General features: G+C 69.6%; 41 protein-coding genes and 2 pseudogenes. 20 read left to right on the forward strand and 23 right to left on the reverse strand.

All coding sequences use genetic code 11. The features are described from left to right. The first annotated feature begins 732 nt into the window (after positions 1–732). Both ACWD4G_RS40735 and ACWD4G_RS40740 read left to right on the forward strand, forming a co-directional pair. Positions 733–1,338, forward strand: coding sequence for a SigE family RNA polymerase sigma factor (locus ACWD4G_RS40735; protein ID WP_451302892.1), 606 nt, complete (start codon positions 733–735; stop codon positions 1,336–1,338). Between the two features lie 158 nt (positions 1,339–1,496). Then, a complete protein-coding gene (locus tag ACWD4G_RS40740) occupies positions 1,497–2,828 on the forward strand; it encodes a hypothetical protein (RefSeq protein WP_451302894.1) in 1,332 nt (443 codons plus the stop codon). Between the two features lie 131 nt (positions 2,829–2,959). Here the strand turns inward: ACWD4G_RS40740 and ACWD4G_RS40745 are convergent, their stop codons facing one another. Next, positions 2,960–3,772: an SURF1 family protein gene (locus ACWD4G_RS40745; protein WP_451302896.1), complete on the reverse strand. Its 813-nt coding sequence runs from the start codon at positions 3,770–3,772 to the stop codon at positions 2,960–2,962. A gap of 111 nt (positions 3,773–3,883) precedes the next feature. Here ACWD4G_RS40745 and ACWD4G_RS40750 point away from each other — a divergent pair, with 111 nt between their 5' ends. Next, complete coding sequence (locus ACWD4G_RS40750) at positions 3,884–5,704, forward strand: S9 family peptidase (RefSeq protein WP_451302898.1); 1,821 nt, start codon at positions 3,884–3,886, stop codon at positions 5,702–5,704. A 325-nt stretch (positions 5,705–6,029) separates the two neighbouring features. Here ACWD4G_RS40750 and ACWD4G_RS40755 read toward each other — a convergent pair whose 3' ends face one another. After that, positions 6,030–6,617: a sigma-70 family RNA polymerase sigma factor gene (locus ACWD4G_RS40755; RefSeq protein WP_451302900.1), complete on the reverse strand. Its 588-nt coding sequence runs from the start codon at positions 6,615–6,617 to the stop codon at positions 6,030–6,032. Positions 6,618–7,043: 426 nt separating this feature from the next. Continuing rightward, positions 7,044–7,739, reverse strand: a complete 696-nt coding sequence (locus ACWD4G_RS40760) for a hypothetical protein (protein ID WP_451302902.1) — start codon at positions 7,737–7,739, stop codon at positions 7,044–7,046. Between the two features lie 472 nt (positions 7,740–8,211). Here ACWD4G_RS40760 and ACWD4G_RS40765 point away from each other — a divergent pair, with 472 nt between their 5' ends. After that, a complete protein-coding gene (locus ACWD4G_RS40765; RefSeq protein WP_451302975.1) occupies positions 8,212–10,254 on the forward strand; it encodes an NAD-binding protein in 2,043 nt (680 codons plus the stop codon). Between the two features lie 86 nt (positions 10,255–10,340). On the opposite strand, the gene ACWD4G_RS40770 is transcribed toward ACWD4G_RS40765, so the two are convergent. Then, positions 10,341–11,549, reverse strand: coding sequence for a GTP-binding protein (locus tag ACWD4G_RS40770; protein WP_451302904.1), 1,209 nt, complete (start codon positions 11,547–11,549; stop codon positions 10,341–10,343). A 4-nt stretch (positions 11,550–11,553) separates the two neighbouring features. Next, entirely contained in the window at positions 11,554–11,724 is a 171-nt protein-coding gene (rpmF, locus tag ACWD4G_RS40775) for a 50S ribosomal protein L32 (protein WP_451302906.1), read from the reverse strand. A 198-nt stretch (positions 11,725–11,922) separates the two neighbouring features. On the opposite strand from rpmF, the gene ACWD4G_RS40780 reads away from it, so the two are divergent. The 3 genes from ACWD4G_RS40780 to ACWD4G_RS40790 all read left to right on the forward strand — a co-directional run bounded on the left by ACWD4G_RS40780 (position 11,923) and on the right by ACWD4G_RS40790 (position 14,293). Then, positions 11,923–12,954: a permease gene (locus tag ACWD4G_RS40780; RefSeq protein ID WP_451302908.1), complete on the forward strand. Its 1,032-nt coding sequence runs from the start codon at positions 11,923–11,925 to the stop codon at positions 12,952–12,954. Next, positions 12,951–13,721, forward strand: a complete 771-nt coding sequence (locus ACWD4G_RS40785; RefSeq protein WP_451302910.1) for a TIGR03943 family putative permease subunit — start codon at positions 12,951–12,953, stop codon at positions 13,719–13,721. The genes ACWD4G_RS40780 and ACWD4G_RS40785 overlap by 4 nt, the downstream gene beginning before the upstream one ends. 89 nt (positions 13,722–13,810) lie before the next feature. Beyond that, positions 13,811–14,293 carry a hypothetical protein gene (locus tag ACWD4G_RS40790; RefSeq protein ID WP_451302912.1) on the forward strand — a complete coding sequence of 161 codons (483 nt, stop codon included), beginning with the start codon at positions 13,811–13,813 and terminating at the stop codon, positions 14,291–14,293. A gap of 336 nt (positions 14,294–14,629) precedes the next feature. Here the strand turns inward: ACWD4G_RS40790 and ACWD4G_RS40795 are convergent, their stop codons facing one another. After that, complete coding sequence (locus ACWD4G_RS40795) at positions 14,630–18,751, reverse strand: nSTAND1 domain-containing NTPase (protein WP_451302914.1); 4,122 nt, start codon at positions 18,749–18,751, stop codon at positions 14,630–14,632. Between the two features lie 651 nt (positions 18,752–19,402). On the opposite strand from ACWD4G_RS40795, the gene ACWD4G_RS40800 reads away from it, so the two are divergent. Both ACWD4G_RS40800 and ACWD4G_RS40805 read left to right on the forward strand, forming a co-directional pair. Beyond that, positions 19,403–19,867, forward strand: a complete 465-nt coding sequence (locus tag ACWD4G_RS40800; protein WP_451302916.1) for a helix-turn-helix domain-containing protein — start codon at positions 19,403–19,405, stop codon at positions 19,865–19,867. A gap of 208 nt (positions 19,868–20,075) precedes the next feature. Then, positions 20,076–20,603, forward strand: a complete 528-nt coding sequence (locus tag ACWD4G_RS40805) for a regulator component (protein ID WP_451302918.1) — start codon at positions 20,076–20,078, stop codon at positions 20,601–20,603. A 49-nt stretch (positions 20,604–20,652) separates the two neighbouring features. Here the strand turns inward: ACWD4G_RS40805 and ACWD4G_RS40810 are convergent, their stop codons facing one another. Beyond that, positions 20,653–20,850, reverse strand: a complete 198-nt coding sequence (locus tag ACWD4G_RS40810; protein WP_451302920.1) for a hypothetical protein — start codon at positions 20,848–20,850, stop codon at positions 20,653–20,655. Positions 20,851–20,996: 146 nt separating this feature from the next. On the opposite strand from ACWD4G_RS40810, the gene ACWD4G_RS40815 reads away from it, so the two are divergent. Beyond that, on the forward strand, positions 20,997–21,887 hold the full coding sequence (locus ACWD4G_RS40815) for an MAB_1171c family putative transporter (RefSeq protein WP_451302922.1): 891 nt from the start codon (positions 20,997–20,999) through the stop codon (positions 21,885–21,887). Positions 21,888–22,015: 128 nt separating this feature from the next. Next, complete coding sequence (locus ACWD4G_RS40820) at positions 22,016–23,182, forward strand: cytochrome P450 family protein (protein ID WP_451302924.1); 1,167 nt, start codon at positions 22,016–22,018, stop codon at positions 23,180–23,182. Between the two features lie 202 nt (positions 23,183–23,384). Here the strand turns inward: ACWD4G_RS40820 and aspS are convergent, their stop codons facing one another. From aspS to ACWD4G_RS40855, 7 genes are all read right to left on the reverse strand, one after another. Further along, entirely contained in the window at positions 23,385–24,695 is a 1,311-nt protein-coding gene (aspS, locus tag ACWD4G_RS40825; protein WP_451302926.1) for an aspartate--tRNA(Asn) ligase, read from the reverse strand. 453 nt (positions 24,696–25,148) lie between these two features. Further along, the gene (locus tag ACWD4G_RS40830; RefSeq protein WP_451302928.1) at positions 25,149–25,778 is read right to left on the reverse strand and encodes a hypothetical protein; all 630 of its coding nucleotides are present in this window, start codon (positions 25,776–25,778) and stop codon (positions 25,149–25,151) included. A gap of 151 nt (positions 25,779–25,929) precedes the next feature. Then, a complete protein-coding gene (locus ACWD4G_RS40835; protein WP_451302977.1) occupies positions 25,930–26,640 on the reverse strand; it encodes a nucleotidyltransferase domain-containing protein in 711 nt (236 codons plus the stop codon). Positions 26,641–27,660: 1,020 nt separating this feature from the next. Next, complete coding sequence (locus ACWD4G_RS40840) at positions 27,661–28,935, reverse strand: TIGR02679 family protein (RefSeq protein ID WP_451302930.1); 1,275 nt, start codon at positions 28,933–28,935, stop codon at positions 27,661–27,663. Further along, positions 28,932–33,179, reverse strand: coding sequence for a TIGR02680 family protein (locus tag ACWD4G_RS40845; protein ID WP_451302932.1), 4,248 nt, complete (start codon positions 33,177–33,179; stop codon positions 28,932–28,934). The genes ACWD4G_RS40840 and ACWD4G_RS40845 overlap by 4 nt, the downstream gene beginning before the upstream one ends. Then, on the reverse strand, positions 33,176–34,507 hold the full coding sequence (locus ACWD4G_RS40850) for a TIGR02678 family protein (protein ID WP_451302934.1): 1,332 nt from the start codon (positions 34,505–34,507) through the stop codon (positions 33,176–33,178). Before ACWD4G_RS40850 ends, ACWD4G_RS40845 begins: the two co-directional genes overlap by 4 nt. Next, entirely contained in the window at positions 34,504–36,117 is a 1,614-nt protein-coding gene (locus ACWD4G_RS40855) for a TIGR02677 family protein (RefSeq protein ID WP_451302936.1), read from the reverse strand. Before ACWD4G_RS40855 ends, ACWD4G_RS40850 begins: the two co-directional genes overlap by 4 nt. 167 nt (positions 36,118–36,284) lie before the next feature. On the opposite strand from ACWD4G_RS40855, the gene ACWD4G_RS40860 reads away from it, so the two are divergent. Both ACWD4G_RS40860 and ACWD4G_RS40865 read left to right on the forward strand, forming a co-directional pair. Next, a complete protein-coding gene (locus ACWD4G_RS40860) occupies positions 36,285–36,929 on the forward strand; it encodes a DUF433 domain-containing protein (protein WP_451302938.1) in 645 nt (214 codons plus the stop codon). Next, positions 36,926–37,396 carry a DUF5615 family PIN-like protein gene (locus ACWD4G_RS40865; protein WP_451302940.1) on the forward strand — a complete coding sequence of 157 codons (471 nt, stop codon included), beginning with the start codon at positions 36,926–36,928 and terminating at the stop codon, positions 37,394–37,396. Before ACWD4G_RS40860 ends, ACWD4G_RS40865 begins: the two co-directional genes overlap by 4 nt. 62 nt (positions 37,397–37,458) lie before the next feature. Here ACWD4G_RS40865 and ACWD4G_RS40870 read toward each other — a convergent pair whose 3' ends face one another. The 7 genes and pseudogenes from ACWD4G_RS40870 to ACWD4G_RS40900 all read right to left on the reverse strand — a co-directional run. Next, positions 37,459–37,740 (reverse strand): DUF397 domain-containing protein, encoded by a 282-nt coding sequence (locus tag ACWD4G_RS40870; protein ID WP_451302942.1) that lies wholly within the window; start codon positions 37,738–37,740, stop codon positions 37,459–37,461. Next, complete coding sequence (locus ACWD4G_RS40875) at positions 37,665–40,007, reverse strand: tetratricopeptide repeat protein (RefSeq protein WP_451302944.1); 2,343 nt, start codon at positions 40,005–40,007, stop codon at positions 37,665–37,667. Before ACWD4G_RS40875 ends, ACWD4G_RS40870 begins: the two co-directional genes overlap by 76 nt. Further along, positions 40,004–40,423 (reverse strand): hypothetical protein, encoded by a 420-nt coding sequence (locus ACWD4G_RS40880; RefSeq protein ID WP_451302946.1) that lies wholly within the window; start codon positions 40,421–40,423, stop codon positions 40,004–40,006. Before ACWD4G_RS40880 ends, ACWD4G_RS40875 begins: the two co-directional genes overlap by 4 nt. A 149-nt stretch (positions 40,424–40,572) precedes the next feature. Beyond that, positions 40,573–40,803 carry a DUF397 domain-containing protein gene (locus tag ACWD4G_RS40885; protein WP_451302948.1) on the reverse strand — a complete coding sequence of 77 codons (231 nt, stop codon included), beginning with the start codon at positions 40,801–40,803 and terminating at the stop codon, positions 40,573–40,575. Further along, positions 40,800–43,157, reverse strand: coding sequence for a tetratricopeptide repeat protein (locus ACWD4G_RS40890; protein WP_451302949.1), 2,358 nt, complete (start codon positions 43,155–43,157; stop codon positions 40,800–40,802). The genes ACWD4G_RS40885 and ACWD4G_RS40890 overlap by 4 nt, the downstream gene beginning before the upstream one ends. Further along, the gene (locus ACWD4G_RS40895; protein WP_451302951.1) at positions 43,154–43,396 is read right to left on the reverse strand and encodes a hypothetical protein; all 243 of its coding nucleotides are present in this window, start codon (positions 43,394–43,396) and stop codon (positions 43,154–43,156) included. The genes ACWD4G_RS40890 and ACWD4G_RS40895 overlap by 4 nt, the downstream gene beginning before the upstream one ends. A 101-nt stretch (positions 43,397–43,497) precedes the next feature. Continuing rightward, positions 43,498–43,793: pseudogene (locus tag ACWD4G_RS40900) on the reverse strand (transposase); the annotation flags it as partial. A gap of 401 nt (positions 43,794–44,194) precedes the next feature. On the opposite strand from ACWD4G_RS40900, the pseudogene ACWD4G_RS40905 reads away from it, so the two are divergent. The 4 genes and pseudogenes from ACWD4G_RS40905 to ACWD4G_RS40920 all read left to right on the forward strand — a co-directional run. Further along, positions 44,195–44,452, forward strand: a pseudogene (locus ACWD4G_RS40905) (hypothetical protein); the annotation flags it as partial. Positions 44,453–45,069: 617 nt separating this feature from the next. Further along, entirely contained in the window at positions 45,070–46,725 is a 1,656-nt protein-coding gene (locus ACWD4G_RS40910) for a protein kinase domain-containing protein (RefSeq protein ID WP_451302953.1), read from the forward strand. Positions 46,726–46,855: 130 nt separating this feature from the next. Then, a complete protein-coding gene (drmD, locus tag ACWD4G_RS40915; protein WP_451302955.1) occupies positions 46,856–50,104 on the forward strand; it encodes a DISARM system SNF2-like helicase DrmD in 3,249 nt (1,082 codons plus the stop codon). A gap of 110 nt (positions 50,105–50,214) precedes the next feature. Further along, positions 50,215–54,456 (forward strand): Eco57I restriction-modification methylase domain-containing protein, encoded by a 4,242-nt coding sequence (locus tag ACWD4G_RS40920; protein WP_451302957.1) that lies wholly within the window; start codon positions 50,215–50,217, stop codon positions 54,454–54,456. Between the two features lie 14 nt (positions 54,457–54,470). On the opposite strand, the gene ACWD4G_RS40925 is transcribed toward ACWD4G_RS40920, so the two are convergent. Further along, a complete protein-coding gene (locus ACWD4G_RS40925; protein ID WP_451302959.1) occupies positions 54,471–55,484 on the reverse strand; it encodes a hypothetical protein in 1,014 nt (337 codons plus the stop codon). A gap of 89 nt (positions 55,485–55,573) precedes the next feature. On the opposite strand from ACWD4G_RS40925, the gene ACWD4G_RS40930 reads away from it, so the two are divergent. Continuing rightward, entirely contained in the window at positions 55,574–56,425 is an 852-nt protein-coding gene (locus ACWD4G_RS40930) for a tyrosine-type recombinase/integrase (protein ID WP_451302961.1), read from the forward strand. Between the two features lie 92 nt (positions 56,426–56,517). Here ACWD4G_RS40930 and ACWD4G_RS40935 read toward each other — a convergent pair whose 3' ends face one another. Then, positions 56,518–56,790 (reverse strand): GntR family transcriptional regulator, encoded by a 273-nt coding sequence (locus ACWD4G_RS40935; RefSeq protein ID WP_451302963.1) that lies wholly within the window; start codon positions 56,788–56,790, stop codon positions 56,518–56,520. Positions 56,791–56,960: 170 nt separating this feature from the next. Here ACWD4G_RS40935 and ACWD4G_RS40940 point away from each other — a divergent pair, with 170 nt between their 5' ends. Together ACWD4G_RS40940 and ACWD4G_RS40945 are read left to right on the forward strand one after the other, a co-directional pair. Continuing rightward, positions 56,961–57,275: a hypothetical protein gene (locus tag ACWD4G_RS40940; protein WP_451302965.1), complete on the forward strand. Its 315-nt coding sequence runs from the start codon at positions 56,961–56,963 to the stop codon at positions 57,273–57,275. Then, a complete protein-coding gene (locus ACWD4G_RS40945) occupies positions 57,272–57,529 on the forward strand; it encodes a hypothetical protein (RefSeq protein WP_451302967.1) in 258 nt (85 codons plus the stop codon). Before ACWD4G_RS40940 ends, ACWD4G_RS40945 begins: the two co-directional genes overlap by 4 nt. Positions 57,530–57,671: the final 142 nt, after the last annotated feature.

Here is a 57,671-nt window from a genome sequence, read left to right on the forward strand (position 1 = left end):
CGTACAGCCGGCTCAGCAAAGTTCACGCCATCCAACCCCCGAGCAGTACGTCCGCCTGCGACGGACTGACACACCGGCCCGGCCCCGACCCACCCACCACCCGTAGGCGAACCACCCCCACCCGCAGGCGCCCTCGGACCGCAACCCACCCCAGGGGCAGTCTCCGTTGGCTCTCGGTGCACTCTTCGCGTGTGTGAGTGTCGGCTTTTGGTTCGCTGTGTGCCGTTGTCGGTGGTGGCGTGTAAGTTCTTCGGGTCGGCGGTTCACCGGACGAAGCCTTTCCGGCCGTTCCACCACGCGCTCTCCGGGTTGATTCAGGCCTCCCGGAGAATTCGAGGATTTCCCTCCCCGTCCGCCGCAACCGCGCGGCGGACGGGGAGCGTCTTTCACGGGCGCCCTTCGGCGGGGCTGGGCGCCGCACACTCGGGGCATAGGGGAAGAGCTGGTACGCATGAGGGCGTTCGACGCGCTGTCCGGTGTTCGGTCGGTCGTGCAGACGGGTGTGCCAAGCGCCCCGACCGCCACGCCCGCCGTACCCACCGGTGGGGTGTGTGCCGTACGAACACACGGGGTGGTTGGCGTACAAACACGTGCTCGGTCTGACGCAAAAGTGATGCCCGTCCCGTACAACCCCCACGGGGGGACACGGGTCCAACAGGCGTGGCAGAGGTACTCGACTTCACCGCGGTACAGACGAGGGGCACCGCCCTGCGTCCACCCCGACGTCCCCGCATGCCCGGTCCGCCCGGCGGCATGCCGGTGATCGCGCCCATGCCCGCGGCGCGGCCCACCCGCATACCCAGTCAGCGCGACGGCGCGGAGGACACCTCGACGGTGCCCGCCTCCGGTACGACGGTCGACCATCTCACCGAGACGTACCGCGCCCACTACCGCTCCCTCCTCGGCCTCGCGGCCCTCCTCCTCGATGACACCGCCTCCTGCGAGGACGTCGTCCAGGAGGCGTTCATCCGCGTCCACTCGGCGCGCAAGCGCGTCCGCGACCCGGAGAAGACCCTCGCCTATCTGCGCCAGACGGTCGTGAACCTCTCGCGCTCCGCCCTGCGCCGCCGCATCCTCGGCCTGAAGCTGCTGTCCAAGCCGATGCCCGACATGGCGAGCGCGGAGGAGGGCGCGTACGACCAGTTGGAGCGCGACTCCCTCATCAAGGCGATGAAGGGACTCCAGCGTCGGCAGCGCGAGGTCCTGGTGCTGCGCTACTTCGCGGACATGACCGAGGCCCAGGTGGCCGAGACGCTCGGCATATCGCTGGGCTCGGTCAAGGCGTACGGCTCCCGAGGCATCGCGGCGCTGCGCGTCGCCATGGAGGCGCCGGCATGAGGGGGAAGGCCAGGGACGACGGACCCGACAGGCGCGACGAGCACGATGAGCTCGGCGCCCGTCGGCGGGCCTCCTGGGGACGCCGGGACGACGAGCGCGTCGGGGGGCGCGGCCCCGACAAGCACGAAGAATCGCCATCGCATGCTGGGAACGGAACTGTGAATCACGGCCCCGAAGAACAAGGCCCCACCAAGGGCCAGACCAAGGGCCAGGATCTCGAAGGCCGCACTCCGGACGAGCCGGGCCAGGACGCCCCGCGGTCGGAGGGGATGAGCACCGCCTACGGCCGGGGGGCGCCCGCTCAGGGACCGGACGGCGGCGGGCCGGACGGCGGCGGGCTGAACGGCCATGGGTCGGGCGGCCACGGGCCGGGCGGCCACGGGCTGAACGGTCATGGGTTGGACGATCACGGGTCGGGCGGCCACGCGCCGAGCGGTTCGGTGCCGACAGGCGATGCGTCGCCGGCCCTCGGCGGGAGCGACGCCGACGAACTGGTGCTGCGGAATCTGCTGCACCAGGCGGTCGCGGAGATCGAACCGCGCGACGGGACGCTGGAGCATCTGCGGCGCGCGGTACCGGCCCGGCGGGCGCGCAAGCGTCAGGCCGTGGTCGGCATGGCGGCGGCCGCGCTGTTCATCGGCACCGCGATCCCGGCCCTCGTCCATGTCTCCAACTCCACCGGCTCCGAGATCAACCCCTCAGCCGTCGGCAACGGCTCGCAGACCCAGGGCGGTTCGGGAGACGCCAAGCCGGAGTCCGGTCAGAGCGGTTCCTCGGGCGGCTCCTCCGGCGGTGCCGCGGAGTCCGGCAAGGGCGGCACCAAGGACAAGGACGACGAGGGCAAGGGCCAGAGCAGCGGTTCCGGGAGCGGCGGCACCGAGACGACGCCCGCGACCGAGAGCATCCCGGCCTGTACGTCCGCCCAGCTCAGCGGCAGCGGAAGCACGGGTTCCCCCGACTCCGTGGGCGCCGTCTACGGCACCTTCCGCGTGTCCAACGTCTCCGGCGACAGCTGTCTGGTCGCCGGCGCGGGCGGTGTGCTCACGACGCCGCAGGGCGCCGCGGACCCGGCCAAGATCACCACGGCGGACCATGTCGCGGGCGACGTGGCCACCGGGCTGCCCGACCCGTCGCTGTCGCCCGCCGAACTGGTGCTGGCGCCGGGGGCGTCGTACGAGGTGCAGTTCGCGTGGGTGCCGTCGGAGACCTGCCCCACCGTCAGCGACCCGACGGGTGGCACCACGGGCGGTGAGGAGCCGACTCCGGACCCGACGCCCACGGAGGAGGAGGGAACGACCTCCGGCACCACCACGACCGAGGGCAGCACCACCAACTCGGCGACCACCCAACTCCTCACGGAGGACGGCGTCGCCGACGGCAGCGTGCTGGTCTCCCACACCGTCGAGGGCGGGGTGGCGACGGTCACGGCGACGGTGAGCAACGCGTGTGCGGGGACGGTGTATCGGACGGGGTTGCTGGCGACGTCTTGACCCCGCTGGAACCCGCTGGCCCCCGGTTCGCCCAGTAGCTCGGGGCCTGGGGAGGTTCGGCGGGCGCGGGTTCGTTGTTGGCTTGTCGCGCCCACGCGGCGGAGCCGCAAATCGACACAGCCCCGCGCCCCTTATCGGGGCTTCGCCCCTTCAAGGGGCTGTGGCCCAGTCGCCGCCTCGTCCGTGTCGAGGACCAAGCCCAGCTCCTCGTCCCGGACGAACTCCACCTCTCGGCGGAGGAGGCGGAACCACATGAAGACGACGAAGCCGGCGAAGACGAACCACTCGCCGGTGTAGCCGAGGTTCTGGAAGGCCTTGAGGTCGAGGCCGGTGCCCTGGGGCGCGGTGGCGGGCACCGCCTTCATCCCGGAGTCCGCCTTGTCGAGGGTGATCCACGCGTCGTACAGCTTGTCCGGCACCAGATTCACCAGCGCCGCCGCACTGATCGCCCCGGTCTGCCCGGCCGGGAGACCACCCTGAACCTCCACCCCGTTCGTCCCGGGTGTCTCGGAGGCCTGCAGCGCGCCGGTCACCGTGACCTCGCCGGTCGGCGCGGCCGGCGCCCTGTCGGGGTCGGCGGTGCCGGGCAGCCAGCCCCGCACCACCGGCAGGGAGCGGCCGTCGTCGGTGCGCAGCAGCGTCAGTACGTAGAAGCCGTTCCGGTCGTCCAGCTTCCGGTTCGGCACGAGGAGCTGTTCGCCGTACCGGCCGCTCACCGTGGCCGACTCGCCGGAGGTCTCCTTGTCGACCGGCAGCAGCGCGTTCAGCGGCCGGGCCGGGGCGCGGTCGGCCGGATCGATCCGCTCGGTCGCCGCGCGATGGTCCGCGATCCGGTCCTCGAACCGGCTCAGCTGCCACGACCCCATGAACACACAGAAGGGGATGGCGAGCAGCACGAAGACGTTGATCCCCCACCAACGGGGCGTCAGCAGAAACCGGTACACGCCTTCCACCGTACGGTGCCCGAGTCGGCGGCCCGGCCGCGGGGTCGGAAGTTATCCACAGGCTGGGGGCCTCGGGAGCGGATTGTCGGGCGGGCGGGGCAGTATGGGGCCATGACTGAGAGCAACGGGTCCACCCCGCAGGAGCAGAGCGGGCAGATGCCCGACTGGGAGAAGAGGTTCCGGGCGCCGAGGGTGTCCCTGCCCGACTGGGCGGAGGACGCGCCGCACCGCTCGCTGTTCGTCTCCAACGCGACGGGGACGTACGAGCTGTACGCGTGGGACCGGGGGACCGGTGAGCAGCGCCAGGTGACGGACCGGGCCAACGGTACGACGGACGGTGTGCTCTCGCCGGACGGCGAGTGGATCTGGTGGTTCGACGACAAGGACGGCGACGAGTTCGGTGTGTGGCGCCGCCAGCCCTTCCACGGCGGCCCCGACGAGGAGGCGACACCGGGCCTCGACCCGTCGTACCCGGCGGGCCTGGCGATTGCCCGGACCGGTGGTGTGGCGATCGTCGGCCGCTCGACGGACGAGGACGGCTCGACGATCCATGTGTCCCGGCCGGGCGCACCTCCGGCCGAGATCTACCGCCACCGTGAGTCGGCCGGGGTGGGCGACCTCTCGCACGACGGCACACTGATCGCGATCGAGCACACCGAGCACGGCGACGCGATGCACTCGGCGCTGCGCGTGGTCCGAGAGGACGGTACGGCGGTCGCCGAACTGGACGACACCAAGGGCGGCACGGTCGAGCTGGGCCTGGAGGTCATGGGCTTCGCCCCGGTCGACGGGGACACCCGGCTGCTCATCGGGCATCAGCGCAGCGGCCGTTGGGAGCCGATGGTCTGGGACGTGGCCTCCGGGGAGGAAACCGATCTGGGCCTGGCCGCCCAGCTGGAGGGCGACCTGAGCGCCGAGTGGTATCCGGACGGCTCCGCCCTGCTGGTCGCCCACAGCTTCGAGGCCCGCAGCGAGCTGTGGCGCTATGAGCTGGCCACCCGCCGTCTGGAGCGCGTGGAGACGCCGAGAGGCACGGTCTCGGGGGCGACGGCCCGCCCCGACGGCAGCGTGGAGTACCTGTGGTCGTCGGCCGCCGAGCCGCCGGTCGTCCGCTCCACGACCGGCGAGGTGGTTTTGGACCCTCCGGGGATGAAGAGCCCGGGTTCGGTCCCGGTGGAGGACGTATGGGTGGAGAGCCCCGGCGGCCGGGTCCACGCCCTGGTCCAGCGCCCGCCGGGCGTCGTGGGCCCGTACCCCACCGTGTTCGACATCCACGGCGGCCCGACCTGGCACGACAGCGACGCCTTCGCGGCGGGCCCGGCGGCCTGGCTTGACCACGGTTACGCGGTGATCCGCATCAACTACCGGGGCTCGACGGGCTACGGGCGGGCCTGGACGGACGCGCTCAAGCACCGCGTCGGCCTGATCGAGTTGGAGGACATCGCGGCGGTACGGGAGTGGGCGGTGAGCACCGGTTTCGCCGACCCGGCCCGACTGATCCTCACCGGCGGTTCCTGGGGCGGCTACCTCACCCTCCTGGGCCTCGGCGTCGAGCCGGACGCCTGGACCCTCGGTATCGCCGCCGTCCCGGTGGCCGACTACGTCACGGCGTACCACGACGAGATGGAAGCGCTCAAGGCGATGGACCGCACCCTCCTCGGCGGCACCCCGGAGGAGGTCCCCGAACGCTTCGAGGCGTCGTCCCCCCTGACGTACGTGGACGCGGTGAAGTCCCCGGTGTACATCTCCGCCGGAGTCAACGACCCTCGCTGCCCCATCCGCCAGATCGACAACTACGTCGACCGCCTCGCCGCCCGCTCAGCCACCCACGAGGTCTACCGCTACGACGCCGGCCACGGCTCCCTGGTGGTGGACGAACGCATCAAACAACTCCGACTGGAACTGTCGTTCGCACAGCGACACCTGGGTTAGGGGGCCGACTCCTGGGGGCGGCTACGCGGCTGCGCCAACTACGGACCCGCCGCGCCCGCTGGCACAGCTCCCCGCGCCCCTTGTCCCAAGGGCGAACCCCGATTTTTTTTGAGGGCGAAGCCCGAAAAAAGGGGCGCGGGGCTGTGTCGATTTGCGGCTCCGCCGCGTGGGCGCGACAAGCCCCAACGATCCCGCACCCGCCAACCGTCCTTGATCTCCGAGCTATTGGGCGGGGGGCCAGGGGCGCAGCCCCAGACGGGGGTCGAAGGGGGCACCGCCCCTGGGGATGGGACGGGTAGGGGCGGCGGGGGCGAGAAACCCTGAATCAGACCGCCACCAACCCAGACGCCTCCCGACCCCCCAACCCCCCTTCACTGGCCACCACCATCTCCATCAACGCCGCCCGAGCCCGAGCCACCCGAGACCGCACAGTCCCCACAGGACACGCGAACACCCGAGCCGCATCCTCATACGACACCCCCCACACCTGCGTCAGCACAAACGCCTCCCGCCGCTCCTCCGGCAACACCCCCAACAGATCCACCAACGCGATCCCGTCATCGAACCCCGGCACCCCCCGAGGCTGCGCCCGCTCCACGGCCACCCTCCAGTCGGCCACATCCGCCGCCCTCGGCCGCACCGCCGCATACCGAAAACTGTCACTCACCGCCCGCCGCGCGATGGACAGTAACCACGTACGCGCGGAACAACGGCCCTCGAACCGATGCAGACTCCCGAGCGCCCGCAGAAACGTGTCCTGGGCCAGATCGTCGACGGCCTGCGGATCGGCGCAGAGATGGGCGACGAACCGCCGCACATCACGGTGGAGCGCGCCGACGAACCGTTCGACGGCCTCGCTGTCACCGCCGCGTGCGGCGAGCGCCCAGGCGGTGATGGAGTCATCGACCGACACGGACGGCGCTACCGAGGGCGTCGGCGCTACCGAGGCCGAGGGCGAAGGCGCGGCGGACGGTGAGGGCGCGGCGGACGGCGAAGGCGAGGTCGGCGCCGACGTTGTAGGGGTGATCACCTGGTGTCCTTCTGGGTCATCCGGGAGCCGAACCACCGACGGACCGAGCGTGCGCACGGAGCCGTGGCCGCACAGGCACTGCGTACGCAGACCTGCGGCAACACGGACCGGGCCGGATCGGGCCGGTCGACGGTCCGGTGGGAAAGGGCGGCCGTACGGCTGCCGCGCGAGCGTGAGTGCGTAAGTGCGTGAGTACGGGAACGCGAGCGCGGAGACGGCGTACGACCGAAGCCCGAGGCTGAGGCGGAGGAGCGGTCACACGGCTACGCGCGCTCGCGGAGTTCCGCCGCCTCGGGGCACCGGCTGTCGTCAGTCGAAGATGACAGCGGTTCCTGTGGGTGGCCCTCGAAGGGTGATTGCGTGGACTAGGAGAAGCCGCCGCAGTGAGCAGCGGTCGGAACGGCGTCGGCGTACGCGCGGCCGGGGCCGGCGGGGCGGGGCGGGCAGGGCGAACATCAGCCGGAGCGGTGCGGCCAGCCAACCGGCCGTGGCCCGCAGCAGACCGAAGAGCGCCCGTTCCCCATGGGCCAGCCACAGCCCGCACAGCAGCGCGGCCAGCAGATGCGCGGCGATCATGCCGGACGAGGAGGAGGCCAGCGAGGCGAACGCGGGCGAACCGCCCAGGAGATCGGGGACGACGTGGTCGGCGTGCCCCACATGACTCATGTGCCCGATCGCCCCGGAAGCGCCCGCGGACCCCGAAGCGCCCACGGACGAAGCGCCCATCGACCCCAACGCGCCCGGCACACCCGTCGGCTGGGCCCAGGAGAACCCCGCGTGCAGTGCCGTCTGGGCGGCGACCACGACGGAGACGATGAGCGGCAGACCGCGTTCACGGCCGGCCAGGGACCAGCCGACGGCTCCGGTGAGGACGGCCCCGGTCGCCAGGGCCCACCACGGGACATGGTCGCCGGACATGAGCACGTGCCCCAGCGCGGCGAGCAGCACACAGACAGCCGCGAACATCGCGGCCCGTACGGTGCGTGAACACCACCCTGCGATCATGGCGCCCCATCCTCGCGTCCGGACACCGGCCGACTCCCCGTCCCTCCGTCCCTCATGAGTACGGATGTCCACCCCTCGTCGCACTCACACCGTCAACTGTGATCCGGATCACGAAGGAACCGGCCATCTTCGTGAGGCAGTCTTCTGACTCGTGGGGAGCCCATCGCAGCACAACGACCAGAACAGCCGGGACGACCGGAGCGGCCGGAACAACGAGAACAGCCGGAACGACCGGGACGACCGGAGCAATCAGAACGGCCAGACCGGCGAGGCCAGTTCGAGCGCTCCGGAGAGCCCGGCCCGTCCCGCCGGTCCCGCCCGTCCCGCCGGTCCCACCGGCCCGGTCACTCCCGGGGCACGTCTCGGCCTGGGCGGCCCCCGCAGATCGGGCGACGCGACGGCCGACCCCGGCCCGCGCCCCGGCTCCGGCTCTGCCCCCGGCACCGGCAGTGGCCCCCGTTCCGGCGCCCACATGGTCGTCTGCGGTGACGACGGGCTGGCGCACCGCCTCTCCGCCGAACTGCGGCATGTGTACGGAGAGCAGGTGACCCTGGTCGTACCGCCCACGGTGACGGTCGCCCAGCGGCCGGTGGTGGGCCGGGCCAGGGCCGCCGCGGCCCTCTTCGACCGGGTCTCCGCAGTCGTCAACCGGGCTGCGGGCAACGGTGATGCGACGCCCGGGGACAGGACGGCGGCCGGGGACAGGGCGACGCCCGGGGACAGGAGGAGCGGCGGAGCCGGCGGCGACCGGGGCGCACGCGCCCAAGCGGGTGAGCGACTCCTGGAAGCCGGTGAGGCCACCGAGGACGTGCTCGCCGAGGCCGGTGTGGAGCGTGCCGCCGCGCTGGCGCTGGTCTATGACGACGACGAGACCAACATCCGCGCCGCCCTCACCGCCCGCCGGCTCAACCCCCGACTGCGGCTGGTCCTCCGCCTCTACAACCGCCGCCTGGGCCAGCACATCGAGGAACTCCTCGACCAGGCCTCGGCGTTGGCCACCGGCGGCACCGGCGAGGGGATCGGCGGAGTCGGTATCGACGGCGGAGTGGACGGACTCGGCGCCTCCACCACCGTCCTCTCCGACGCCGACACCGCCGCCCCCGCGCTGGCCGCCACCGCGGTCGCGGGTACCTCCAAGGTCGTACAGACGGACGGCCTGATGCTGAGGGCCGTGGAACGGCTGCCCGGACAGACCGACCGGAGCACGGGCGGCCCCGGCCTGTGCACCCTCGCGCTGCTGTCGGCGACCACCAACGACCCGGCCGGAGCGGACGGTTCGGAGAGCAGCGGGGAACGCGGCCCCCGACTCCTCCCGGACGAACGGGCGGTGGCCGAGGCCGCCGGACGCGGAACCGTCGTCCTGGACACCGTGCGCTACGCGGGCCCCGCCGACCCACCGAGCCGGGGAAGAAGCAGGAACTCCCTCGGCCCACTGGGCCCCTTCGGCGCCCTGGGCCTGCTCGGCTCCTTCCGATCACTGTTCTCCCGGCGGCTGCGCTGGTCGCTCGCGGGCCTGCTGGCCTGTGTGTTCGCCCTCGCCGTGGCCCAGATGGTGGTCACCGGCGAACATCCGCTGCGGGCGACCTACGTCACCCTCCTCGACCTCTTCGCCATCAACGACCCGGCGACCGAGGGCAGCGAACCGAGGAAGGTCCTCCAACTCCTCTCCGGGCTCATGGGGTTGCTGTTGCTGCCGGTCCTGCTGGCCGCCGTACTGGAGGCGCTCGGCACCTTCCGCAGCGGAACCGCCCTGCGCAGACCCCCACGCGGACTCTCCGACCACGTCGTCCTCCTCGGCCTCGGCAAGATCGGCACCCGTGTCCTCGCCCGGCTGCGCGAACTGCACATCCCGGTGGTGTGCGTGGAGGCCGACCCCGAGGCACGCGGGCTCGCGGAGGCACGGCGGCTACGCGTACCGGTGGTCCTCGGCGATGTCACCCAGGAGGGCGTCCTGGAGGCGGCCAAGATCCACCGCGCCAACGCCCTCCTCGCCGTCACCAGCTCCGACACGACGAACCTGGAGGCGGGCCTGTACGCGCGTTCGGTACGCCCCGATCTACGCGTCGTGCTCCGCCTCTACGACGACGACTTCGCCACCGCCGTCTACCGCACCCTCCGCGCCGCCCACCCGAACGCCCTCACCCGCAGCCGCAGCGTCACCCACCTCGCCGCGCCCGCCTTCGCCGGGGCGATGATGGGCCGCCAGATCCTGGGGGCGATCCCGGTCGAACGCCGGGTCCTGCTCTTCGCGGCCCTAGAGGTACGCGGCCACCCCAGACTGGAGGGCCGCACGGTGGCAGAGACGTTCCGCCCGGGAGTCTGGCGAGTCCTGGCCCTGGACACGACCGCCTCCGACCCCACCGACCCCGAAACCTGGGCCCCGGGCGAGGGCCTGGTCTGGGACCTCCCCCCGACGTACGTCCTCCGAGCCGAGGACAGAGTCGTACTGGCGGCAACGAGACGGGGCCTGGCAGAACTACTGGGCCGCAGAGCAAGGGAGGGGGCAACTTCGTAACCCCTGGCACACCAAAGGGGCGCGGGGAACTGCGCGAGCAACCACATCCAACCCGCGGCCGCCCGAACACCGAACCCCCCGAGCTATCAGGCGCCCATCTCAACAACCTCGTGCTCACAACTCCCGTCAACCCCATACGCACCCCACGACGGAAACGGATCGACACCCGAGAACGATCCGTCCCCCTCCCGCACCAAACACCCCTCCAACGCCGAGCGCAGCTCATCCCCCCGCAACCCGACCCCGATGAACACCAACTCCTGTGCGTACGCCGCCTCGTCGTCCCGCGCGGCCGCCGGCTCGAACCGCGCCACGGACCCGGCCTGCGACCACAGCCCGACCACATCCGGCCGACTGGCCAGCGTGAAGAACCCCTTCGAACGCAGCACCTGCCCGAAGTCACCACTGTCCAGCCGCTCGGTGACAAAGGCCCACAGCCGACCGGGATGGAAGGGCCGCTCGGCACGGAAGACGGCCGACGAGATCCCGTACTCCTCGGTCTCGGGAACATGGTCCCCGTTGAGCTCCCGCACCCACCCCGGCGCCTGCTGGGCCCGATCGAGGTCGAACAGCCCGGTGTTCAGGACCTCCGCCACCGGCACCCGCCCATGACGGGCCGGGACGAGACGCGCGGCCGGGTTGAGACGGCTCAGCGCGGCGGACAGCCGCTCGGCGGCGGCCGCGTCCACGAGGTCGAGCTTGTTCAGGACGATGACGTCGGCGAACTCGATCTGGTCGATGAGCAGATCGCTGACGGTGCGCTCGTCGTCCTCGTACTGATCGAGGCCGCGACCGACGAGTTCGTCGCCACTCTCCAACTCCGGCAGGAAGTTCGCGGCGTCGACGACGGTCACCATGGTGTCGAGCCGGGCGAGGTCGCCGAGGGTGGCCCCGTCGTCGCGGGCGAAGGAGAAGGTCGCGGCGACGGGCAGCGGTTCCGAGATCCCGGAGCTTTCGATGAGCAGATGATCGAAACGCCCCTCGCGGGCCAGCCGGTCCACCTCCTCCAGCAGATCGTCGCGCAGGGTGCAGCAGATGCAGCCGTTGGTCATCTCGACCAGCCGCTCCTCCGTGCGCGACAGCGCCGCCTCGCCGCCGCGCACCAGCGCCGCGTCGATGTTGACCTCGCTCATGTCGTTGACGATGACCGCGACCCGCAGCCCCTCGCGGTTGCCGAGGACATGGTTGAGCAGGGTGGTCTTGCCCGCGCCGAGGAAGCCGGACAGCACGGTGACGGGCAACCGGCGTCGGCCTCCGGCGCCGGGGCGGTCGTGCGTCACGGTCACGGTCGTCATGGCCTCAGCCCTCGGGGTGGATCAGCCCGCGCTCGTACGCCTTCAGCAGCCGCTGCGGTACGAGATACGTGGCGCCGTCGACCGTGAACGGCACCAGCTGCGGTGTGCTCGCCTTCCACTGGGCGCGACGGTGACGGGTGTTGCTGCGGGACATCTTCCGCTTGGGCACGGCCATGGGGCTCTCCTCGATAGACGACGCACCGGACGACGCCCCGCACGCTACATGAAAATGGATTCCATTACGAAAAGGGTCCCGCTCCCTCACGTCCCCTCTCGCCCCCGATGAGCAGCCGCGCCCGCGCCCCCGTATTGGGAGGAGAGGCCGAACCGGCCCGCGCACCACTGCCGTACCCGTACGGAGGTACCGTCCCCCGTGGCCATTTCCAAGGAAGCCCCGCCCGGGAACCCGCCCAGGACCTCGCCCGGCGCTCCACCCGGAACCCCTCCCCGCGCCGACCGGCAGCTCAACTCCCCTCTCCTGCTCACCATGCTGCTGGTCCTGGCGCTCGTCGCGCAGGGCCCGTTGCGGCGGGCGCTCGCCGCGCCCGTGACGCAGAGCTGGATGACGGTGTTCGTGGCGGTGGTCGTCCAGGCGCTGCCGTTCCTGGTGCTCGGGGTGCTGCTGTCGGCGGTGATCGCGGTGTTCGTGCCGGCGTCGTTCTTCGCGAGGGCGCTGCCGAAACGGCCCGCGCTGGCGGTGCCCGCGGCGGGCATGGCCGGGGTCGTGCTGCCGGGCTGCGAATGCGCGTCCGTCCCGGTGGCGGGCGCGCTGGTACGACGGGGCGTGACCCCGGCCGCCGCCCTCGCCTTCCTCCTCTCGGCCCCCGCGATCAACCCGATCGTGCTGACGGCTACCGCCGTGGCCTTCCCCGGCGACCCGGAGATGGTGTTGGCCCGTTTCGTGGCGAGCCTGCTGGTGGCGTGCGCGATGGGCTGGCTCTGGCAACGGCTCGGCCGGGGCGAGTGGATGCGCCCGCCGGAGCGGCCCTCCTACGAAGGGCTCGGCAAGGGTGCCGCGTTCTGGGGCTCGGTGCGGCACGACGTGATGCACGCGGGCGGCTTCCTGGTCGTGGGCGCGATGGCGGCGGCCACGCTCAAGGCGGTGGTCCCGGCGAGCTGGCTGAACGCCGCCGCCGACAACCCCGTCGTCGCCGTCCTCGCCCTGGCCGTCCTCGCCGTACTCCTCTCCATCTGCTCGGAGGCGGACGCGTTCGTCGCCGCCTCCCTCACCCAGTTCTCCCTGACCTCCCGGCTGGCCTTCCTGGTCGTCGGTCCGATGATCGACCTGAAACTCTTCGCCATGCAGACCGCCACCTTCGGCCGCGCGTTCGCGCTCCGCTTCGCCCCCGCCACGTTCGCCCTCGCGATCCTGGTGTCGGTCCTCGTCGGGGCGGTGCTCCTGTGAACCGCCAGGCCCAGACCGTCCTCCTCTTCCTCACCGGCGGCGCCCTCCTCCACGCCGGCTTCACCGACCTCTACCTCCGCTACGTCAAGGCGGGCCTGCGCCCCCTGTTGATAGGCGCGGGCGTGGTCCTGATAGCCGCGGCACTGGCGACGGTCTGGTACGAACGCCGCGCAACCCGGCGCCCCCAGTCCGACGCCCCCCACCACGGACCGGACGCCCCCCAGCCGGACCACGACTCGGACGACTCCCCTCCCCACCACGAACCCCGGGTCTCCTGGCTCCTGGTGCTCCCCCTCCTCGCCCTGGTCCTGGTCGCCCCGCCCGCCGCCGGCTCCTACACGGCGATGCGCACCGGCTCGGCCCTCCAGGAACAGCCCTGGGGCTACCCCGAACTCCCCGCCGAGGGCCCCCTCCGCCTGAGCGTCGCGGACTACGCGGGCCGCGCGGTCTACGACAAGGGCCGGGGCCTCGCGGACCGCCCGCTCAAGGTCACCGGCTTCCTCGCCCTGGACGGCGCCGGCCACCCGTACCTCGTCCGCATGGCCCTCAACTGCTGCGCCGCCGACGCCCAGCCCGTCAAGATCGCCCTCTCCGGCCGGCTCCCCACGGTCCTCCAGCCCGACACCTGGATCGAGGCCACCGGCACCTACACCCCGACCCGCACCAAGGACCCCCTCAACGGCACCACCGTCCCCTACCTGACCGTCACCACCACCCGCCCGGTCAAGGCCCCCGAGGACCCGTACGACGAGGCCTGGAACGGCTGACGGGAGCGGCACCCCTCTGGCTAGCTGACGGTCCGTCAGTTACCGTCGCCCGCAACGTCGTACATGCCGTGACCGAAGGGGTGGACGCCATGCAGACACATTCCCCGAGCCCGCGACCGCCCGGTGCGCCGCGCTGGGTCGCGATGTTCCACGACCCCGAGTCGGACACCTGGCGACCCGGCGCGGAGTCCCCGTACCGCTTCCCCGTCCTGTACGCGGTGGGCGAGATGACCCAGACGCTACGGGCGCGCGGCGAGGCCCCGACGGTGGCGGTGTGGGGGCCGAGGCCGGGCGTGGACGGCCCCGGGTGGGAACGCCAGGAGGCGACGGCCACGGTGTCGCCGCCCCCGCCCGCCGAGGAGGCCGCACCCCCGGCCCCACCCACCGACAAACTCACGGAACGCATGACGGACCGCCGCCAACAAGTACTCATGGCCGGCCTGAGCAAGGCAGGCATCTACGACCTGACCCCGGCAGACACAGCAGCGGTGGAGACTTTGGTGGACACCCTCGACGAAACAACGCTGCGGAGGCTGGCCCTTTGGCTGACCACGGCCAACGGCAATGTTTGAACCGGCCGCAACCTGCCCCTTGATGGGGCGAAGCCCCAAAAGGGGCGCGGGGCTGTGTTGATTTGCGGCTACCGCCGCGTGGGCGCGATCAGCCACGACGCAGTCGCAGCCGCCCAATCACAGAAGCCCCCGAGCTATTAGGCGCCCAGCGAAAAACCCGGCCGCTGGCGACGGGGGATGCACCAGCGACCGGGCTATGGCCAAGGCTAACAAGCCTGCCGCCCCGAAGGGAGCCGACTGTTCGAATGTGTTGAGAAGTTGTGATTGGGATCACTCCCGAGCCACTCATAGCCGCCCCCACCCACAGGCGTCTCACCGCCCGCCTCACACCACACCTCACCCCCCACAAGGCGGCTCATAAGAAAGCCGCGGCAGATACTCGTCCCACTTCTCCCGGGTCAACACGCCCCGCGTGGTCGCACAGATGTGATCGACCGCCGTGTCCACGTCGAGATTCCACAGCCGCACGGTGTCCGCGCCGCTGGAAACCCCCAGCATGTGGGCACCGGGGCTGAAGGAGAGGAAGCTGCCGGTCTTGGCGTCGGGACTCATGGACTGCCCGATGGGGGAGGCGTCGGCGGGGTCGGCGACGTTCCACAGCCGTACGGCGTTGTCATTGCCTCCGCTCGCCAGGGTCCGGCCGTCCTCGCTGTAAGACAGCGACACCACGGCCTCGGAGTGACCGGTGAGCGGGGCGCCCAGCCGGGTCACATGGCCGGGGTCGTCGACGTCCCAGAGCCGGACTGTGTCGTCGTCGCCCCCGCTGGCCAGTGTGCGCCCGTCCGGGCTGAAGGCGAGCGCCTTGACGGGGCCGTGATGGTCGGTGAGGGGTTCACCGAGCTGGGTGGCGTGCCCCGGATCGGTGACATTCCACAGCCGGATCGTGCCGTCCGCGCTGCCGCTGACGAGGGTGCGGCCGTCGGGGCTGAAGTCGAGTTGGAGGACGTACCCCTTGTGGCCGGTGAGCCGCCGGGCGAACGGGGTGAGATGGGCCGGGTCGCTCACGTTCCACAACTGGATCGTGTGGTCGTCGTAAACGGTGGCCAGTGTGCGGCCGTCCGGGCCGAACGCCAGCGCGTCCGTGTACCGGGTGCGCAGCTCGACCGGCGACCGGAGGGCGGCCGGGCGGCCGGGGTCGCCGACGTCCCACAGATGGAGCTCCCGGTTGGAGGCCACGATCGCGAGGGTCTTGCCATCGGGGGAGAAGGCCATGGCGCGATTGCCGCCGTCCTGGGTCAGGAAGGGCTTGCCCAGCGGCACCGGACGGCCCGGTTCCGCCACGTTCCACAGCCGGATACGGCCGTCGCTCCCGGCCGTGGCGAGCACCTTGCCATCCGGGCGGAACGCCCCCTTCCGGCCGATCATGTCCGAGGTCGGCACCGACCACAGCCGGACCTTGCTGTCGCCGCTGCCGGTGGCGAGGGTCCGGCCGTCCGGGCTGAACCCGAGCGCGAACATCTCACCACTCGCCCCGGCCAGCGGCTCACCCACTTTCGACGGGTACTCCGGGTCGGCCACGTTCCACAGACTCGCCGTACTGTCCGCGCTCGCGGCGGCCAGCAGACTCCCGTCCGGACTGAACGCCACCGACCAGACCGGTCCGGTGTGTCCCGTCAGCGGCGACCCGAGGGCGCTCGCCCGCCCGGGATCGGTCACCTTCCACAGCCGTACGGTGTTGTCCGAACTGCCGCTGGCGAGCGTGTGCCCGTCCGGGCTGAAGGCCAGCGAGTGCACCGTGTCCGTGTGCCCCTGAAGCGGCCCGCCGAGCGCTACGGGAGCGCGCCGGTCGCTCACGTTCCACAGCCGTACGGTGGTGTCGTCGCCGCCGGTCGCCAGGGTGCGGCCGTCGGGGCTGAAGGCCACGGAACGCACGGCGGCCGTGTGTCCCCTGAGCACGGCCAGGGCCTTCGGCCGCGCCGGGTCGCTCATGTCCCACAGCCGTACGGTGTGGTCCTCGGCCACGGACGCCAGGGTCCTGCCGTCGGGGGAGTAGGCGAGGAGATAGATCGTGCCGTCGTGGCCGGTCAGGGGCTCGCCGAGGGACTTGGGGCGGGCCGGGTCGCGTACGTCCCAGAGGCGGATCGTTCCGTCGTCGCCGGCGCTGGCCAGGGTGCGGCCGTCCGGGCTGAAGATCGCGGTGCTCACCCAGCTGGTGTGGCCGGTGAGGGGCTTGCCGAGGGCCTTGGGGTGGGAGGGGTCGGCCACGTTCCACAGCCGCACGGTCCGGTCGTAGCTGGCGGAGGCCAGGACCTTGCCGTTCGGGCTGAAGGTGGTGAGGTAGACGGCGCCGCCGTGGCCGAGGAGCGGGGTGGCGAGGGGCGCGTTGACGATGGAGACGAGGCGGTTGTTGGTGCCCTCGTCGCCGGGGCGGAGGTCGTGGGCCACCAGGTCCAGCTGGGCCGAGAGCGACGGATCGGAGTCCTGGACGCGGTCGGCCTCGGCGACCACCTGTTCGAACACGGCGTCGTTGCGCTGCTGCCAGGCCACCACCGCCGAGCCGACGGCCAGCATGGCGAGCACGACCAGCGCGGACACGGCACCCCGGGCGAGCCGGACGTTCCGCTTGCGCAGCCGTACCGAGGCCGCCAGGAACTCCACCGCGTTACGGGTCAGCACGGTGTCGCCGGCGGACTTCGCCCAGGTGTGCGCCTGTTCGAGACGCGAGCCCCGGTAGAGGAGGGAGGAGTCGCGGTCGGAGTCCTCCCAGGCCCGGCCGTCCTCCTCCAGCCGCTGGCGCAGCAGATGGTCGCTGCGGCCCTCGTCGATCCAGCCGCGCAGCCGGGGCCAGGCGTGCAGCAGCGCCTCATGGGTGATCTCGACCGTCTCCGCGTCCAACGTCACCAGCCGGGCCCGGACCAGCGCCTCCAGCGACTCCTCCGTCTTGCCGGGGTCCGTCGACCCGTCGGCCAGCTGCCGTCGGGTGCCCCGCCGCCGGGTCGCCTGGGTGTCCTCGCCCAGCCGCACCAGCCGCAGGAGCAGCAACCGGGCGGCCGTACGGGCCGCCGGGTCCAGCCCCGACCAGGCGCGCTCGGCGGTCGCCGCGACCGCGCCCTGGATACCGCCGGCCGCCCGGTACCCGGCCAGCGTCAGCCGCCCCGCCTTGCGCCGCTGCCAGGTGACCAGCAGGGCGTGCGACAGCAGGGGCAGTACGCCGGCGTCGTGCGCCCCGCGCGGCCCGTCCGCGCTGACCTCCCGCACGATCAGCTCCGCGAGCCCCGGCTCCAGCTCCAGCCCCACCGCCTTGGCGGGCCCGGTCACCGCCTCCCGCAACTCCGCCGTCGTCAGCGGCCCCAGCACCATGTGCCGGTGCTGCAACGCGTCCGCCAGCTCCGGATAGCCGAGGCACTGCTCATAGAAGTCGGCCCGAACACCGAGTACGACCAGCGCGGGCACCGGCTCACCGGCGTGCGCGGGCGTGCACGCCGCGCTGAGCACCTGGATGAACGCCTGCCGAGCCACCTCGTCGGAGGAGAGCGTGAAGGCTTCCTCGAACTGGTCGACGATGATCACGGGGGTGGGGATGGGGGTGGGGGGTTCCACGGGGCCGGGATCGGCACCGGCATCGGCTGTCACGCGGGTCTCGGCATCGGGTGCCACGCGGGCGTCGGCGCCGGAGGGGGCCGTACCCTCCGCCGTGTCGTCGCCACCGGTGTCCGTCGCCGTCCGCTTCGCCCAGGCGGTGATCCCCTCCCGTACCGCGTCGGCGAACCACGGGGTGCCCGGCTCGTACGCGGCGGCGATGACGTGCCCCAGCTCGGGTATGCGGGCGGTCAACTCGGCGAGCGGGTCGGCGCCCGGGACGAGCTGCAGCACGGTACGCGCCCCGCCGTCCCGCAGCGCGGGTACGAGCCCGGCGTTGAGGAGCGACGACTTGCCCGCCCCGGAGGCGCCCACGAGCATGACCAGCCCGCCGGTCGCCTCCGCCGCCGTCAACTGGTCCACCAGCGCCTCGGTGCTCCGCTCCCGCCCGAAGAACCACCGCGCGTCCTGCTGCCGGTACGAGGCCAGCCCCCGGTAGGGACACACCCCGCCGGCGAGCGCGGGAGCCTCGGCCGACGCCCGCCCCTCTTCCTCCACGGCCCCCGAGGCACCCTCGGGGGCCGTGGCACCGCCGGGCCGCTCCCCGGCCGGGTCGGCGAGGGCCCGCTCCCACAGCCGCTGCCACTGGGCGAGGTCGTACAGCCCCTCGGACACCGGCTTGGGCCGCGCCCGACGGGCCTCGGGGATCAGGACGTGCAGTACGGCGGCGAGCGCGGCGAAGTGCGCCGGGACGTTCCGGGCGCGGCGCCAGTCGCTGATCCGCTGGGCCGAGACCCGTACGGGCCGACCACGCTCATCGATCCTCTGCAGCCGGACGACCGAGTCGGAGACGCTCTTCAGGGGAGGATTGCCGGCTTCCTTGTACAGCAGCGCGAGACGTTCCGCGAAGGCTGTGCGAGCCCCAGTTTCGTGGCTCAAAGCATCCTCTCCTTTGCTTCCCCCACCTCTGCTTTCCGGACCGGAAAACTCACTTTATATGCCTGACCTGGGGCTAAGCCGTCCGGAGCCCTCCGGACCCTCCTCGCCGGAGTGGACGCCTGGCAGGATCACATCCATCGGCGAGGCCGCGGCTCGGAACAGGGCAGGCCACCGCCACTCACCCCGACGCCAGGCATGCGGACGCTCTGTGTCTTCAGGGCTTCGTCTTCAGGGCTTCCGGCCGGCCTCGACTCCGACGCTCGACCTCTTCACCGTCCACCGACCGTCTCGGCCGGGTCCCCGACCCCGCCGAGCACCCCCGCGCCGTTCGGCACCGGTCCCCACGTGGGGAGGGACCGGTGCCGAACGAGGCGGAAGCGAAGACGCACGGGCGGCCGGAAAACTCTGGTGGCGGCGAAGCACTCAGGCGGCCGGAACACTCTCGTGGAAGCACGATGAGGCGGCCGGGCCCACCCCCGTGGAACCCGGCCACCTACGTCGGAGGAACACTCTGGTGTGAGTGACTCCCTGGAAAACGTACACCGTAGTTGTGGGCGATCGTCAACTACAGTTGTTCCGTAGCCTCCGATTTCCGTGCTCATCGCGCACCAGAGTGGACGCAGTGACCGCCAGGACAAGGACGTACGGGACGTGACAGACGACGAATCGCCCACCTTCGCGCAGCTGCTGGACTACCTGTTCAAACAGGTCCATCCGGAGAACCGCGGCCCGTACACCTACGCCGAGGTCGCCGAGGGCATCAGGGAGGCTTCGGGCGGCGAGGGCAGGGGGCTCACCGCGAGCGCGATCCAGCAGTTGCGCACCGGCGCCAAGAAGAACCCCACCCGGCACACCATCAAGGCGCTCGCCGACTTCTTCGGCGTACCCGCCGGCTACTTCGTCGACGAGGAGGCCGCCCATCGCACCCGCGCGGAGATCGCCGTCCTCGCCGCCATGCGGGACCAGAACGTCCGTACGGTCGCCCTCCGCGCCAACGGTCTGAGCACGGAGACCCTCCAGATGGTCACGGCGGTGATCGAACAGGCCCGCATCCTGGAGGGCCTCCCGGGCGACACGGAACCGAACGAACCGAACACCCTCAACCTGGACGACTAGGGCACACCCAGGGCACCGCCAAGGCCTGTCACACGCGAGATCCGGCCATTCGGCCGGAGCGCGGAGATCGTCCTTGGAGCGGCCCAGGCATTCGCCTAAGCTTTCGAGCGATTCGGTGCCGGGGATTCCGGATCGCCCTCCGGCCGTACGCCGTACGGGGTCACGCCCTCTTCGGGGCCGACCCGAGCAACGTCAGGACCGGACGGACATGGACCTCGAACGGTTACGTCGCGAGTGCGAGAGGCGCGTGGACGCGCTGCGGCTTCCACACCGGTTCAACACCCGGAACCTCTGTGACGCGGTGGCGGAGTCACGGGGCCGTCCGATCATCCTCCGGCCCCTGAGGACACTCGGCGCGATCGACGCACCCTGCGGCATCCGCCTGGAGACACCCGACGCCGACCTCCTCTTCTACGAGGAGGGGACCTCCGCCCTGCACCAGAACCACATACTCGCGCACGAGGTCAGCCACATCATCTGCGACCACCCCGGCAGCCTGGAGCTGGACGCCGACACCCTGCACGCCCTCGGCTTCAACCCCACCCTCGTCCGGCGGATGAACGGACGCACCAGCTACTCCACGGACGACGAACGCGAGGCCGAGATGATGGCCACCGTCATCCGGCAGCACATCTACCGCGGACGCGAACTCCCCCCGAGCGAGCCCGAGAAGGGCGCCGAGCGCTGGGAGGCCCTGTTCGCCGAACCCACCAGGAAGGGCCGTCGGCACCGATGATCGACTTACTGTTCGGGGGCGTGGCCATCGTGCTCCTCCTCGCCGCCGGCTACTGGATTCGGGGGCGGGGCGGCCACCGGCCGATCGGCACCTGGGCGATGGCCGCGCTGCTGGTGTCCTTCGCCCTCGCGTTCGCCTCGTATGTGTCGTTCGTGGAAAGGGCGGCCGAGAGCGTCGTCCCCGACGCCGGCCGACTGCTCAGCAACTCGTTCACGCTGGCCGCCGCCACCTCCGTCCTGGCGTTCATGCTCCAGCTCAATCTGGAACCCGACGAGGCCCGGCGGAGCATCCGGCTGCGGGTGCTCTTCCTCGGCGCCTCCGTCACCGGCATGACGATCCTGTTCGCCGCCGAGCGGCTGACCGGCGACTCACCCCCAGCTGTACGCGCTCTATGTGCTGATCTACATCACGTATCTGGGTGTCACAGCGAAGGACTTCTGTCTGCAGACCTGGAAGCAGTCCAACCACTCCCGGCGCAGAAGCCAGCGCGTCGGTCTGCGTATCACCGCCGTCGGCTGCCTGTTCGCCCTGGTGTACGCGGCGTACAAGGTGTTCGGTCTGATCTCCATCGGCCTCGAACTGGGCCTCCTCCCGCACGGCGCCCGCTGCTCGACGCCCCTCAGCCCCGTCCGCTGTGTGTTCAGCGTGACGGCGCCGGCCCTGGCCGTGCTCCTCATCACCCTGGGCCTCACGCTGCCGGCGGTGGCCTGGCCGTTCAGCCAGTTCCTGCGCCGCAGATGGGAGTCGCGGTCCTTCGCCGTGCTCGCCCCCTTGTGGAAGGACGTCACCGACGCGACCCCCGAGGTCGTCCTGACCACGTCCGACTCCTCCGAGGACCGGGCGGACGACTCCGACTTCCTCCTCCACCGCCGGGTGATCGAGATCAACGACGGCGGCCTCGCCCTGCGCCCCCACCGCTCCCCGGACGTCCGGGAGAACGCCGAACGGGCCGTCGCCGCACGCGGCCTGACGGGCACCCCGGAAGGAGACGCGATCGTGGAGGCCGCGATCCTGCGAGCCGCCGTCCACGCGAAGCGGACCGGGGGCGAACCGCGCCGGGAACCCGCCCCGCCGGCCGCCGGCGCCGCTTCCCGGGCGGGCGACCTCCGAGCAGAGACCGAATGGCTGCTCCTGGTCGCCCGGGCCTACGCGCAGGCCGATCCCGCACGTACAGCCACTACCGGCACCAATGACACAACTGTCACCACCGGCACCACTGTCACGACAACCGCCACCACCGGCACCGACGAACTGGCACCCTCCGGAACGGACCCGAACGCGTGACCGACCCCCTGCGTGACTCTCTGCGCGATCCCGTGCGTGACCCTGTGCCCGATCCCGTGCGTGACCCTGTGCCCGATCCCGTGCCCGATCCCCTGCCTGACCCTCTGTCCGATCCCGTCCGTGAGCCCTTGCACGACCCGAGGTTCCTCGCCGACCCCTACCCGGCCTACGCCCGGCTGCGCGACACGGCCCCGGTCCAGAAGGTCCCCACGGGGTCGGCAGGACGCCCCAGCTACCTGGTCACCGGGTACGCGGAGGCCCGGGAGGCCTTCACCGATCCCCGCCTCTCGAAGAACACCGCACGCTTCTTCGCCGGCCGTCCCTCGCAGCGGGACCTCCACCCGGCCGTCTCCCAGAACATGCTGGCCAGCGACCCCCCGGAGCACACCCGACTACGGGCGCTGGTGACCAGGGCGTTCACCACCGGGGCGGTGGCACGGCTGCGCCCCCGTATCGCCGCCCTGGTCGACGACCTGCTCGACACCTGGCCGGAGCACGGACGGGTCGACCTCGTCGAGAGCCTCGCCGTACCGCTGCCCGTCACCGTCATCTGCGAACTGCTCGGTGTGCCCGAGGCCGACCGCGGGCGGGTGCACACCTGGTCGGGCGAACTGTTCGCCGCCGGGGACCCGGGGCGGATCGACGCCGCCTCCCACGCCGTCGCCGACTATATGACCGACCTGGTGGCCGCCAAGCGTGCCGCACCGGGCGAGACCCTGCTCGACGACCTCATCGCCGTACGCGACGGCCAGGACCGGCTGACCGAGGACGAACTGGTCTCGCTGGCCGTGCTCCTGCTCGTGGCAGGCCACGAGACCACCACCAACTTCATCGGCAACGCGGCCCTGGCCCTGCTCCGACACCCGGAGGCCCTCGCACGGTTGAGGGCCGAACCAGGGCTCGTCGCCGACGCGCTGGACGAGTTGCTGCGCTACGACGCGCCGGTGGGGATCGCCACGTTCCGCTACAGCACCGAGGCGTTCACCCTGGGCGGCATCGAGATCCCCGAGGGCGTCCCGGTCCTCATCGCCCCCGGCGCCGCCAACCGCGACCCCGCCCGCTTCCCGGACCCCGACCACCTGGACCTCGACCGAGCGGCCACCGCCCACCTCGCCTTCGGCCACGGCATCCACCGCTGCGTAGGAGCCCCCCTGGCCCGAGCCGAAGCCGAACTCACCCTCACCGCCCTCCTCACCCGCTTCCCCGACCTCCGCCTGGCCGTCCCCCCCAACGAACTGACCTGGCGCCACACCCGCCTGACCCGAGGCCTCACGTCCCTACCACTCACCGTGTGACACCGAACGGGGCCCGGGAACGACCCTCGACCTCTGCCCCGGTAGACGCTCCGGTAGACATCCCGGCAGACACTGCGCGGTCGTCGGCGAGACCACGGGCGAGGGGCCGCCGCCCGAGCACGATGCTGCCGATCGCCCCTCCTCGCCCCTCCTCGTCACTCTGTCACCGCTCGCCCGTGTCGTGGGCCGCAACCACTACCGGCTACGGGGTGAGCCGGTTCGGCCCGCGGAAGAGGAAGGTGGCCTCACGGATGGAGTCCAGCCCGAGCATGACCATCAGCACCCGGCCGAGGCCCATGCCGAGGCCGCCGTGGGGCGGGCATCCGTACCGGAACGCGTTCAGGTAGTCCTGCATCGGCTCGGTGCTCAAGCCCTGCTCTTCTGCCTGCTTCAGCAGCACGTCGTACCGGTGCTCGCGCTGCGCGCCGGTGGTGACCTCCAGGCCCTTCCAGAGCAGGTCGAAGCTCAACGTCACACTCGGGTCGTCCACCGGCCGCATGTGGTAGAAGGGCCGGATGCCGACCGGGTAGTGCGTGATGAACACGAACTCATGCCCGGTGGCCTCCTTGATGTGAGCGGAGATGCCCCGCTCACCCTCCGGGTCAAGGTCTTCCTTCACCCCTGCCAGGTCCCAGCCGCCCTGACGCAGGATCTCCTGTGCGTCGGCCATGGTGACGCGGGGAAAGGGCGTCGTGGGCACGGTGACCTCGACGCCGAAGTGCTCAGCGATCGCGTCGCCGTGCGCGTCGGCGACCTTGGCGATCGCGTGGGCGAGCATCCGCTCCTCGAACGCCATCACGTCCTCGACCCCGTCGATCCAGGCCAACTCCACGTCGACGCCGGTGAACTCGGTGGCGTGGCGGGAGGTGAACGACGGTTCGGCGCGGAAGACCGGCCCGATCTCGAAGACCTTGTCGATGCCGGCCGCGATCGCCATCTGCTTGTAGAACTGCGGCGACTGCGCCAGGTAGGCGCTGCGGCCGAAGTAGCCGACCTCGAAGATCTCCGCGCCGGACTCCGAGGCGGTGCCCATGAGCTTGGGGGTGTGCATCTCGGTGGCGCGCTGCGCGTAGGCGTACTCGCGCATGCCCTGTTCCAGGGTGGTCTGCACGGCGAACATCAGCTGGGTGGCGGGACGGCGGCGCACGTCCAGGAAGCGCCAGTCCATGCGCTGCTCCAGGCCGGTGTGCTCGTCGATCGGCAGCGGCGTGGCGGCCCGGTTCAGGACCTCGACCGCTTCGGGGACGATCTCCAGTCCGCCGAGTTTGACCTGGGCGGCGTCGACGACGCGGCCGGTGATTCGGACGGCGGACTCGGGGGTGAGGGCTTCGAGTTGGGCCTCCAGCGGCCCGTCGTCACGCTTGTGGGTCACCTGCACCATGCCGGTGCCGTCCCGCACGATGACGAACTGCATCTTGCGCTGCAGGCGGAGGGTGTTCACCCATCCGCAGACGGAAACGGTACGGCCGACGTGTTCTCGCAGGTCGGAGACGTGTAGGCGGCTGTGGATCATTCGGGTCCTCCGAAGGACGTCGTCATGATCCCTTGGGAGTGCGGGCGAGAAGGGCAACTCGCGGTACCACCGCACTTTCGCCGCCGCGGAGTGGCGGCCTCATTCAGGCCCGGTGACGGGGGCCGACCGGCGGGGCATTGGACCACCAGACGGGGTCGTTCCTCCCCGCGCTCAGGAGGGTCTTCACCTCGGGGCGCGAGACCGCCTTCCCAGCTACCGGCGGCTCTCTCTGCTCGCGTGATCCGTGGCTACTCGTCTCCGTCGACGCGTTGCCCAGCAGGGTACGGAGCGTGTGACTGCGGCGGCAATCAAGAAACTCATTCGTGGATTCGTGGATTCATGGATTTATGGATTCATGGAGGGGAGAACCTGCCCAGAGCATGGCTGTGCGTCACCAAGCGCCTGAGAGCGGGCGACGATGATCAGCCGCACGCGGGACTTGGTCCGAACGGATCACGAGGCCCAACCGTTGTTCAGGGCGAGTCGGCCGGCCTGATGCGCCTCGCGCCGCTCCGCGATCCACCGCTCGACCTGACCCACGGACTTCGTGACGGGTTGGTCCGTGGTGTCGAGCAGTTGAGTGCGCCATCGGGGATCGTCGGAGTGCCACCCGGTCCAGCGGTGCCAGACCATCTCGGGCCAGCTGTTGTCGATGATGACGTCGGGTCGGTGACGGGGGTCGAGGGCGTGCTTACGGTGCCATGCGGCCCAGCCGAGGAAGGCGTCGACGGCAGGGGCGTCCCACCGGCCAGGGTCGCGCTCGGCGAGACGAACGCGCCGGACGTCGTCGGCGACATCGACCAGGCACACGGCGATGCCGTCCAGCAGCGGGGCGGAGGGCACGGCGAGAAGTTCACCCAAGGGGGACTGCCCGGTGAGTAGTACGTCGATGCCGCGATCCTGGTACTCCAGCGCACGTCGCACCCACATCTCGGTCATGCGATGACGCCAGTTCCGGTCGGCACCCTCCGGCACATCAAGTTCATCGAAGTCGTGCACGACGATCTGCCGGAGCCTGTCGACGGCGGCGTAGGCGAGCGTCGTCTTGCCCGAGCAACTGGACCCGGTGAGCTTGAACAACATCGCCCCAGGGTGCCAGCGCCTCACCACCTCGCTCGAACCATTTCCGCGCTCCGCCCACCCCTCCCACGGCGCCGGGCGAGACAGCGTTTGCCCCATCTGCAAAAGCCAATGTCACCAGACCAGCGAGTAGCAGCTCGCGTGCTGTGCCCACTCAAGACGGTGTCACACCACCGCGTTGGTAACCGTCCCACAGCCGACCGCCGGCCCGTTCCAGTACCTCGTCCACCACCACGACGAGCGCATCATCCCGCCCCTCCAGCACCTCACCAAGGGCATGATGCAGACGCATGACGAGCCCCGGCGCCGTGGACTCAAGACGCCGTGCCAGCCACTTCCCGCCTCCACCCCAAGATCCACCCATGGCCAACGCCAACTCACCGGTCCGCCGCACGAGTTCGGTAGCGATGAACAGCCGCTCGCCCTGGTCGCCACTGCCCGAGAGATCGTCGAGGAGATCGGTGATCGCGTAGCGGCGGTCCTCGATCTCTTCGGTCGCCACGACGGGAGGCCCGGCCGCAGCCAGCCTCCGGGCCTCAGCGGCGAGGCGCGCACCGACCCCGTCCGTGTCGAAGAGCAACAGCCCGTCGGCGCACATCCACAGAAGCGGCGACCGGCGCTTGCGCACTTCCCGCTCGACGTACGCATGCCAAGACGCCTCGGTGTGCACGAACAACTCCACCGGCCAGTCCTCGTGCCGCAAACTTGCCCGGTACGGGGCCGGGTCTCCACGCAGGAGCACCACGATGTCGAGATCCGACGTCACCGTACGACGGCCCGTCATGACACTGCCCCCCAGAAACGCCGCGCGAGCGTCAGGATGGTGTTCCTCAACAACGGCACGCGCAGCGTCAATCGCATCCATACAGCAACTATGTCCCCGCTCGTGGTCCAGCCCCTCATGGTTTTCGCGGGGCACCGCGTGGATGCCGGGCTGGGCAGGATTCGGCTCCTGGGCGAGCATGAGGTCGGGCCCTCTCTGCTGTCGGCGCGCAGCCGACAGCGCGCCGAATCCAGTGGATGACCTTCCTCCACGACAGCGGTGTCCCCGACGGGTTGCACGGAGAAAAGGCCAGACCGCTTTCAGCCTCACCTGGAAACACGTCGACCGCGACAGCTACCCAAACGAAATCGACCCGGCCCCGGGACACTGGAAGAAGGAGATCGCCGTCGCGCGCGCTTGCCCACCTTGACCCTCGACGATCCCGAGTCGCATGACCGCGCAACGGGAAACACCGACCCCTTCCTTCCGGAAGGAGATGACCCATGGATGAGCGCTCCCTTGATCAGCGACCTGATGCCGTGGTCCTCGCGTCGGGCGACACCCGGCCGTGTATGGGCCTATGCACCGGATGAGGAGCCACTCCGCAAGCGGTGGCGCAATCCCTGGGCGCCGATCAATCCGATCGCAGGAAACTCTTCGGAGAGGCCAGGAACCGCACGATCGACAGCCGAGTGCCGCCTCTTGCCCGAACGACCGACTACGACGCAACTCCGTGACGACAGGAGCGGCGCCCTCAGCCTGACTCTGTCCAGGTGGGATACGGCTCCGTCGACCGCCAAGGGCGGCTGCACACTCGCTGGCAGGACAAGCACCCTGAGTCCACGAACGCACAGGTCCGCGAACGATCTCCAGAAACCCGCCAGGGACCCGACCCGCGACGCGGATCAGGCCCCTGACCTGGTACTTCACTGTCGGGGTGGCGGGATTTGAACCCACGACCTCTTCGTCCCGAACGAGGATCGGGCATGATCGCGACGGGCTGGCTTGCTGTTTTGCCTGCTCAGGGCGTTGGGGTGGCGCGGTCTCGGGAGGCGTCGAAGGGGTTTGGGGAGCGGGTCGACTCCCAGATGGCTCCCAGAGCCCGGCATGGCGCAGACACCCCTACGCCTGGTGTGACAGGTCGTCCACCAGAAGGTCGAGGGTTGCCTCCTCGTGGAGTGCGACGCCGAGGGCGGTCATGGCTGGGGCGAGATCAGGGTCCCAGTCCGCGCTGACCGGCTGGCCATCGAGCGCCAGTTGAGGGATACCTTCGGCCTGGCTGCGAGCGGCCAGGTGCTCGTAGTCCGCGGTGCCCATGCGCCACGGCAGGGCTTCGTAGCGGCGGATGACCCGGTTGGCCAGAGCGATCCCCGGCCAGTCGAAATCGCCGTGGTACGCGAAGCGGCAGCCCGCGGTGGCGAGGGCGTCGAGGAGCGTGAAGACCACCGTGGCGGCGCTGCCGGATGTGCACACGAGGGGCTGGACGCAGGCCGCGTCCGCCGCTGCCTCCACCACGTGCGGGTTCTCGCAGATGTGGATGAGTGTTCCGGCAGGGAGCCGCAGCCGCAGTGAGTGCAGGTCGCGCGGTGTGAGGTGGGCTTCGGCGCGATGGTCGGCCCGTTCACGTAGGGCGCGCTCCCGCCAGCCCTCGCCCTCGGGCCGCAGCCCGTAGGTCAGCACCGTGCTGGAGACCTCGTCCGGAGTGACGGACACCAGCCGCCACAGAGCGCGCCGACCTGCCGCGTCGTCCGGGAACTCGGTGCCCTGGGAGAGGGCGACGCCGCGTTGGACGAGGCGAGCGAGCCATGTGCCGTCGTCCAGGCCGTGCGCGGAGCCGGTGGCCATGGCGGCGAGTTCTCCTCGGCCGAGGGCGGCGCCGCTCCGCTCGGGTCCGAGGAGAGAGGTGAGGACTTGGACCGCCTGCTGGAGTGTCCAGATCGCTGCTTCGGGCGTCACTCCTCTCGGAACGCCGGCCCGGCGCAACAGGTCGTACCACTGCCGGGCCCATTCCTGTCCGGCGAGCGGGGAGGCGTCCAGTGACGAAGCGAGGGACGACCACACCTGCTCCCGCCGTGCCGTCGCGTCAGCGCGGGCGGCACGGCGGTCCGTGACGGGCGGGCCGAGTTCCTCCAGGGTCTGCCGGAGCCCGAGTCCGGCGGCCGAGGCGCGCAGCCGTGCGTCGAGTACGTCGAGCCGTACGGTCACGGCGGCACCGGTGAGAGGTTTGCCCAGGAGGAGCGACAGGTCGTTGCGTTCCTGGGGGTTCAGCGCCGTCAGCCGGAGAGAGCCGGTGGCCTGTACGCCGTTGCTCTCCAGGCGTTTGCGTACGCCCGCCCAGAGCCGGGCGAGACCAGGGCCCGTCAGCCATTCGCGCGTCGCGGTTGGCAGTGCGCTCACACGGACACCAAACGCCGGTGGCGGCCGTTCCAGGTGTAGTGCAGGGTGGCCACGCCTCGGACATGAGGATCACGGAGGCACTCGTAGATGTGCAGGGACGGAACCTCGGGCCAGTTGCCCATGAGCCGCTCGCTGGTGAGGACGAAGTCGAGATCGAGGTCGACGAGTATGCGGCCCAGTCGGCCGTGGGTGGGTTCGTCGACCTTGGCGAAGGCGTCGTCCAGGAGGATCAGCCGGGGTGCGTGCGGGGCCGATTCGGCGAGGCTGGTGAAGTGGGCGGCGGCCGCGGCGAAGAGCACGAGGTAGGAGAGTACCCGTTGCTCGCCCTGGCTGAGCCCGGTCCGGCCGGTCAGTTTCCTACGGCGGCCCGGGGCCGCGTCCTCGACCACGAAGGTGTGGAAACGGAACCAGTCGCGGTAGTCCAGCGCGGTCCGCAGATGGGCGGCGTAACCGGCCGACGGGTCGGCACGACGGGCGTCCTCAATCCGACGTTGCAGCACTTCGCGGAGCTGCTCGGTCTGCTCGCGCGTCCGGAGGCTCGACGGACTGCGCAGCAGGTCCACGGCTGCCCGGACGTCCGCGTCCACGTCTTCGTCCAGCTTCCACAGCAGCTCGACGCCGAGACCGTGGGAGGTGCGCACGGTCCGCAGGGTGTCGTTGAGAGCCGAGACTAGGTTCGCCGCGGTGATGACCTGCGTCGAGAGGTGGTCACCGAGCTCGCCGGTCAGGAACCGCTGGAACACCTCGCGCTCGCGTTCGGTCAGCCGTCCCCGGGCCTCCGCGGCCTGGACCGCGATCCGCTCACCCACGGCCGCGACGTCATGGGACCCGTGGTCGTCGAGCAGGCGGCACACCTTGATCCCGTCGCGTTCCTCCAGTTGCGCGTCGAACCCGCCGGCCAGTTGGTCGCGCAGTGCGGTGTGCCGGATGAGTAGGGCGCTGTCCGACACCTCGCCCTTCGGGCGGCCGAGGGCCTGCTTCACAGCCTCGGCGAGGGCTCGCAACGCGCGCAGGCGGCTGCGGACGTCCGCGCCGGGATCGTCCGACACGTACTCGGGCAGCGAGGACCGGTCGAGACCGGCACCCAGCACCACCTCCGGTCGGCCGAGAGCCCCGCGCAGAGCGCCACCCGTGTCGATGACCGCCGTCTCCTGGTCCGCCAGATTCCCCCGCAGGCGCTTCTCGTCCTCTTCCGCGCGCACCCGCAGGTCGTGGAGGTCGTCGCGGGCACGCTGTGCCGCCGGAAGGGCGCGGACGGCGTCCGTAATGCGCTGCTTGGTCTCGTGTTCGCGGGCGAGGATCTCCTTCTCGGACGACCCGATGGCCTCCTCGCGGGTGCGCAGGTCCTGCTCGGCGGTGCGCAGTCCGGCGAGGTGGACCCGGTAACCCTCCTCCGCGGTCAGACGATCCTCGCGGGCACGCCCGTACCGTTCGGCATCCGTTTCATGCGAGCCGAGCCGCTCGCCCGTGCCGCCGACGGCCCTGCGGAGATGCCCGACACCGCTGAGCAGGGCAGCCAGTGCGGTGCGTACCCGGTTCAGGGCGTCCGGATCGCCGGGCAGATCGTGGGCGGTCGCGGTGGCGTCCGCCTCAGCACGCGCCGATACCGCGAGAGCACGGGCCTCCTCGGCCAGCCGCGCCGCCCGTGCCGCCTTGGCGGTCAGGTCACGCAGGGCCCTCTCGGCCGACTCGGTCCGGCTCCAGGCGTCCGCGAGACTCCGCGCCCTGGGGAAGTCCCGTTCCGCGAGTGTGAGTGCCCGACGCAGGGCATCGGCTATGGCGAGTTCGGCGCGGACGTCGGCCAGTTGCTGTTCCGTCCGCGCGATCCGCTCCGTCAACTCGGCGAGGATGCGCCGCCGGGTCTCAGCGCGGACGGCGGCTCCCACGTATTCGGTGTCGGCCTTGTCGTGTCGGCCGCGGAGGACGCCCAGTCGCCAACTGCCGTCGTAGTGCACCGCGTTGTGAGCAGAGGTCTGTGCTGCGGGGGCGAGCGTGATCGCGGCCAGCAGGCGCTCCACGCGCTCGGTCGTCACGCCGCACTCCGGTTCGGGAGCCGGGCGCAGAGCTGAGGCGAGAGTCGGTTTGTCGCCGTCATGCAGTGCGGAACCTGGCTGGAGCAGGGTGTCCCGGGTGTTCGGATCGAGAAGAACGCCGTCCGCGCCCACCCACGCGTCCAGGATTCCGCTCGCTTCCAGCGCCCCTTCCAGACCGGCCCGGTCGGCCGGTGCCAGGCCGTCCACGAAGTCCACGAGGCGGTAGAAGGGGGCTCCGCTGCCCGGCGTCCTTGCTGCGACGCGATGGAGCGTGGCTGGCGGCTCAGGGTCCGTACGCTGCTCCCAGTCCCGCTTCTGCTCCGCCAGGCGGTCGAGTTCCTCGCCGATCCGGCCGACGCTGAGCACCAGCGCGTCCCGGCGTCCGGTGAGTTCCTCGCCGTACGGCTCCAGCGCGGCCTGAGCCGCCCGCCGCGCCTCGCTGTCGATGTCGGGTGGCAGCGTGTGGTCCGCGAACGGCGCGTCGGCGGAGGTCTCGTGACCGACAGCGGCGTATACGGCGTCCAGCGGCGGGCAGTCGGAGCCCAGCGCGGTCCGCGTGCCCGTCGCCCACTCGCCGACACGGCGGGCGTAGGCGCCGCTCTCCTCGGCGACCTTCTGACGGCTGACGTCGAGACGGCCGGCGGCCTCTTCCGCCTGGCCCTCCAGCCGTTCCCGCTCGGCATCGGCCTGGGCCGCCCCGGCGCGGGCCTCGTCCGCCTGTGAGATGAGGCGGGTCACCTCCTGGACCATCCGGGTCCGGTTTTTCGCGACCGCTTCGGCGTTCTCCAACTGGCCTTGCCAGGACCGCAGTCCGTCCCGTGCTGTCGCCGTGTCCACGTGGGCCACCGACCGGTGCCTCACGGTGTGCGACTCCCCGTCCGGAGTCGTCAGTTCTGCCTCGGTGGCCTGGGCGAGGACCGTGGGCGGCAGGGCCACCGCCTCGCCGAGATGGCCAGTGGGAAGTCCGGCCTTCTCCGCCTGTGTCAGCAACTCACGGTGTTCAGTGCTCAGTTCGGCCAGTCGGCCGCCGAGGTGCTCGACACCTTCGGTCAGCCGCTCCGCTGTGCTTTCCTCCGCGTCGTGGGCGTTGCGCAGGGTGGTGAACGCGGCCACGGCGGCGGTGTGCAGCGCCTCTACCGTGCCGCGGCGTTCCGACAGTTCGCGCAGGCTGCGGTAAGCGTGACTGGCGTGCAGGGCGGCGAGATCCGTTCTGGCTGTCTGTTCCTCCTGGCGCAGGGTTTCCAGCCGGCCCTCCGACTCCTCCTCCTGTGTGCGCAGGTCGCTCGTTCGTTGTGCGGCGTCTCCGGCAGTCCGGCGCCGCTGCACGAGGACGCCCAGCTCGTGGCTGACTCGCTGGGCGGAGGTGCGCAGCACTCCGGACAGGTAGCCGCGGTAACTGGTGAGGAAGGTACGCAAAGCCGCGTCGGTGCGTTCCAGGCGGCCGAGTTCGTCCCGTACGGCGTCGAGGTCGTGGAGGTTGCGGGCCACCTTCTCGACCACGTCCTCGTCGAGCCCCGGCAGGGTCTCGCTGAGGAGGGTGGCCAGGCCCCCGTGTTCGATGCGGTCCCCGACTGTGGGGCGCCGCAGGCGGTGGAGGAGTTGGGTGAGGTTGCGGTAGCGCGTCGCGTCGGTGATGCCGAACAGGTCTCGGGCTACCCGGGAGCGGTGAGTGACCGCACGCTCGGTTGTGTTGTCGGAGCCGACGATCTCCTTGAGCCGGTCGACCGGCAACGGCTTTCCGCCCTCGACCAGGTGCAGGTCCTCACCGACACGCAGCGGGGTGACGAAGAACGTCGGCACCGCCTTCTGCGTCGACTTCGAGGCACGGATGGCGGCGCCGAGCGTCAGGTGGCGGTGGCCACCGTCGTCGGTCGTGCCCCGGAACTCCACCCACAGGTAACCGAGACGGTTGGTCTGCTCGAACCCGTCCAGCATCAACCAGGGAAGCGTGGTGCGGCCGGTGCCGGTCGCGTCCAGTGCCCGGGAGTCGCCGTCCAGGAGATAGGGGAGCAACATCTCCAGGGCCTTGGACTTGCCCGCGCCGTTCTTGCCGCGCAGGAGCAGGCGCCCGTCGCCGAAGGAGAACTCCTGGGCGTCGTACTGCCAGACGTTCTGGATGCCTGCCCGGTGCAGCCGGAATCGGGTGCCGGCGGTCGTCGTGGGGCCGGAAGGCGGGAGGAGCGGGATGAGGCCACGCGCGTCGGTGGTCACAGCGGCAACTCCTCTTGAACATCGGCACCTTGGCTTGCCTTGGTGGCCGGGCGTACGGTCACGAGGGTGGCGTAGCGCGCCGCCGCGGCTAGCAGCACCCAGCCGTCGCTGTTGCCGCCGGGTCGTGCGCCATGGACATCGGTCACCGTGCGCCCTTCCGGCGCCTCTTCGACGTACCCCTCCGGCAGCCCTTCGCCCTCGGCACGCAGCCGCCCCGCGCGGGCCATCAACCGCATCCGGAGCAGCAGGTCCAGCACGGCCTCCCGCAGGGCGGGGAGGTCCTCCAGGTAGCCGCGCTGCCAGTTGCTGCGCTGCCCGTACTCGGCGACGAGTTCGGCGAGAACCTCGTTGATGACGTGGTCCGGGACGGTCACGCCGATGACGAGCGTGCCCCCGGTCGCCGGATGCCCCGGTTCCTGCGGCCGAAGCCGTTCCACGAGCCGTTCCACCAGCAGCAGCGCGGCCTGGGCGACGGTCCCGGTGCCAGGCAGGTGCAGATCCGTCAGCTCCTCCTCGGGGTCCACCAGCGCCACGCCTTCCGCACGGATCTCCATCTCCAGGCCCAGCAGCTCGGAGAACGCCTGGGCCTCCCGGCGCTGCCGGGTGCGCAGCCAGTCGCGCTCGGCGTCAGTCAGCTCGTCGAGGTGGACGACGGGTGTCTCGACGAGCATCCGGCGCACGTAGGTGCGCGGCCCGCTGAATCCCGGGTCCGCTGCCTGCCGTACCAGATCGGCGCCGTCCCGGGATTGGGCGAGCGGGCCGGCGACGACCACGCGCGCCAGCTCCCGGTCCACCGTGATCAGGGCTTCCCCGCCCGCCTCCTGCGCGATCGCGGCCACCTGGCCCTCGGTCTCGATGAGGACGCCCCACTCGACGAGCTGACGCAGCGCCGCGACCAGGGTCCGCTTCCCGGCTGCCCGGCCCGTTTCCGACAGCTCGATCCCGGCGTCGGCGGCAGCGGCCCTGATGTCGGCGACCAGGTGCGACAACAGCATCTGCTCGGGCGCGGTTACCAGCACGGACAGGGCCAGCGCGAGGCAGGCGTACGTGTGCGGGGTGAAGGGGGTGCCGGTGGAGCGCTCCAGCCGGTGTCCCGTGCCGGTCCCCAGCCCCGCCTTGAACAGCCGGGCGAAGGAGCTGTCGACCAGCAGGCGGTAGCCGAGCACCTGCTGGAACCGTTTGCCCAGCCAGTCGGCGTGCCTGCGGATCAGCGGGAAGAGGTCGGCGTGCGGGCCGTCGGCCGCGACCAGGGGGTGAGCGAGCAGCAGCCGGGCGGCGGTACGGCGTTCGGCGGCCAGGGCCACGTCGTGCGTGGAGGGAAGGGTCATGACACGCTCACCCCCGTCTCTGCCTGGCTGTCGACGGCGGTGGATATACGGCCGATGTCCAGCTCCAGGTCGTCCAGGAGCAGGTCGCCGTCGGCCGAGTACAGCACCGTCCGCGCGCCGGCCGTCCGTCGCACGGCGAGCCGGATACTCAGTTCGGCGTCCTCGCTGCTCGCCGAGTCCAGATCGAACCCTGCCGTCCCGGCGCCTCTCTTGAGCTGGGCGTTCCCGAGCGCCGTGGCCAGCAGCTCCAGGAGCAGCCCGAGCGCCGCCGAGGTGAGCCGTACGTCGGCGAACCGACCCGACGCGCTGCGCAGTTCGTCCGCCGCCGCTGCCCTGGCCGCCGCCCGCTGCCGGGCAGCCTCCCGCAGCCGCTCCTTCTGCGCGGAGTGGTCCTCCACCGAGGAGGCCCGGCCCCGCGCGGCGCGGCTGCCCCGCTCCCGTAGCGCCACCGGCACCTCGACCACCGGGCCGGTCCACCAGCTCGTGTAGGCGGGCACCACCTCGTCGGTGGCCGGAGGTATGCCCAGATGGCGGGCTCCGTACAGTCCGAAGGCGGCGACGGCGATGTCGTGCGCGTCCTGTGGCGCCGCCTCGTCGAACCAACGGGCCAGCCGCAGCAGATCCTTGCGCCGGGACATCTCCCCGGTGGCCGATCGCAGCATCCGTTTGGCGTTGGCGAGCAGCGACTGCAACGCGCGCAGCGTGGCGTCCCGCAACTGGTCGACCTGGCTGCCCTGGCCGTCGGTGTCGCTGAACCAGCCGCGCAGTCCCTCCCAGTCCGCCATCTCACGGCCCCGGCTGCGCTGCACCCGGACCTCCGGGCGGTCTTCGCCCTGCGCCGATAGCCCGGTGAGCCCCTGGGCATGGGCGTCCAACCGGTCCAGCAGAGCTGGGATGTGTGGCCACAGGGTGTCCAGGGCGGCCGAGATCCGGGGTGCGCGGAACACCACGTCCTCCGTGATCGCCTCGACGTAGTCCAGGAGCAGCTCCTTGAAGCCCTGGTACTCGGCGCTGTCCAGGTCGTAGCGCGACAGCACCTGGCCGAGGTAGGCGTAGAAGTCGCGTATGGAGTCCGCGAACTCGCTGAACTGCACGAACAGCGTGCTGATCCGCTCCAGCCCGTCCTGCGGCTCAACGCCGCCCGGCGCAGTCACGAGGTCGGCCAGCTCCCGCAGACCGCGCTCGACCAGAGCCAGCAGCTCGTTGCTCACCTCGCGGGCGGCGTCCGCCTCGGCCAGGACCGCGTCGGCGTCCCGTTGGATGCGTTCGCCGAGCTTCGACAGCTGGTAGCGCGAGCGGGAACGCTGGTACTCGCTGATGCTGGACGCCTTCACGGTGTGGCTGCTGCGTAGCAGGTTTCCCCAGGTCACCAGCTGTTCCAGCCGGACTGTGAGGGTGTCGGCGTCGAGTTCCGCAGCGGAACCACCGCCCTGGTGCAGCTTCGCCATGATGTCCGGGACGGCGAGATCCGCCAGCAGTGTTCCGCAGAAGACCCGCATGATCGCGACATGCTCCAGCCGCTCGCGCGCGCTGAGGTACGTGTACGCGTCCAGCCGCCGCCGCGCCTCTTCGTCGGCGCCCTGACCTGCGCCGGATGCTGATGCCCCCATGCGTGTGAGGTTACGCGGGGCATCCGGGCGCCGCCGGTGAGTGGCCGAAAATGCCACGGACGTGTGCCAGGCCCCCTGAATGGTCCCTTCGGCTTCTGTGCCGAGTGGCTTCCAGGAGAATGGGGTACGTTCAGGCCGGTATCGACAGGGGCGGAAGGAGGCGCGCGGTGTCGTACGAACCCAAACTCGCTGCGGCTCTTTCCGGCGCGACGCTGCGCCAGCTGTCCCACTGGCGCCGAGCCTCCGGGCCCAAGGGCGCCGTGCTCGTGCCCGAGATCTCCAGCGAGAGGCCGATCCTCTACTCGTTCCGTGACGTTGTCGCACTCCGCATCTTTGTGCAGCTGCGTGAAGAGGCTTCGTTGCAGAAGATCCGCCGCGCGTTGAACGCTCTTCGGGAAGACCTTGGCGAGTGGGAGCACGTCTCCTCGTACAAACTAGTCGCGGGCCCGGACACCATCTATCTGGCTGAGCCTGACCACGCCGTGGACCTGATCAAGGGGGGCAACGTGGTCATCCACCAGAGGGTGGATGTTCTCGCTCCCTTCTACAAGGACGGCCGTAGCATTCCCGCGCTGCTCACCCCTCGGGAGCACGTCGCGGTCGACGAGTCGGTCCGAGGCGGCGAACCGGTGATCCAAGGCACCAGGATCCCCGCATCAGATGTCGCAGCCCTGGTGCGGGACGGCGTCCCGCCGGATCAGATCAGGGAGTTTTACCCAGGTGTCACGGCCGAGGCCGCCCGTGACGCCGCCGACTTCAGCGAGTATGTCGACAGCTACGGCAGCAGCGAGCCCCGGCAGGCCGTCGCTTGAAACTGCTGCTCGACGAGAACGTGCCCCGCCCGATGACCGAGATCGTGCGCATCTTGCTGAAGGCACATGAAGTCGTCCACGTCCACGAGCTCAAGGGCTGGACGGGCACGAAGGACATCGAGCTGTACGCCAGGGCAAAGGCCGACGGCGTCGAGGTCGTCATCACCAACGACACCAAGCAGCTCAGCCGGCCACTCGAAGTGGCGGCCATCGCGCAGTCGGGCCTGCATCGCATTGAGTACCGCCAGAACAACAAGCACGGTGGCCTGGTGGGCCTGGGCACGGTGATCGCCACCGTCCGTGCGGCCCTTCCCCATGCCTTGTCCGAACTCGAAGCAGCCGACGGCCAGCGCCTCGTCTCCCTGACGTCGATCGATCCGACGCGACAGAAGCGCCTCCAGATCATTGACCCGGCGATCGCCCCGCCGAAGCACTGGCCCAGGAACGTTCCGTTCACCGAGTCCTGACGCCTTGGTGCGCGAAGGTTCCAGTCGGCGATGCACAGTAGCTGCTGCTGCCGGGATCATTGTCATGATCTTGGCAGTTCACCTTGCTGCATGGCCTGGACGAAGGACACCCACGAACGATCCCTGAAGTCGATCACTGGTCCTCGCGGAAGTTTCGAGTCGCGAATAGGGGCTCTGTGCAGCGGGGGGGGGGTGAGCATTTCCACGCACCCGTTGTCCGCTCCGCTGTGGCTGCTCTTACGCCACACCCGTATCGGCTCGCTCACAACTAGTCTTCCTCCCGTCCGACTTCGGTACGACACGCCAGCGTATCCGGGTGATCGGTACCCAGAACACGGATGCACGCTTCCAGCGTGTGTGAAGCCAACTCCCGTGCCTCCACGGTGTGTCCGTTACCCCGCAGGATCCTGGCCAGCACGATTTCGACGGAGAGCGTGTGGGGATGCTCGGGGCCGAGGACTCGCCGTCGGACGGCACGTACCACCTGCGCGGCCTCCAACGCCTGCTGCCATTGACCGAGATGGGACAGGACGTCCGCCAGGCGCTGCCGCGCGGCCAGCGTCCGCGGGTGATCTGTACCCAGCACCCGCTCACTGCCCGCCAGCGTGGCGCGGGTGTGCACGGCCGCTTCCTCCCACTCCCCGATGCCCGCGAGCACCCAGGCGAGGGCGATGCGGCTCAGCAGGGTGTGCGGGTGGTCATCCCCGAGGGCCCGCTCGCTCACCGCGAGGTTCTCGGTCGCCAGTTGACGGGCCTCGTTCCAGCGCCCCTGCTGCCCGATCGCCTCGGCCAGTCGGCCACGGCTGTCGATCGTGTCCGGATGCCTGGTGCCCAGGACACGTTCCCGCCCTTCGGCCGCCTGGCGCATGGACGACTCGTCGTCGGCCCAACGACCCAACCCGTACAGGGCAATACCCAGGGCATGGGCGCTGGCGAGCGTGTCTGGATGTTCGGAGCCCAGCAGCGCCTCGCGCGCCTCCAGCACGTCCTGGTGCACCGCGGTTGCTTCGTCGAAGTGACCCAGGGCGGCCAGCGCCCGGCCGCGTTCGTGTCGGTCGGTGAGTGCTTCCGCGGACTCCTGGTCCTGGGTGACTCGGGCAGCTTCGTCGGCGAGCGCGTGTGTCGTGGCGTAATCGCCACGCATGTACGACTGGTCGCGCAGATCGCGTACGACCGCCAGCGCCGACGCGGTTGCCGCCTCGGCGCGGTGCGTGGCGGCGTGCTTCAGCAGGGCCGAGGCGTGGGGCGTGAAAAGACGCAGGGTGTGCGGGTCGACGTAGCGATCCGAGTCCGTCGCCAGAAGTCGGCGCAGCAGGTCGGCGGCGGACTCCAGCAACAGCGCGCGCTGGTCGACCGGAACGCGGGCGGCGACCGTCTCCAGGAGGAGCGGGTGTGCCTGCACGCTGCGGACGCCGGCCCGTTCGGTTCCGGCGTCCGCTTCGATCAGTGAGACCAGGGAGTGGGTCTTGAGCCGGTCGAGTGCGAGATTGGCGCGTTCACCGGTGAGTGGTGGATCGGCATGCCGTAGTCCCGTGCTGTCGAGACCGGCCGGTACGAGTACCCCGACCGGCAGTGGTGCAGCGGCGAAGCACGACAGCAGCCTGAGCAGTGTCGTCGCCTCGGGAACGCCCTGCTGGGTCAGGGCATCCAGCGAGATCTGCCAGGTACCCGTGATCAGTCGTCGGAGTTCCTGCTCCCCGGGCTCTGCCCCGCGATCGAGCAGTGACGGGTCGGCATTGAGGCGCTTGAGGTATTCGTCCACTGAGACCGGCTCCAGGTGCTGTCGGCCGAGATAGGCGGCGGCGAGTGACAGCGCGAGCGGGTGGCCGCCCAGCCGCCGCGCCAGCAGCTCCAGCTTGGTGGTGTCCTCCGCGCTGACCGCGAGATCTCGCAGTACGTCGATGGCGTCGGAGACGTCGAGAACATCAAGGGGGTGACTGGCGGCCCGGCGCCACTCGACGGCGTCCCGGATACGGCTTGTGACCAGCACGATGCCGTTACTGCTCGACCGCAGCCAGGCGCCGTGACGGAACACGGCGGGATCATCCGCGCTGTCCAGGACGAGTAGCCACGGCTCGGGCGACCGGTCCAGGTAGTGCCAGACGAGATCGGCGTCCGGCCGACGGCCCTCCCGTGCGGCGTCGACCTCCTGCTGCGTGGCCCCGCGATCGTGGGCCACGGCCAGCATTCCGGAACGGAACGAGGAATGGTCGGTGGCGTTGACCCACAGCCCGACGACCCCATGGCCGGCCACGACCTCGTCGAACACCGTCTGTGCCAACGCCGTCTTTCCACTGCCGGCCATGCCGTGGACGACGTGCAGTCCGTTCGAAGCGCCGGCCGGGTCGCCGATGGCTCTGAGGAGCACCTTTCGTACATCACGTCGGTCCCGCAGCGGTGAACTCAGCGGAGCGACCAGGGGAGTACGGACCGACTCGGGGCTCGTCCAGCCCAACGCCGTTCCTGGCGGCGGCGGTTCGGACTGCTGGACCGTGTACTCCACGATGATCTGATTGCCGACGGCCTGGTACGCACGACTGTGACCGTCGGTGACGGCGCGCAGGGCGTGGTTCCACCGAGGAGCCTCCGGGTGTTCCGGGTGTTCGCTCATCGTTCGGTGATGTGCTGGTCCCGGCCGGCTTGGTAGATCCGCGCATGCCCCGAAGCGTGTGCACGCATCTGGACTGAGGGAACCGGGGGCCGTTCGTCCTCGGGCAACGAGGCACGTGCCTGGTCGAGGATTTCCTGAAGGTCCTGCGCGACGGAGGGATCGGCGGCCAACAGGCGCCTGAGCCTACGGCGCCACTCCCGCTCCAGGTCCTCGGCACTCTCAGAGTCACCCTCGCGCCGGGCTGCGAAGATCTCTTCGCGGGTCTCCTCCAATGCCATGCCGATCTCGTCGGCCTGCGCAGGGCGTACGCGCCGCCACAGTGTCACGACGCCCTCGCGTGTCCGCTGCCATGCGTCGGTGGCCATCAGCGCGACGACGGTGACTGCCGCAGTCTGCGTCAGCGCTTCCGGATCCATGACCGATTCCCCCGTACCTCTGGACACTTGACGCCGATGATAAGCGGCCCTTCATCTACCCAGTAGATGATCTGAACCGTTGCTGCTCGCGCGGCTGTATGTCTGGCTGAATTTCGCCATGGGACTGCGGCACAGAACACGCGGGTCTCCTATTTCAGTTGTTCGGCGCGTATCGCGTCAAGGAACGCCGCCCAAGCGTCTGTTGTACAGACCAAAGATGGCCTGGCCAGGTCCTTCGAGTCACGGACACGCGTCTTTCCGCGTTGGGGGGGGGTACGCAGTTCCAGGCAGCTGTTGGTCTCGCCGCTATGAGAGCTCTTGTGCCAGCGGAAGACGGGACCTTCGAGGGATATGGGGGAAATGGCGTTGCCGCTGGTCACGGTGTGTTCTCCGGGGAGTGGGCTGAGCGGGATACGGGGAGCACCGCCCGAACGGCGGTCAGGATTGTGTAGCAGCGCTCGGCGCGAGGGTGTTCGGGGCCGAGCGTGCGGACGTAGCCCTCGTAGGCTTTCGTGGCCAGCGGTTCCGCCTCCGCCGCCCGGCCCGCGTCCGTGAGGACGGCGGCGAGGTCGGTGAGGGAGGAGAGGGTGTGGGAGTGAGCGGCTCCGAGGATGTCCTTGCGGGCTCGGGCGACCTCGCGCAGCAGGCTTTCGGCTTCTTCCAGACGGTGAAGGCGCCGTAGGACAGTGGCGAGCAGATGGCGGGCAGCGAGCGTGCGCGGATGGTGAGGGCCGAAAACCGGTTCGGCGTCGTCGACGGTACGGCGTGCCAGAGGCTCTGCCCGGTCCCATGCCTCGCGGCCGGCCACGGCCCAGGCGTGGGTGAGGCGCGCCACCACGGTGCGGGCGTGATGCTCGCCCGATGACGTCGCGGAGCGTTCGACGGTGGTGCGGGCGAGGGCTTCCGCCTCTGCCCAGTGCCCCTGTTCGCCGAGGGCGTCCGCCAGACCCGCACAGACGTCGAGGGTGTCCGGGGCGTCGGCGCCCAGCAGGCGTTCGCGTCCGGCCAGCACTCGGCGCAGCAGCCGCTCGTCCTCGGCCCACCGTCCGAGTCCGTACAGAGCGATGCCCAGGGCGTGTGCGCTGTCCAGGGTGCGCGGCTCGTCGGGGCCGAGTTCGCGTTCGCGGGTGGTAAGCACGGCGCGTAGCAGTGCTTCGGCCTCGGTGAAGCGCCCGGCGCCGGTGTGGGCACGCCCCAGAGCGTAGGAGTCGTCCACGGCTTCGTCGCTGCCCGTGCCGAACACTGTGGTGGAAAACGCTTCCGCATGCGCGGCCAGTTCGAGGGCGGGGGTGAACTCGCCGCGGTCGTAGTGCAGATCGCGCAGTCGGCGTACCAGTCCGAGGGCTTTGCTCGCTGCGGCCGATCCAGCGGACTGCGCACGGGCCCGGCGCAGCACGGCGAGGGCGTGCGGGGCGATCAGCCGCAGGTCCTGGCTGTCGGGTTCACCGGTAAGGGCTCCGTCGAGGAGTGCGGTCGCGGCGAGCAGCAGATCCCCGAGGGCAGCCACGGGGATGTCGCCCGCGACGGTGTCCAGCAGCAGACCGGGTGTCTGCAGACTGAGGACCGGCCGGCGGCCCTGGTCGCCTGGTACGTCGATGAGGTTGACCAAGGACGTGTCGATCAGGCCCTGCAGAGCGGCGTCGGCGCGCTCTCCGGTGAGCGGGGGATCGAAGAGGGGCAGGGCTGTCGCGTCCAGGGCCGTCGGGGCGAGCAGGGTCAGAGGAAGGGGCGCCGGCATGGGCGCGAAGCAGGCGAGCAGTCGTAGCAGTGTGAGCGCTTCCGGCAGGTCCTGTCGCCTGAGGAGGTCCAAGGAGAGCCGCCAGGTGGTGCTGAATCGGACGCGGGCGTGACCCTCCGTGGGCTGGGACGCCTTGTCGAGCAGTTCGCTGGGGTCGTCGGGCAGCCGTTCGAGATAGTCGCTCGCGGTCCAGCGTTCCAGGAGCTGACGGCGGAGGTGATGCCCGGCCAGGGCGAGGGCGAGCGGATACCGGTCGAGACGCTGGGCCAGTCGCTCGAAGTCCTCCGGCGCTCCGGCGTCGGGAGCCAAGTCCAGCAGCACCTGGGCCGCAGCTTCCAGGGGGAGCACGCCGACCTGATGGGTCAGTGTGCCGTGCCACAGTTCGGAGCCGGTATTGCGACTGGTCACCAGGACTGTGCCGCGCGGGCTGCGGCGCAGCCAGTTGCCCTCTTGCAGCAGCCGGGGTTCGTCGGCGTTGTCGAACACCAGCAGCCAGGGTTCGGGCGAGCGGTCGAGGCGGTCCCAGACCAGATCGGCGGCAGGCCGGATGCGGCGGTGGGCCGCCTCCAGTTCGTCCGGTGTCGCCCCGCGGTCGGCGGCGACACCGAGCATGAACGCGTGGAGGGACGAGGCCGACGACGCATCGACCCACAGACCGATCACGTCACCGGTCTGGACAGACTCGGTGAAGACATGCTTGGCCAGCACGGTCTTGCCGCAGCCCGCCATACCCTGCAGCACATGTACGGGCCCACCCGGTCCATCAGCAACGGCGCGGAACAGAATGTCACGCAGTTCGGACCGGTCACGCAGGGCGGAGACCAACTCGGCCGCCAACGGCACCCGCACGGAGTGCGGCACCGGTCCTCGCCACTCGCTCGCGGACGCGACCGGATAGTGGTGATGGTGCTCCTCGATGTGCTGGTCGCGGTGGGCCTGGAATATCCGGCCCTGCCCTGACGCCGAGGCCCCGGGCTCGTGCGGCGGCTGGCTCACCGCTCGCTGCTGTGCCGGTCGAGCTTGGCCCTGCGGGTACGGGTGTTGCCGATGATGTGAATCCACATCCGCACTGAGCCGGTCAGCGATCCTTTGCCGGGCGGAAGCTGTCCCCTGACCTCACAAAGCGTCCGGGCCAGGACGATCCGGGTCCGCGTCCGGGTCCGGGTCCGGCCGAGCGCGGACCCGACGGCCTTGGTGCCGGTGGTCGCAGCGAGCTGCATCAGCTGTGGATTCATCCGCTCCCTCGATCGTCCTTGCCACTGGAATGCCTGAACACGCCTGTATCCGCATCGAATCGTATGGCCTCACCACACATCTTTGCTGCTACGTCGGCAAGTTGGTCGATGCGTCGCCGGCGTTCCAGCAGGGACGGGAAGAACGATCCGGTGCGGACCTTGGGGATCGCCAGGTCCAGGTCCCCGGCCTGCGCGGTCAGCAGCCCCTCGCGGTGCCCGTTCCGCCAGGTCGTGCGGCTGTCGGTGTGCTCGCCGGGCTCCGCACCGATGTGGGCGGTGGCCTCGGCCTCGATGAGTTACTACATGAGCCGCTGGGCCAGAACCCGGACTAACTCGAATCCGTCCTCCGTACGCAGTGCCTCTATGAGACGGAGTGAGCATGCTGAGACAAGGTCATCGCGTCGCCTCTCAACGAGCTTTACCACTCGGAGAGTTGCGCGGTGGCCGCCCCATGGCCCGGGCCTGCGCGGAGATCGCCACTACACCATGTGGCGGGACACCAACCGCTCCTGAAGGCACGCGACTCTCGTGGAGCGGGGCGTCGGCGAAGGATTCAGCAGCTTCGAGACTTTCGGTCTATTCGTCCGCTCCCAGGTCCCGGAGCCTCCCCGTCTCATGCTGACCTAGGATTGTCAGCGACCATGCACGTACCGTGATGGTCCGGGACGGGCCGGTTGCGTACACACTTGGGGAGGCCCCGGTATGGCTCGGGGACAGCGCATCGCCGATCGTTGCGAGATGCGCGCGCCGATCGGCCACGGAGCGATGTGCGAGGTATGGGCATGCACTGACCTGAATCTGAGGCATCTGGTCGCCCTTGATATCATTTGTCCGGAACTCCTCGACTCCGACGACGAACGGCAGCGCCTCGTCCGGCGCTTCCGGCGTGAGACCGCCGCTCTCGCCGGAGTCGACCATCCCCACGTCGCGACCGTGCACAACGCCGGTGGATGGAAGGCGATGCAGCATTTCGTGATGCAGCTCGTCCCCGGCGTAGCGACTGTGGTGGATCTGGTGTCGGAGCACGGTCCACTCGCATTGGACGCGACCGGCGCCGCGTGCGCGCAGCTCACCGCTGGGCTGTCCGCCGTGTACGCCGCACGTCTCGTGCACAGGGGATCTCAAACCGCAGAACGTCATTGTGGCGCCCAACGGCACCTTCAAGATCATCGACCTCGGTCTGGTGACCGCGCCCGGCACCATGCCCACACGGTTGACCGACCCGTGAGAGGGCACAATGCGCCGGACTCTCGGGCCCCGGAGCGGGAAGGCGGTCCCCATTCCCACGTTTACTACCGTGCCGATCTCTACTCGCCGGGCTGCCTGCTGTACTTCATGCTGACCGAAGAGCCCCCGTTCACCGCCCCGATACCAGCGCTCGTCATGCTGGTGCACCGGACGAGTACGCCTCCGGCCCTCGCCTCATTCCGCCACGACGTCCCACCGGACCTCGAAGATCTGGTCCTCCGGCCCCTCAAGAAGCACCCCGGCGAGCGGCACGCCGACGCCTCCTCGGTGCAGTCCCTCCGGGCCCCTCATATTCCTGCGTCCGCACCTGATGCGTCGTGGGGTTCCTTCCTGGGCCCGGGCATGGACATCATGCGCCCATTCCGATTCCTGGCCTCTCCACGACCACTGGCAACCCGGGTCGACAAAAGGGCGCGGGGAAGACGATGAGGGACCATCACCTGACGAGGGGCGAGCTGATCGACGGCCGCTACGAGCTGGCGGAGCTGCTCGGCAGAGGTGGCATGGGCGAAGTGTGGGCGGCGTACGATCAGCGGCTGGACCGGTCTGTGGCGGTGAAACTGCTGACACCACGGACGGCTGTCTCCAAGACGCCGCGCAGGCTCGATCCGCAGGACCCCGCCGTCGTCCGCTTCACCAGAGAAGCACGACTGATGGCCAAGCTGGAGCATCCGTACGTACCGGTCATCCATGATGCGGGCACCCATCGAGCGAGTCGGCTCTATCTGGTCATGCAGCGCGTGTACGGACACACACTGGACCGGCTGGTGGCCCAGCGCGGCCCCTTTCCCGTGGAGTGGGCCGCCGCGGTGGGCGCCCAGGTGTGTTCCGTGCTGGTCCAGGCTCACGGACGCGGCTTCGTCCACCGAGATCTGACGCCGCGCAACGTGATGCTCACGACAGACGGCACGGTGCGCGTCCTCGACTTCGGTATCGCCACCGCCCTGCAACCACCGGACGGGCCACGGTTGACCGACGCTGGCATGGTGGCCGGAACTCCGGGCTTCATCTCTCCAGAACAAGGCAAGGGGCAGGCGGCCACTCCCCTCAGTGACCTGTACGCACTGGGATGCGTGCTGTACGAGATACTGGGCGGACGACCGCCGTTCACGGCCGACGAGCCGCTGGCCCTGGTGGTCCAGCACATCGCCGATACTCCAGTACCACTGGAACGGCTGCGCGACGACGCACCAGCCGAACTGTGCGACCTGGTCTCCCGCTTACTCGCGAAGCGCCCGGAGGACCGACCGGCGGATGCAGCCGAAGTCCGGGAGGCCCTCGCGCCCTGGGCCGAGCAGGCGGTGCCGAAGGCCACCCGCGCCGGAACTCCGAGGCCCGGCAAGGCCACCGCGCGCCTGCCGCACGATGGCAGCGACCTTCCGAACGATCCTCCTTCGGACAAAGCGCACGCATCCGTTCCGGAGCACGCCCCAGCCCCGCTCGCAACTGCACAACCTTCCGTTCGGCCAGCGCAACCGCCGTCCACCTCCGGGGCCGGGTCGCCCGCGGAGTCGGCGGACCTGCGCGAGCGCGCGCAACGCCTTGCGGCAGAGGGGCGGTTGTCACAGGCACTGGAGTTGCTGGGCAAGGACCTCAACGAGGTGCTGCCCCGTTTCGACTCCTCCCATTCAGAGGTCGTCTCCCGCCGACTGGCCATCCTCCGCTTGCAGTTCGAAGGGCAGGAACTGCAAGCGGCGCGCGAGGGCTGCCTGGAACTCGCGGAAACCCTCGTGTCGACTCGTTCCGCGCCGGACGCGGACCTCGCGGCTTGCCGGGTGATGGCGGCCCGCTGCCTTGGCCGGCTCGGGCACAACTCCGCCGCCCTCATGGAGCTTCGCGAGGCACTCGATCTCCAGAAGGAGGTGCTTCCCCCGCTGGATCCGGAGGTGTTGGAGACCCGCCGGGACATTGCCACCCTCCTGGCGGGCTCAGGCTCGGCTGGTGAAGCCCTGGAGGCTCTGCGACACCTCGCCGACGACCAACGGACCGCGCTGCCTCCCGACCATCCCGCCCATGCCGAGGTGGAGCGTCTGGTCAGCCGCCTGGGCAGACTGACCCGCGCGCTCCGCCTCCCGCAGTGACCCGTCGACGCCCCATCCACAACCAGGGGAGAAAGTATGTGATCTAGGTCAACGAACGAATCGCTTGTCAAAATGAGGCACTCCGGTAGGCACCGCCGTCTCGCCGAGAGTGATAGTGGAGGATGTCCGCATGCCCGGAACCACCCGTACTTCCGAAGCCTCCGCAATCGTCGCGCCGCCGAAGGAGAACGCTCTCGTCCAGGTACGCGGCCAGAACTGGGTGGTGTCCGGAGTCGAAGCCGCCCCGACCGGCGATGTCACCGTGGTGCATCTACAGTCCGTCGCCGATGGCCGCTACGGCGACACCCTCTCCGTGATATGGGAGGTCGAGCCGGGGCGCCGCGTCCTCCCCGCCGGCTCCCTCCCAGACGCCTCAACCGGAGCGTTCGACCCGCCCGAGCAGCTCGCGGCCTTCCTCGACGCCGTCCGCTGGTCCGCCGTTGCTTCCGCTGACGTGAAGACGCTCCAGGCCCCCTTCCGCTCAGGCGTGGCCATCGAGCCGTACCAGCTGGAACCGGTCGCCCGCGCCGTCGGCGCCCCCCGCGTCAATCTGCTGCTCGCCGACGATGTGGGCCTCGGCAAGACCGTGGAGGCCGGACTGGTCGCCGAGGAGCTGCGGCTGCGCGGCCGGGCCCACCGCGTCATGGTCGTCTGCCCGGCGGGGCTAACCCTCAAGTGGCGCGACGAGATGGCCGACAAATTCGGCCTCGACTTCACCGTGGTCGACTCGGCATGCTGCGCCGAACTGCGCCGCACGCACAGCAGCGCTGCCAACCCGTTCCGAGTGTTCCCGATGACCATCGTCAGTCTCCCCTGGCTGCGCACGCCCAAGGCGCAGCGGCTTATCGACGAGGTGCTGCCCCCGGGAGGGTCGACGGAGCTGCCGGGCCGCCCCGGGCGCCGTACCTTCGATCTGCTGATCCTGGACGAGGCACACCATGTCGCCCCGAGCGCGCCCAAGCAGATCTACGCCGTCGACTCCCAGCAGACCAAGCTGATCCGGCGCCTCGCCCCCCATTTCGAGCACCGGCTCTTCCTCTCCGCCACCCCGCACAACGGCTACCAGGAGTCGTACACGGCTCTGCTGGAACTGATCGACAACCAGCGCTTCTTCCGCGGCGGCGAGCCGGACAAGGCCGCCCTCGACGACACCGTCGTACGACGTCTGAAGACCTCCGTGACCGACGAGGAGGGCAACCCCCGCTTCCACGTCCGCGAGTCGAAGGCGCTGCCCGTCGAGTACCCCGACACCGAGCGCGAGATCCACGCCCTCCTCACCCACTACGCCGAATTGCGCAAGAAGCGGGTCACGCCCGACCGGCGGGGCGGCCGGAAGGCCGTCGACCTGGTCACCCTGCTGCTGAAGAAGCGGCTGTTCTCCTCTCCCGCCGCTTTCGCGCACACCGTCGGCGTCCACCTCGAATCGGTACGAGCCAAGGCGAAGTCAGGCGGGAACAAGGAGGTTCCGGCCCCGGTCGAGACCCCGCTGTGGATCACGCAGTACGAGGACTACGCGGCCGAGCTCGACGACGAGGAGCTGGCCGAGGCCGAGCACGACGCGATCACCCGCGCCGCCACGGTCACCCCGGGATCGTCCGAGGAAGAGGCCGAGCTGCTGGAGCGGATGGCTCGCTGGGGCCAAGCCCACCAGGCGTCCCCTGACGCCAAGGCCAAGGAGCTCGTCAAGACCCTCAAGGCCATCTGCCTCACCGGCGGGAGGTGGGGGAACGAGCGGGTCGTCGTGTTCACCGAGTACCGCGACACCCAGGACTGGCTGCTGAATCTGCTCCAGCAGGAGGGCCTGGCCCAGGAGGGCCGCGTCCTCACCCTCCACGGCGGGAAGAACGCCGAAGAGCGCGAGCAGATCCGGCTCGCATTCCAGGAGCAGCCCACCAGCCCCGAAGGCACGGTCCGCATCCTCATCGCGACTGACGCCGCCAGCGAGGGGATCGACCTCCAAGATCATTGCCGGTACCTGATCAACTACGACATCCCGTTCAACCCCAACAAGCTCGAACAGCGCATCGGCCGCATCGACCGTTACGGCCAGCGCCACAACCCGCAGATCATGCACTTCGTTGGCGCTGCCTGGGACAAGGCCAGGACGGACGTGTACGAGGCCGACCTGGAGTTCCTGGCCCGTATCGCGCGGAAGGTCGCGCAGATGGAGGAGGACCTCGGCGAGGTCAACGCCGTACTCGCCGAGAAAGTCCAGCTGCGGATGACGGGCCAGCTCAACGACTTCGACATCGAGCACGCCCGCGCGAAGAAGATCAAGGGCCGTCCCACGGGCGGCAAGGTGGACGCCGAACAGAACGTCACGGAGCAGGTGCGACGGCTCAGCGCCCAGCTGAAGCAGACGACCGTAGAACTCGGCATCACCCCGGACCGAGTCGCCCGCGTGGTGAACACCGCGCTGAACCTGGCCCGCCAGCAGCCCCTCGTACCGTGCCTCGACGAGAACGCGCCGTCCGAAGACGACTTCCGGCAGGGCCTGTACACCGTGCCGCCGCTTACCGGCTCCTGGGAGCGCGCCACGCGCGGCCTGCCCGACAAACTCCGCCCCGACATCCTGCGCCCGGTCACCTTCGACGCGCAGGCAGCCTCGGGACGCCCCGACATCGTGCTGGCCCATCTGAACCATCCGCTCGTCGCCATGTCGACGCGGCTCCTGCGCGCGGCCGTATGGAACGCGGACAACGTCGACCTGCGCCGGATCACGGCCGTCGTCAGCGACGACCCGGCCCTGGAGACCACGTTCGTTGGAGCGTACGCCCGCTTCGTGCTGGTCGGCACGGACGGGCAGCGCCTCCACGAGGAGATCCTGCACGCGGGCGGCTGGCTCGGCGACAACGGCTGGCAGCGACGGCTGCGCGGCGTGGAGGCGGTCGCCTCGATCCTGGACCGTGCGCTCACCGAGGGTCGCCCCGCCAAGGAGCGCCTGCTCCACCGCCTCCAGCAGAGCTGGCCGAAGACATACGAGGGCCTCACCCAGTCCGTCGACGCGCGCGGCAAGGAGCGCAAGGCGTCCCTAATGGACCGGCTGGCCGAGCGCCAGGCCGATGAGGAGCAGCGCATCAACGCCACCCTCGACCGTCTCCAGCGCACCCTGCGAAACCGACTCGGCGAGACCTCCTCTGCCACGGCGGCCTCCCCGACGGGCGGGATGGACACGCTCTTCGGCCTGGACGAGCTGAAGGATCCCGACGAACGCCGCCAGCTCGCCGACGACCGCAAACGCTGGCGGGCCCGGCTCGACGGCGTAGAGGGCGAACGCGAGCGCGAACTCGCCGCGATTGCCGCCCGCTACCGCGAGCCGCAGGATCATCTCTTCCCAGTCGCCGTCGTCTTTGTCATCCCCGCCAAGGAGGCTTACTGATGACCCCCGCGCCCCGTTCCGGAGGCCGCCGCCCCTCCGCCGCCGCGATCCGTGCGGCCAAGGCGTCCGACGGCAAGCAGCAGCACCTGGACTGGCTGAACCTCGTCGAGGTGTCCGGCCCGTTCCTCACCCTGCCGGTCCTGCTGCGCACCTGGCCACAGCTCGAAGGCGTGCCCAGCGGGCGCCGCGCTGACATCCGCCTCCACCACGGCATCTGGCAGGACGACCGCAAGGGGGCCGGCCGTCTCGACTGGATCGGCTTCCAGCTGCGCACCCTGCTGGAATGGGACGATGCCCTGCATCTGCGGGAGGGCGCCGGACAGTTCGGTGACAGCGGCGAGAGCCTGGCCGAGGACGACAAGCTGCTGGACCGGTTCGCCGTGAGCCCACCCGGGGCCGACACCACCGTCCGCCCCGACTTCGCCCTCGTCCGCCCCGGAACCGACCCCACCGCCGAATCGGATACTGCTGGCACCGCCCAGCACGTGCCGATCCTCGGCCTGGTCCTCCCGCCCGACACCGTGCCGACCCGCCGTATCAGGGACGACTCCTGGGCGGCGAGCGGAGTCGACCGGCTCGCCCACGTCCTGCGCCACCACGGCGTCGAGCTGGGCCTGGTCACCGACGGCCGTTGGTGGTCCCTGGTCTGGGCACCGCCCGGCGGCGTCACGACGAGCGCCACCTTCGACACCATCGCCTGGAACGAGGCGGCCGACCTGGTGGCGGTCCGCGCCTGGGTGTCCCTCCTCCGCCGCGGCCGGTTCTTCGGACGCCCGGTGGACGAGCTCCTCCCTGCGCTGCTGCGCGAGAGCCTGGACGGCCAGGAAGACGTCACCGAGGCGCTCGGCATCCAGGTCCGTCAGGCCGTCGAACTCCTGGTGGACTCCATCGGCCGCGCCGAGGCCCGGATGGTCAAACGCGGCGGCAAGGGTTTGTCCGGCGTACCGGCGAGCGAGGTCTACCGGGGCGCCGTCGCGGTCATGATGCGCGTCGTCTTCCTCCTCTTCGCCGAGGAACGGGGCCTGCTGCCCGCTGACAACGAGCTGTACGCGGAGGCGTACTCGGCCGGGCGGCTGTACGAGACGCTGGACAAACGCCGCCGCGCGGACGGCGAGGACTCCCTGGACCACACCACCGCCGCCTGGCATCGGCTGATCGCCCTCTTCCACGCCGTCCACGGGGGAGTGGACCATCCGCTGCTCACATTGCCCGCGTACGACGGCTCGATCTTCGACCCGAAGCGCTTCCCCTGGCTGGAGGCGGTGCCGGAGGGCGCAGACGCCACGGACGACGACGCCACGCGGGCCGCAGACGGCCACACCTCCCTCCTCCCGATCGATGACCGCACCGTCCTACACGTCCTTGACTCGGTGCAGTTCGTCGTCGTCAACAGGGAGCGGCGCCGGCTGACCTTCCGCGCCCTCGACGTCGAGCAGATCGGCTACGTGTACGAGGGCCTCCTCTCGTACGACGGCAAGCGCGCCCAGGACACCGTGCTCGGACTCATCGGCAAGCCCGGCCTGGAACACGAGGTGAGCCTGACCGAACTGGAGGAACTGGCCGCCCCGTTCGGCGTGGGCACCCAGGCCGTCCTCGGCCAGAGTCCGAACCTCCCGGGGCTCGCGAAGAAGCTGTACGAGCACCTCAAGGACCCGAAGCCCCCGGCAGCGGCGTCGAAGATGGAGAAGCTGCTCGCCCCCGGTGACGACCAGACGCGGGGCAAGGCCGTCCACCGCCTTCTCGCGGTCACCGAGAACGACCGCGACCTCGCCGAGCGCATCCTTCCCTTCCACGGTCTCCTCCGCGACGACCTGCGCGGCCTGCCGGTGGTGATCCCGGAGGACGGCTTGTACGTCACGGAGTCCAGCCTCCGCGGGAGGACAGGCGCCCACTACACGCCACGCGCCCTGGCCCAGCAGGTCGCCGAGGCGGCACTGGAACCGCTCGTCTACCGTCCGGGCCCGCTCCGGACGGCCGACGACAAGCAGTGGAAGCTCATCGGCGCGGACGACATCCTGAAGCTCAGGGTCGCCGACATCGCGATGGGTTCGGCCGCCTTCCTGGTCGCCGCCTGCCGCTACCTCGCGGACCGTCTGGTCGACGCCTGGGTCGAGGCGGAGGACGAGGAGGCCCTGGCCTTCCGCGGCAGCCACCGCGACCAGACGGGCGCCATGACTGCGGCGGACGCGGAGAGCGACCCGGTGATGGTCCGCGCCCGGCGCCGGATCATCGAGCACTGCCTGTACGGGGTGGACATCAACCCGATGGCGGTGGAGATGGCCAAGCTGTCGCTGTGGCTGATCTCCATGGATCCGGAACGGCCGTTCACGTTTCTGGACGACCGGTTGGTGGCGGGGGACTCGTTGCTGGGGGTCGCCAAGCTGGAGCAGATCGAGAACGTCCACCTGGATGCTAAAGCGGGTCGCAAGCTGCACAAGGGGGCCTTCGACGAGGAGTGGACCGAGCAAACGCGCACTCGTGTCCACAACGCGTCGGGCAACCGGCAGGCCATCGCGGACATTCAGAGCGACTCCATCGCCGACCTCGACGAGAAGCGGCGTCTGCTCGCGGCGAGCAACGAACACCTGCAGCGTCTACGGCTGATCGGTGACCTGACGACAGGAGCGGGTCTCGCCTCCGCGGGAGGTGGTGACTCCCTCTACCTCAGGGCTGCGGAATTGGCCAGTACGGTCGCCTCGGATGCGGTCCGCGACTCGGACCCCGTGATCCACGAGGCTCGGACGCGGGCCCTGGAGTGGCTGAGCAAGGACCTTCCCACAGACGGCTTCGTCCGCCTGCCCGTGCACTGGCCCCTTGTCTTCCCCGAGGTCTTCGAGGCCAAGCAGGGCGGCTTCGACGCGATCATTGGCAACCCGCCTTTCCTCGGCGGCCAGAAGCTGACGGGAACGCTGGGCCAGGCGTACCGTGAGTACTTGGTGCTGGGGCTCGGCCGCGGGCAGCGGGGTAGCGCAGACCTCGTCGCGTACTTCGAACTTCGGGCCCACCAACTACTCAGCGAGCGAGGCCAGACGGGCCTGATCGCTACCAACACCCTCGCCCAGGGCGATACTCGGGAGGTCGGACTCGACCAGCTACTCGATGACGGCATCGAGGTACGTCGAGCGGTGAAGAGCGCACGTTGGCCTTCGCGGTCAGCGGCGCTGGAGTACTGCGCTGTGTGGACCACCAAGCCGGGCTTGGGCGCGGAGGCCACGCGCGTTCTGGACGACGTCGTGGTCCGGGGTATCACTTCGTCGCTTGATCCGCGGTCTCGGGTTTCGGGGCGGCCGTACCGTCTGGTATCAGGATGGGCACCAAGTGAGCCTGGTAGCGGGGCGATCAATAGGTCACCAGCGTTCATCGGTTCGTACGTCCTGGGTAAGGGGTTCATCCTCACCCCCGAACAGGCCGAGGACCTCATCCAGCGCGACCCTCGCAACAAGGACGTCCTCTTCCCCTACCTCAACGGGGAGGACCTCAACTCCCGCCCGGACTGCTCGGCCAGCCGCTGGGTGATCAACTTCCATGACTGGAGCGAGGAGCGGGCACGGAGCTACCCCGAAGTATTCGCCATCGTCGAGAGGGACGTGAAACCCGAACGACTCAAGAACAACCGCAAGGTATATCGGGACTACTGGTGGCAATACGCAGAAAAGCGTCCAGCCATGATCAAAGCCATTGAGGGGCTCGATCGTGTCCTGGTGGTAGCACTCGTCAGTCGCACGGTCATGCCAGCTCGCGTGACCAGCCGCCAAGTCCTCTCTCACAAATTGGGGGTTTTTGCTACGGCGAATGATGCTGACCTCGCTCTGCTTTCGAGCTCATTCCACTCGCTTTGGGCTTGGCGCAACTCATCAACAATGAAGGCGGATCTCAATTACTCTCCTTCTGACGTGTACGAGACATTGCCCCGGCCGGAGAAAATTATTGAATTGACCGCCATGGGACAGGCTCTCGAAATTGCACGCAGTTCGGTTATGAAAAATCGGCAACTTGGCCTAACGAAACTCTACAACTTGATCCATGATGCGACTATCAGCGACAGCGACGTTTCGGGGCTGAGAAACCTCCACGAAGAAATCGATCGAGTGGTTTCAGGTGCTTACGGCTGGAATGACCTCAACCTTGATCATGATTTCCGCTCGACGCGGCAGGGCATCCGTTACACTGTGGATCCGGCCATGCAAATTGAGATTCTGGACCGCTTGCTCGAACTCAATCATAGTCAACATGGCCTCAGATTGGACAATGTTGTCTCCAATCAGGAAAACCGGGAAAATTTGAAGTACCGGAACAAAGGTTTCGCGAGATCGTCAAGGATTCTCACTTCAGTTGACGACGTTCTATTTTGACGGTAGGCGGCCACTCAGAAGAGGACATCGCCCCTGGAGGGCGACCTGGTTTTCCTGCGCCCCACCGATCGCCCGCTACCCTCCTCTCTGGCGTTAAGAGATTCCAGGTGATGCCGTTCATGGTTCAGTTCTAGGATGCGGTCCAAGATTTCTGCCTGCACGGCGGGGGCAAAGGTGTAGCGCAGCCCTTGCGGGGTTTGATGAAATCCGCATTCAATATCGAGGTCCGCCCATCCATAGGCGTTAGCCACCGTGCGATCAACCTCCGAGTGCACATTGCGCAAGCCGTCGATGCAAGAATCAGTGGTGGCTGGATCGTGCATTTCGGTATATAGCTTTGTCAGTCCTATCTGGCGGTCTAGCATTACGCCATTGCGTACCGCTTCAAGGGAAGCCCCGGCCGCTTGCAAGGATTCGATATCCTGCGGCAGCGGCAATGTTTCAGAACATGTAGATGGAGTAAAAACGAGATCGGCAGTCCTGGTGGAACCCATTCGCAGAGTCCAGAGATACTGAAAACTGCTTGCACGAAAGCAAAGATCGGCTGTTCCTTGCCGTGGAAATACTACAAGCTTCTGGTCGAATACGGGACCAACTGGCACTCTGGCGGGCATTTGGGTCCGGCTGGTTTGAGCTACCACCAGGACACGGTCCAATTTTGAGATGGCGCGGTAAAGGTCCATTGCGGGACGGGTGAACCGCCACCAAACCTCGCGACGTTGACGGTTGTTGTTCTTGAGTCGTTCGGGTTTCACGTCCCTCTCGACGATGGCGAATACTTCGGGGTAGCTCCGTGCCCGCTCCTCGCTCCAGTCATGGAAGTTGATCACCCAGCGGCTGGCCGAGCAGTCCGGGCGGGAGTTGAGGTCCTCCCCGTTGAGGTAGGGGAAGAGGACGTCCTTGTTGCGAGGGTCGCGCTGGATGAGGTCCTCGGCCTGTTCGGGGGTGAGGATGAACCCCTTACCCAGCACGTTGGATCCCTGGAACGACTTGCCCTTGTTCGCTACCAGACGCAATCCGGTTGCCAAGAGCGCAGGTCAAGACGATTCAGGGGTGGATCACGCCAAACTCATCGCGCCACGATACAAACCCTGCACCTGGGCACATGACATCCCTCATGACACTCGACAAGTTCACCGAGGCCCAGCGTGCGGACGGCTACTCAGCCAACACGATCGGAGCCCGTGTGCGTTGCATCAATGCCATAGCCCGCTTCGCTGGCGTGACCGTGGGCCAGCTCAAAGTCGATCATGTCGTCACGTACTTCGCTACGCGCCCCTTGCGTCCATGGTCGCGCAGAACCTACCTGAACCATCTCCAGGCGTTTGGAAAGTGGCGGGGGGTAGACCTCATACAAGGCATACGCAAGCCCGCAGCACCCCGGTCGACACCTCACCCACTCCCAGAAGAGGAGCTCACACGGCTCACCGCAGCCACGCGTGGAGCACACAAGACCTGGGTCTTGCTGGGAGCTTTCTGTGGCCTCCGAGCCCACGAAACGGCCAAACTTGCTCGGGAGGACGTGTCTACCCTCGATGACGGCACAGCAATACTCCGCGTTACAGGCAAGGGCGGACGCACGGACACCGTTCCTGTACCGCCCGTCGTCATGAAGGCACTCGACCTGACGGGACAGGGCAAATTCTGGGAAGGGACACGGGCTGAATCCGTCTCCCGCACTGTCGCCGGCATCGCAGCCAAGATCGGCATCCGCATGCGATACCACCAACTGAGGCACCGATACGGCACGATGGTTTACCGATCCTCCGGCAGAGATCTGCTCATGACACAGCGCCTGATGCGCCACGCGTCTCCAGCAACCACGGCTGGGTACGCGGCCGTCGCGGACGATCGTGTTCACGTGATCGTGCATGATCTTCCAGGAGCTGATCCTGGCGCGCCACGGCCCAAGGGGCGGAAGGCGAGTTCGAACCGGTGCCAGTCGTGCCGCCAGGAAGCCCGAGCCTGAGGTGAAGCCCCACTGGGGTGCCCGATGATGCACTGCGTCAACAGGTGGTCCATGGACTACACGTCGGGCAACTGAGGGGACTGCGGCCTCGGCTATGCGGGAGGCTCGGGCGTATCAGAGGAAGGCGGCAAGGGGTCGACCACGAACGATCCTCGGGCGCGCACGGTTACCACCAACCCTCCGTCCCGAAGGATGTCCAGGGCCCGGCGGACGGTACCCGGACCGACTTTGTAGTCGTGCGTCATGGTCAGTTCTCCCGGCAGTCGGGCGCCCGGCGGGTACTCACCGGAACGGATCTTCCGTTCGATGATCGCGGCCAGCTGTTCATACACGTACTGCGGCGAGTCGGGGCTGATCTTGTCCACCCGTCGACCGTAGGCCGCCACTCTCAACTACGCATTACTTAGTACTACTACCAACCACTACCTACCACTACCGCTACTTCGATACAGTCAGGAGGAACATCAAGACGCCCCGGCGGGAAGGGTGAGAGCCTCCGTGCCGGGGCCTGAGCCGACTGAACAGGAGTCGACCTATGCGCAGCCTACTGGCCGCCATCCTGAGCCTCTTCCTGCCTCCTCGCGGAGCGCATCGCGCCCCCGGTGGCCCACTGCTCCTCACCGCCTGTCCGCTCGCTCCCGCCCACCAACCCGCCTCTGCGCGTCGGTCGAGGTCACGCTCGGCTGACGTCATCACTGCCGACGGTCTGCCCCTGGTCCGGCCCTACCTCGTCGTATGGGAACGCGAGCGTGACGAACTCGACCGCAGGCGGCTTCAGCGGGAGCGACGCCGGGCGGCGGTCCTCGCGACGCTCGGGCAGGACTACCTCCCGAGGGAGGTCGCCGCATGAATGGGAGGCGTTTCCGCAGCATCGGCGTCGACCCCGCGACCGGCAAGGAGGCGTTTGTGATGGCGCGCCCCGGTGGCTTCCTTGACGAGCTGGCCGACGCGCAGGCACTCAAAGCCGCCGCTGTCCTCGTGACGGTCGTCGGTGCCGTACTGGAGGGAAGCAAGTCGTCGGACGCCGAACTCGCGGCCTTCGTGCCCTCGTTGCACGCGGCCCTCGAAGAATGTGTCGGCATCATCGCGGCGGACAGGGAATGACGACGTAGACACTGCCCGCCGTGTGCTTGCGGTAGCACGGCGGGCTAACGAAGCTGGCAGGGCCCTCAGGGCGGTGGTTTGAGCCGTTGCCGACCTGGCACGGCCCTGCGCGCTGACAGCGCCTCCACGATGTCAGTGGACC

Source organism: Streptomyces sp. NPDC002643 (assembly GCF_053592555.1).

Excerpts from the sequence above, each read along its gene's own strand:
- ACWD4G_RS40735 (WP_451302892.1), top strand. The coding sequence starts at position 733 with ATGCCCGGTCCGCCCGGCGGCATGCCGGTGATCGCGCCCATGCCCGCG.
- ACWD4G_RS40750 (WP_451302898.1), top strand. The coding sequence starts at position 3,884 with ATGACTGAGAGCAACGGGTCCACCCCGCAGGAGCAGAGCGGGCAGATG.
- ACWD4G_RS40760 (WP_451302902.1), bottom strand. The coding sequence starts at position 7,739 with ATGATCGCAGGGTGGTGTTCACGCACCGTACGGGCCGCGATGTTCGCG.
- ACWD4G_RS40765 (WP_451302975.1), top strand. The coding sequence starts at position 8,212 with ATGGTCGTCTGCGGTGACGACGGGCTGGCGCACCGCCTCTCCGCCGAA.
- ACWD4G_RS40770 (WP_451302904.1), bottom strand. The coding sequence starts at position 11,549 with ATGACGACCGTGACCGTGACGCACGACCGCCCCGGCGCCGGAGGCCGA.
- rpmF (WP_451302906.1), bottom strand. The coding sequence starts at position 11,724 with ATGGCCGTGCCCAAGCGGAAGATGTCCCGCAGCAACACCCGTCACCGT.
- ACWD4G_RS40790 (WP_451302912.1), top strand. The coding sequence starts at position 13,811 with ATGCAGACACATTCCCCGAGCCCGCGACCGCCCGGTGCGCCGCGCTGG.
- ACWD4G_RS40805 (WP_451302918.1), top strand. The coding sequence starts at position 20,076 with ATGGACCTCGAACGGTTACGTCGCGAGTGCGAGAGGCGCGTGGACGCG.
- ACWD4G_RS40810 (WP_451302920.1), bottom strand. The coding sequence starts at position 20,850 with ATGAACGCCAGGACGGAGGTGGCGGCGGCCAGCGTGAACGAGTTGCTG.
- aspS (WP_451302926.1), bottom strand. The coding sequence starts at position 24,695 with ATGATCCACAGCCGCCTACACGTCTCCGACCTGCGAGAACACGTCGGC.
- ACWD4G_RS40830 (WP_451302928.1), bottom strand. The coding sequence starts at position 25,778 with ATGTTGTTCAAGCTCACCGGGTCCAGTTGCTCGGGCAAGACGACGCTC.
- ACWD4G_RS40835 (WP_451302977.1), bottom strand. The coding sequence starts at position 26,640 with ATGGATGCGATTGACGCTGCGCGTGCCGTTGTTGAGGAACACCATCCT.
- ACWD4G_RS40850 (WP_451302934.1), bottom strand. The coding sequence starts at position 34,507 with ATGACCCTTCCCTCCACGCACGACGTGGCCCTGGCCGCCGAACGCCGT.
- ACWD4G_RS40855 (WP_451302936.1), bottom strand. The coding sequence starts at position 36,117 with ATGGGGGCATCAGCATCCGGCGCAGGTCAGGGCGCCGACGAAGAGGCG.
- ACWD4G_RS40875 (WP_451302944.1), bottom strand. The coding sequence starts at position 40,007 with ATGAGCGAACACCCGGAACACCCGGAGGCTCCTCGGTGGAACCACGCC.
- ACWD4G_RS40880 (WP_451302946.1), bottom strand. The coding sequence starts at position 40,423 with ATGGATCCGGAAGCGCTGACGCAGACTGCGGCAGTCACCGTCGTCGCG.
- ACWD4G_RS40895 (WP_451302951.1), bottom strand. The coding sequence starts at position 43,396 with ATGAATCCACAGCTGATGCAGCTCGCTGCGACCACCGGCACCAAGGCC.
- ACWD4G_RS40910 (WP_451302953.1), top strand. The coding sequence starts at position 45,070 with ATGAGGGACCATCACCTGACGAGGGGCGAGCTGATCGACGGCCGCTAC.
- drmD (WP_451302955.1), top strand. The coding sequence starts at position 46,856 with ATGCCCGGAACCACCCGTACTTCCGAAGCCTCCGCAATCGTCGCGCCG.
- ACWD4G_RS40930 (WP_451302961.1), top strand. The coding sequence starts at position 55,574 with ATGACACTCGACAAGTTCACCGAGGCCCAGCGTGCGGACGGCTACTCA.
- ACWD4G_RS40940 (WP_451302965.1), top strand. The coding sequence starts at position 56,961 with ATGCGCAGCCTACTGGCCGCCATCCTGAGCCTCTTCCTGCCTCCTCGC.
- ACWD4G_RS40945 (WP_451302967.1), top strand. The coding sequence starts at position 57,272 with ATGAATGGGAGGCGTTTCCGCAGCATCGGCGTCGACCCCGCGACCGGC.